The following is a 57196-nucleotide window of genomic DNA, read 5'->3' as shown; positions in this document are numbered from 1 at the left end:
AGGCTGTCCTTCTTCGCGTGGCCCGCGGACAGCTCACCCGTGTCGGGAGAGGCCGCGGCCACGAGGGCCAGCGGAGAGGTCAACGCCACCGCGGCGAGCGCGGCGGTGACGAGGCGGATCGACTTCATGGCGGTCTTCGCTTTCTCGGACGACTACGACGGCGGCGTTCGAAAGTTTCGTCATTGATCCGGCAATTTTCGAGATGCCGGACCTTAAGACGGCCGCCGGGCGATCGTCAAGACTTCGTCAAGTAGTCACCGCCGCCCGTCGGTGCTGGTCGGAGAGTTTTGTCGGGGTCGAGCGCTACGGTGGTCGCCGAACGGACAAGTGAGTGACCGGGGGGCACGAGGATGAGGAAACTTGCGGTGGCGCTGGTCGCCGTGCTGGGACTGGCACTGGTCCCGGGCGGGGCGGCGGGTTCGGTCGGTGCGCCGGGCGTCGGGTGGAACGCGACGTGGGCCGCCTCGCCGCACGCGCCGACCGACGTGTTCGGGCCGAGTTGGGGAACGGTCGGGTTCGACGACCACACCGTCCGCCAGGTGGTGCGGACCAGCGACGGCGGCGCGGCGGTGCGGATCAGGCTCTCCAACGCCTACGGCACGTCCCCGCTGGTCGTGACCGGCGCGACGATCGCCCGGACGGCGCAGGGCGCGGCGGTGCGGCCGAACACGGTGCGGCACCTGACGTTCGACGGTCGGCGCTCGGTGACGGTGCCGGTCGGCGGTGAGGCGGTCGGCGACCTCGCGCCGCTGGCCGTGCCGCCGCTGAGCCAGGTCACCGTGACGCTGTACCTGGCGGGGAGGACGGGGCCCGCCACCGGGCACGCGTTCGCGAGCGCGACGAGCTGGCGGGCGTCCGGCGACCACCGGGCCGACGCGGCGGCGGACGCCTTCACCGAGACGTCGTCGTCGTGGTTCTACCTCAACGCCGTCGAGGTCGTCGACCTCACGCCGCGGCGCGAGGTCGTGGTGGCGTTCGGCGACTCCATCACGGACGGCACGGCGTCCACTGTGGACGGCGACAACCGCTACCCGGACGAGCTGGCGGAGCGGCTGGGCGGGCGGCGCGGCGTGGTGAACGCGGGCATCGGCGGCAACCGCGTGCTCAACGACTCGTCGTGCTTCGGCGAGAAGGCGACGGCGCGGTTCGAGCGCGACGCGCTGGCGCAGCCGGACGTGCGCACGGTGATCCTGCTGGAGGGCATCAACGACATCGGGTTCAGCCAGTTGGCGATCGACTGCACCACGCCGAACCCGGTGGTCACGGCGGCCGAGCTGATCGAGGGCTACCGGGAGCTGATCGGCAAGGCGCACGCGAGGGGTGTGCGGGTCGTCGGCGGCACGCTCCTGCCGTTCAAGGGCGCCGCGTACCACACCGAGGCGGGCGAGGCGGTGCGGGACGAGGTGAACGCCTGGATCCGCACCTCCGGCGAGTTCGACGCGGTGGTCGACTTCGACCGCGCGATGGCCGACCCGGCGGACCCGGACGCGTTGCGGCCCGCCTACGACAGCGGCGACCGGCTGCACCCGAACGACGCGGGCTACCGGGCGATGGCCGAAGCCGTCGACCTGTCCGTGCTGTAGCGCCGGCCGGCTCGCCCGAAACGCCCTCCCGACAGCCGTCGGGAGGGCGTTTCGTCGAATTGCGGTCGAATGCGCGTCGAATGCGAACGCCTTGTCCGCCACCACTTCCCATTTCTGCGCACGCTTGGTTACAGTGCGATTTGGGAGCGCTCCCAGCCCACCCATGGTCACTACCAACATGGTTGTCCTCAACGAGGAGGAGAGAGTGGCGCTCATATCCGTCCCTGCGAACAAGAGTTTGCTCGTCAAGGCCTTCGCGACGGTCGCGGTCGTCGCCGGGCTCATGGCGAGCATGATGACCGGCGTCGCCCAGGCGCACGGGTCGACCGTCGACCCGCCGTCGCGCAACTACGGCTGCTGGCAGCGGTGGGGCAGCGATTTCCAGAACCCGACGATGGCCCAGCAGGACCCGATGTGCTGGCAGGCGTGGCAGGCCGACACCACCGCCATGTGGAATTGGAACGGCCTGTACCGCGAAGGTGTCGCGGGCAACCACCAGGGCGCCATCCCCAACGGCCAGCTGTGCAGCGGCGGCCGGACCGGTGGCATGCGCTACGCGGCGCTGGACAACCCGGGTCAGTGGAAGGCCGTGACCAAGCCGCGGCAGTTCACGCTCGACATCTGGGACCAGGCCCGGCACGGCGCGGACTACCTGCGGGTGTACGTGTCGCGGCAGGGTTACGACGCGACCACCACGCCGTTGGGCTGGAACCACCTGGAACTGGTCGCCACCACGGGCCGCTACGCGCCGTCGGACCACTACCGGGTCGCGGTGAACGCGGGCAGCCGCACCGGCCGCCACGTGGTCTACGCGATCTGGCAGGCCAGCCACTCGGATCAGTCGTACTACTTCTGCAGCGACGTCATCTTCCAGTAACCGGATGACCGTTCCGCGCCCATCCGGGCAGGGGTGGGCGCGGAACACCTTCCACCGCTCCGCGTGACGTGTCGGGTCAGACCTTGCCGGTGCCGGCGCCCTGGGTGACGAGCGCCTTCACGTCGGCGGGCGGGTCGAGGGTGTACTGGTAGTAGGTGCGCGGGTCGGTGACGGTGCCGTCGACGACCGGCTTGCCGCTGTTCACGTAGACGTTGTTCCGCTCGACGATGTTGCCCTTGGGCCCGGAGTAGCTGTTGGTCATGGGCTCTTCGACGTCGTCGAAGTAGTTGCCCTCGATCCAGCAGCCGGACTGGGCCTGGCACGCGGGACCGGTGTCGCTGTTGTCGAGGAAGTAGTTGTTGAAGATGTGCACGGGGTTGCCGAACCGGGTGCGCGGGTTGCGCTGCGAGGTCTTGTCGAAGAAGTTGTGGTGGTAGGAGACCTTCAGGTGACCGGTGTCCTGCGCGCCGCTGCTGTCGGAGTGCCCGAGCAGCATGTTCTTGGCGTGGTCGTGCACGTGGTTCCACGACACCGTGACGTAGCTGGACCCGCGCTTGATGTCGATGAGCCCGTCGTAGCCGCGGGAGAGGTCGTTGTGGTCGATCCAGACGTGGTGGCTGAACATCTGGACGTTGATCGAGTCGTCAGTGGCGTTGCGGAACACCAGGTTGCGGATGATCACGTTGTGCACGGCGCCCGCCGGGGGCGTGGTCGTCTCGCTCACCGGCAGGCCGATGTTGAATCCGCCGCCGGTGACGCCCGACGCCGCGCCGACGCCCACGATGGTCTTGTCCGAGGTAACGTCGTGCATGCCGGCCGGCAGCGTGATCATGCCCTGCACCCGCACCACGCGTGGCCCGGTCGCCTTGATCGCGGCGATGAGGTCGGCGGCGGTGGACACGGTGACCTCGGGGCCGCCCGCGCCGCCGGTGGTGCCGTTCTGGCCGAGGGCGTTGACGGCGGCGAACCCGATCGGCGCGGTGTCCGCGGTGACCGCCGGAGCGGCGGTCACCGGTGTGGCGACGGCCAGGCTGCCCATCACCGTCGCGGCGAGCGCGACCGCGGTGCTCCTCTTCACCGCGCCACCCCCTGCACGCGACCGACACCGGCGCCCGCCGTGACGATGCGCGGCACGGACGCGGGGTCGTCCACCGTGTAGCTGTAGTAGGTGCGCGGCTCCACGACGGAGCCGAGCGTCTCCGGCGCGCCCGAGCCCGCGTAGATGTTGTTGCGCTCCACCACGCGTCCCGGCCCGCTCTTGTCGTAGCCGGACAGGACCGGGTAGGCGACGTTCTCGAAGTAGTTGCCCTCGACCACGACGCCGGCGTCCATGGTGGACGCGACGCCGTAGAGCGAGTTGCCCCGGTAGTAGTTGTTGTAGACGTGCACGGGCTCGCCGAAGCGCACGCGCGGGTGGCGCTGGTCCGTGCCGTCGAAGAAGTTGTGGTGGTAGGTGACGCGCAGCTTGCCCTTGTCGCTGGTGTAGGTGTCGGAGTGGCCGAGCAGGGCGGCCTTGCTGTGGTGGTGGAAGTGGTTCCACGACACGGTGACGTAGTCGGAGTTGCGCTTGATGTCCAGCAGGCCGTCGTAGCCGTCGGACAGGTCGCAGTGGTCGATCCACACGTGGTGCGCGGAGTTGGTGACGCTGATCGAGTCGTCCGAGGCGTCGGTGAACCGCAGGTTGCGGATGATCACGTTGTTGCCCGGGCGGGTGGTGGAGCCGAGTTGCAGCCCGCCGCCGGTGATCTCGGCGGTGGAGCCGACGCCGACGATGGTCTTGTTCGCGACGACGGTCAGCATCTCGTCGCCGGTCTGGATCCGGCCGGACACCGAGATGACGTACGGCTCCTTGCGGCCGACGTAGTCGGCGAGGGCGGCGGCCGTGGTCACGGTGACCGCCTGGCCGCCCGCGCCGCCGGTGGTGCCGTTCTGGCCCAGTGCGTCGACCCCGGCGAACCCGTTGGCGGCGTCCAGCGGGCCGACTCCGGCCCAGGCGGCGCGTGGCACGGCGGCGGCCACGGCGGCGAGTGCCGTCCCGGCGAGCAGCCGACGACGGTTGATGGCGCTCATGGTCCTGGTCCTCCTGGGGTCAGATCCGGCCGACGCCGACACCGGCGGGGACGGTGGTGGGCAGGGTCGACGGGTTGTCAGGGGTGTAGGCGTAGTAGGTGCGCGGTTCGACCACCGTGCCGAGGGTCTGCGGCGTGCCGGAGTTGACGAAGACGTTGTTGCGCTGCACCACGCGTCCCGGTCCGCTCTCGTCGTAGCCGGAGTAGATCGGGTGCGGCACGTTCTCGAAGTAGTTGGCCTCCACCAGCACGCCGGCGTTCTCCGTGGACGCGACCCCGTACAGGCGGTTGTCGCGGAAGTAGTTGTTGTAGACGTGGATCGGCTCGCCGAAGCGGACGCGCGGGTGCCGCTGCTCGGTGGCGTTGAAGTAGTTGTGGTGGAACGTGACGCGCAGCTTGCCCGTGTCCTGGCCCGCGTTGGAGTCGGAGTGGCCGAGCAGCGCGGTCTTGCTGTGGTCGTGGAAGTCGTTCCACGACACGGTGATGAAGTCGGCGCCCCGGACGATGTCGATCAGGCCGTCCGCGCCGCCGCTGAAGTCGCAGTGGTCGATCCAGATGTGGTGGGAGGACTGCTGGATGCTGATCGCGTCGTCGTCCGCGCCGGTGAACTTGAGGTTGCGGATGATGACGTTCTGCCGGCGGTACATGTCGAGGCCGCCACCTCGGATCTCCGCGCCGGGCAGGCCGATGACGGTCTTGTTGGACCGCAGGCCCTGCTTGCTGCTGAACGTCATGATCCCGTCGACCTGGATCACGTAGGCTTCGTTGCGGTCGCAGTAGTCCAGGAATGTCTCGGTGTCCCGCACGGTGACCACGGGTCCGCCGACGCCGCCGGTGGTGCCGTTCTGGCCGAGGGTGTTCGTGCCGGCGAACCCGTCGGCGGTCTGGAACGGCGCCGCCCACACCGGGCTCGTGGTGACCGGGCTGGTGCGGACGGGTTCGGCGGTCGCGGCACGCGCGGTGACGGCGGTGATGGCCGTCGCGGCGGCGCCGGTGAGGAGGCTGCGCCTGCTGATGTCGCTCATGGTCGGTGCTCCTGTCAGCTGCGACCGGTGCCCGCACCGGCGGGCACGATCGTGGGGACTTCGGCGGCGCGGTGGAGGGTGTAGCCGTAGTACGTGCGCGGCTCGACCACGGAGCCGCGGAGCTCGATCTCGTGGTTGCACTCGACGAGGATGTTGTCGCGGGCGACGATCCGGCCCAGGTCGCCGCTGAAGTCGACCCGGCCGGGGTTGTTGACGCTGAAGAAGTAGTTGCCCTCCAGCACCACGCCCGCGTTCATCGCCGAGGCCACGCCGTAGCTGTTGTCGCGGTAGTAGTTGTTGTAGACGTGCACGGACTCGCCGAACCGGACGCGCGGGTTGCGCTGGTCGGAGCCGTCGAAGTAGTTGTGGTGGTAGGTGACCCGCAGGCGACCGATGTCCTGCGCGCCGTTGTCGTCGTCGTGCCCGAGCAGCAGCGTCTTGTCGTGGTCGTGGAACCTGTTCCAGGAGACGGTGACGAAATCGCTGCCCCGTTTGATGTCGACCGCGCCGTCGTCGCCGTCGGAGAAGTCGTTGTGGTCGATCCAGATGTGGTGGCTGAACATCTGCACGTTGATCAGGTCGTCCGTGGCGCCGGAGAGGGCGAGGTTGCGGATGATGATGTTGTGCACGGCGTTGGCCGGGGGCGTGGTGACGTCGTCGTCCACCGGCAGGCCGATGGTGAGCCCGCCGCCGACGAGCCGCGCGTCGGAGCCCAGACCGGTGATCGTCTTGTCGGAGGCGACGGGGTGCATGCCGTCGCTGGTGCCGGTCGGCAGCGTGATCGTGCCCTTGACCTGCACGACCAGTGGTTCCGGCCGGGAGATGTAGTCCAGGAACTGCGCCGTGGTGGTGGCCGTGACGACGGCGCCGCCCGCGCCGCCGGTGGTGCCGTTCTGTCCCAGTGCGTTCACCGAGGCGAACCCGTCCGCGGTGGTCGCGGCCAACGCCGGCGCGGCGCCGGGCGCGGTGGCCGCGGTCGTGGCCAGCGCGGCGGCCACGACGACCTTCAGCAGGGCGCGCCGGTTCCCGGAAGATGTGGGCATGGCTATTTCCTCTCCCGTATGAGGGGTGAGTGCAGGGGTTATCGGGAAAGCGCTCTCTGATCGCACCGTAGCGCATGTTTCCGGCGTGTCAACGGCCCGTGGCGGCCCCGGTTCGAGGTTCACATATGTGGCCGCCCTATTCGACGAACGGGTTCACATATGTGTCACCGAAGGCCCATTCCGGGTAACCGGGAATGCTCTGCGCGGCTATTCTCGCCCGCCGCGCGCGAAGGCGGTGCTGGTCTGGAACCGCCGACCGCGCCCCGCCGGGCTCGTCCCGGCGAGACGCGGTGGCACTGGGTTCCAGCGGCGCCCCCACCAGGAGTCGAACCTGGGACCTCGCCGTTCGTAGCGGCGCGCTCTGTCCTGCTGAGCTATGGGGGCCTGGTCGTGCGGCACTTCTCCGCGGTCGCCGACAATGGCGTCCCCGGTCTTCCGATTCCCTTTTTCGCGGTGCGCGAAAAGAGAAAGCCGCCCTGGTCGGTTCCCCGACGGGCGGCTCCCTGGACCGGACCTTTCAACAGGTCACGGCGGGGAGCACGGGCTGCCCGGACGGCGTCGACGCGTGTTCGTCATGTCCGCTCCTCGGCTCGGTGTGGACCCATCGTGCCGATCGGCCCGGGCTGCCGTCAAACTATTTCCGGGTCATTCTCCGAATCCGGTGGCGGACCGTCCGCCCGTTGACCAGAATCCGGCCGTGACCACCGCGCGACGCTTGCTCAAGGCCCTCGACCCGCTGCCGTACGGCGCGCGTCAACGCCTCCTCGCCCGCACCGCCCGCGAGGCGGCCGGCTCGACCGGGTTGGCCGCGCTGGTGAGCGAGCTGGCGGAACGGGGCGAGTTCGAACGGCGGACGGCGTTGCACCTGGCCTACGTGGCGGGTCACCGCGAGCACGTCGAGCAGTGCCTCTCGGCCGAGCAGACCTCGGTGGTCCGCCACGCGATCGGCGCGGCGATCCGGCTGGACGTGCCCGCCGAGGTGTTCCTGGCCCGGCTGCCGCACCTGCCGACCGCGCTGCGACAGGTCCTCTACACCGCCGTGCGCCGCCAGGGGCGCCACGCGTTGGCCGAGCGGCTGCTGCCGGTGGTGCGCGCGGCGTTCGGCGACCACGAGGCCGTCGGCCTGCTCCCGGTCTGCTCGTCGGACGTGGTCGCGGAGGCGTTGCCCGACCTGGAGCACGCGGTGACCAACTGGACCTCGCTCGGCCGCCGGCACCCGGCCGTGCTGCTGGACTTCGTCACCGCCGAGCTGGACGCCACCGCGCCGGTGGAGTGGCCGACGGTGTGGCACCGCTTCGGCGCGGCCGTGGCCGGGGCCGCGCCCGCCGAGCCCGACCGCGTGCTCGACCTGCTGGCCCGGGTGCTGCCGCACGCGCCGCTGTCGTGGCAGTTCGACGGCGTGATCGGCGGTCTCGCCCGGCACGCGCCCGCGCGCGTGGCCCGCCTGCTGGCCGACCCCCGCCGCACCGGGCACCTGCCCGATCGGCGGTCCCTGTGGCGCGCGCTGGCCGTGACCGGCGACGAGGAGCTGACCGCCGTCGCCCGACTGCTCCACGGCCCGCACCTGACCCGGTTCCTCCGCGCGATCGCGCCGTCCCGGCGGGCGGCGGTGTTCGCCGGCGCGTTCGGCGACCGCCCGGACGTCCCGCTGACCGCGGTGGACGAACTGCCCTCCGCCGCACGGCACGCCGTCGCCCGGCGGCTGCTGACCCTGCGCCGGGTCGCCGACGACCCCGGCTCCCGACTCGCCGTCACCGCCCGCCTGTCCTGGTCGGACGCCCGCGACACGTTGCTCGCCGCGACCCGCCGGGCCACCGCCGACGAACGCGCCGAGGCGTACCCGCTGTACCTGGCCGCGGCCGCCGCCACCCGCGACCCGGAGGTGTTCGGCGGTGTCGTCACCGGCCTGACCAGGCTCGCCAACGAGCAGGACCCGGTGCGGTCGGCCGCGATCACCGCGCTCGCCGCCGTGCCGGCGTGGCTGTTCCGCCCGGCCGAGGCCGACGCGTTCACCAAGGTGATGGTCGACGCGACCCAAGCCCGGGACTGCTCCTGGCAGACCCGGTCCGGGGTGCGCGACCTGGCGGAGGCGCTGATCCGCCAGGGCGCGGTGTCCCGCCGTCCCGAACTCGTCGACGCGGGCTTGGCCGGGATGGCCCACCTGGGCGCCCACCTGCCGTGGGTCGACCTGCACGGGCTGGACCGGTCGCTGCCGCGCGGCGCCGAGCACCCGGTGTTCGAGGCGCTGCGACCGAGGCTGGTCGCCGACGCCCGGCGCGGCCGGTTCGAGGTCGTGCTCGGGCTCGCCATGGGTCTCGGCCGGCGCGCCTGGCACGTGCCGGGCCTGCAGGACCTGCTGGACCAGGCGCGGTCGGCCGAGGACGACGGCGTGGTGCGGCGCGCGGTCGACCTGTGGCTGGCGCCGCGCGACCAGCGCGACGCACGGGTGGAGCGCGTGCTCGCGGACGACCCGTCCACCATCACGTTGCCCTCGGTGCAGGCCGCGGTCTCGTTGCGCCGCACCGACCTGCTGGACCGGGTGATCGGCCGGTCCCCGCACGGCCGGTTCCTGCGCCGGGGCGTGCGGTACGTGCCGCCGTTCCGGCAGTGCTTCGACCGGTGGCTGCCGCGCCAGGTCACCGCGTTCGCCGCCGAGCTGGCCGCGCTCGGGACGTCCCGGCACGCCAACCCGTACGAACGCGCCGGCGCCGTGCGGGCGCTCGGCCGGCTGCCGGGCACGGCCGACCTGGTGCGCGGGTTCCTCGCCGACGGCGAGGTGCAGGTGGTGGAGGCGGCGCTGGCCGCGCTGGCGTGGACCGACGAGCCCGCCGACGTGCTGCCGGACCTGCTCGCGCACGTCGACACCGACCGCGCGCGGGTCGCCGTGTACGCGATGACCCGCTGCGCCCCGTTCACCTCGCCCGACCGGCTCGGCGCGCTGCTCGCACCCGTGCTCGAAGGGCCGAAGGTGACCGCGCGCAAGGAAGCCGTGCGGCTGATCGCGCAACACCGCACGCCGGGCGCGGTGGCGGCGTTGGCCGGGGCTTGGGAGAACGGCCATCGCGACGTGCGGCGCGCGTTGGTGTCCGCGACGCGGTGGTTCCTCGACGACGAGGCCGCCTGGGAGCTGCTGGCCCGGGCCGTCGCCGACGAGCACGCCGTGGCGGGCGCGGTGGTCCAGTGGCCCGACGCGGTGCCGCGCCGTCACCGCGCCCGGTACGCGGACCTGGTGCGGGTGCTCGCGGACTCGCCCGACCCGGACACCGCCCGGCTCGGGCTGGGCGCGGCGCCGTGCTGGGCGCGCTGGTCGGAGGGCGGCGCGGAGCTGCTGGTCGGCCGCGTGACCGACCTCGCCGACACGGCGACCTGGTGGTACGCGCTGGTCGCTCTCGTGCGGCAGTCCACGACGGCCGACGTGACGCCACTGAGGGCCGTGGTCGCGGCGCTGCTCGCGCAGCTCGGCCGGTTCGACGCGGAGGAGGACCGCGACCTGCCCGCGCGGCAGCGGATCGCGGCGCTCGTGGGTCAGCTGGCCGAGAGGCGTGACTCGGACGGATCGCGTGCGGCCGCACGTGCCCTGGTCCCGGACCTCGTCGCGGCCGGGTGCCTGCCGTGGGCGGTCAAGCTCGCGGTGGTCGCCGTCCCGTGGGAGGAATCCGGCCCGGAACTGGACGCGTTGCGCGAGGTGGCACGGCTGGCCGTGCGGCCGACCATCGCGTGGCAGGCCGCCAGGGAACTGGCGGACGTGCTCCCGCACGTGCTGCGGCGGGTGTCCCGGCCGCGGCTGCTGGACGTGGCCGGGACCCTGGTCGCCGAGGGCGCGCCCGCGATGGCCCTGTCGGTCACGACCGCCGCCGGTCGTGACGCCGGGTGGCCCGCGCAGTGGCGCGACCTGCTGCGCGGACTGCGCCGGCACGACGACCCGGACGTGCGCGAGGCCGCGTCGGAGGTGTTCACCAGCGCGGAGTGAACGCGGACGGCGTCAGCGGCCGGTGCCGGAGGTCAGCGGCGGGTCGCTGAGAGCGGAGGCGTGGAGCACGTAGTGGCGTGGTGTCAGGGCCGCGGGGTAGCGGGGGAGTGCGGCCATGCAGCGGAGGTGGGCTTCCTCCGGCGTGTGGACCTCGGGGGTGGCGGTCAGGTGGGCCACCAGCGGGATCCCGTTCTCGGCGGGCAGGATTCGGCTGGTGGACGGCGTGAGGGCGTCGTCCAGCAGTGCCTGCACCTCGGTCAGGTCCACCCAGCAGTTGTCCACGAAGTGCCAGTTGTCGGGGCGGACGATGGGCGGTAGCGCTATCGCCTCCCGCTGCGCCGCGGGGGTCAGGTTCGCGCGCGCCGCGGCGAGGAGCAGGCGCTCCACCGCCGAGAGCAGGGACTCGACCTCCTCGTGCGGGACCAGGCCGGTGTCGGCGGTCCAGACGTCCAGGACCAGGTGGGGCTCGACGCTGGTCAGGCCGAAGCGCAGCGGGGTGCCGTTGCGGGGGGTGGGGCGCCAGCGGATCGTCGTCTCGTCGAGGGTGGGAGGCGCGGGGGCTTGGCCGGTGAAGGGGGTGTTGGGGCCGAACCACGACTCCGGCACCGTGCTGTTGAACAGCGGGTCGTAGTTGAACACCAGGCCGCGGTCGTGCGCGGTCCGGTCGTCGGACGCCGACCGGGCCGCGGCGTCGTACCGGCCGTGCCTGCTGGACTCCAGGACGGCGGTCCAGGTGTGCCTGACCAGGGCGTCGAAGTCGTGGTCCGCCACGTCCACGGCGGCCAGGCAGCCCTGGGCCAGGGTCCCCACGTACCCGGTCAGGGCGCGGTCGAAGCGGTTGCCCGACAGCAGGGGCAGGATCAGCTCCCGGTAGCCGGTGCGGTGGGACAGGACGGCGCTGATCGCCGCCAGGACGATGCTGGAGCGGCTCGTCCTGGTCCGGGCGGCGATCCGGCGCAGCGCCCGCCCCGCCGCCGGGGACGACATCTCCACCGCCATCGAGTCGCCGGTGGCGCGGGCGCCGGGGAGCAGGTAGAGCGCGCGCGGGGTCCGGCGGGACATCGAGTCCATGTGGTCGAGCGCCGCCCGTGCCCGGCGCCGTTCCAGCGGGGTGGCCTCGATCTCCACCTGGTCCAGCGGTTGGCGACGCGGTGGGCCGACCTCGCGGAGTGACGGGGTGGCGGTCAGTTCCCGGAACTCGTGCTTGAGCACCTCGATCGCCGCCCGGTCCACGGCCATGTGGGAGAACTCGGCGGCGCAGGCCACCACCAGGTCGTCCTGCTCCGGCGCCGCCGCCACCACCAGGCGCACCGCGGGCCGCGTGCCGTCCGGCGCGTCCTGGAGCCGGCGCAGGAGCGCCGACGCCGCCGCGGGCTGGTCGGATTCGCCCCACGTGCCGTCGCCCAGCGAGCAGACGACCACCGGGACCACCCCGGACGCCGCCACGGTCTGCCGGGGATCCTCACGGCCCGAGTACGAGGTGCGCAGGCCTTCGTGGCGGGCCACCAGGACCGCCACGGCCGCGGTCACGTCCGCCACGTGGACGTCCCGGGGCACCGGCAGGTCCACGGCCAGGGTGGCGTGGAAGTGGTCCGGGGTCCGCATCAGCCAGCGCTGGATGTTGAGCTGCCCGAGCGTCAGCGGTCCTTCGCGGTGGCTCAGACCGGCGAACTCGACGGCCTCCGAGCGCACGGCGGTCAGGCGCACCCGTCGTTTCCGCGGCCGGGTGGGCGCGTTCATCGCAGTGCCGTCCGCAGCGCCGTCGTCAGGTCGCCGGCCTGGTGCCGGCGGACGGTGGCGTCGTCGGGCCAGGGGTTCGCCGTCTCGCCGAAGACGTCGACCGGAGCGGCCGACGGCGACGGCCGCCAAGCGGCGACGGCCCGGCCCAACGCCTCGCGCACCCGCGTCACCCGTGCCACGAACGCCGTTGTCGTGTCGGGCGGGACCAGGTCGCGTGCTTTCCAGTCCGCCAGCGCCTGCTCCGGGTCTGCGAGGTCGGAGGGCTCGGCCTCGACCAGGCGGGGGTCGAGGTCGGCGATCAGGCGCACGTCCGGGAGCAGGGCGGCGACTTCGAAGGCGATCACCGCGCCCGCGCCCGCACCGCCCAGGACGTAGGGGCCGGACGGGTGAGCGGCCCGGATCGCGTCGGCGTAGGCACGGGCCAGGGCCGGCACCGAGTCGATCGACGCCGAGTCGATCGACGCCGAGTCGTCGTACAGGCCGGGTGCCTGGAGGCCGTGCACCGCCTGGTCCTCGCCGAGGTCCTGCGCGAGCCGGGCGTAGCGGGCCACCTGGCCGTCGTCGGGGTGGATCAGGAACAGCGGGCTGCCGTTGCCGTCCTGGATGGGCACCAGAGGGCCCGCCAGGCGGCCGTTGTGCTCGCGCAGGGTCGCGGCGAGTGATTCGACCGTGGGGTGTTCCGCCATGACGTTCAGCGGTAGCCGGACGTCCAGTCCGGTGAGCACCGCGTTGATCACGCGGGCCGCGTCCAGGGAGTTGCCGCCCACGCCGAAGAAGTTCTCCCTGATGCCCACGCCGAAGCCGAGGACGTCCTGCCAGACGCGGGACAGCCAGAGCTCGACCGGGTCGCGGGGGCGGTGGTAGTCGGTGTCGACGGGTGTGTTCATCGGGGTGGTGCACCGCCCTCGGAGTCGGGAGACAGGCGCCAGCGCTGGAGCTTTCCGGCCGCCGTGCGCGGGAGTCGGTCGACGAACGTGAAGTGCTTGGGGATCTTGTAGCCCGCCAGCAGGCGTCCGCAGTGCGCGGCCAGCTCGGCGCGGCGGGCCGTCTTGTCCGGCCGCAGGACCACGTGCACGCCCACCACCGATCCCAGGGTGTCGTGGGGGACGGCCAGCGCCACCGCGTCGAGCACCGCGTGGTGGTGGCGCAGTGCCGCCTCGACCTCCTCGGGGTCCACCTTCTCGCCGCCCACGTTGATCGTGTCGTGCGCGCGTGGTTCCAGGTAGAGGTAGCCGTCCTCGTCGAGCCTGCCGCGGTCGCCCACGGTGGCGAACCCGTCCGGCGTGGTGCGCACGGTCCGGTGGTCCAGGTAGTCGGCGCGGGTGATCGCGTCCGGGGTGCGCAGGTAGACGGTGCCGGGGGTGCCCGGCGGGGTCGGGCGCCCGGCGTCGTCCTGGATGCGGATCCGGGTGAGGACCCCGCGGCCCACCGTGCCCGGACGGGCCAGCCACTCGTCGCCGCGGGCCAGGGTCACGCCGATGCCCTCGGTCGTGCCGTACAGCTCGAAGACCCGCTCCGGGCCCAGCAGGTCGAGCCAGCCGCGCTTGGTGTCGTCGTCGCACTTGGCGGCGGTGTGCAGGACCGCGCGCAGGCTGTCGAAGTGGGCCGGGTCCGGGGTGGTCGCCAGGATCTCGCGCATGTGCGCGGGGGTCAGCTGCGCCCACTCGACGCCGTGCTCGCGGATCAGGTCGACGGTCCACCGCGGCGCGAAGAAGCGTTGCAGCACCACGGTGTTGGCGTCGAGGACCGCGTCCACGAACGACGTGAACGGCGCGGCGTGGTAGAGCGGGCCGACGATGAGGTGCCGCTGGCCGGTGCGCCACCCCGTCTGCCGGATGGCCAACGACGGTGTCCGGCGCGGGTCGTGGCGCAGCGGGCCCGGGCGGGCGGCGATCTTCGGGATGCCCGTGCTCGCGCCGGTCGCCAGGAGGTAGGCGACGCCGTGGTCCTCCTGGACGAACCGGGACTCCAGCTGTGACAGCAGGACGTCCCGTTCGGCGGGTGGCGTCGCCGGGTTGAGCGGGAACACCGGCACCTCGGCCGCCAGGGCCGCGGCGATGGCGACGGCCGCGTCCACGGTGTTGGCGGCCTCCACGACGGCGTACGGGCCGGTCGTCCGGCTCGCGGTCGCCGTGGCGCGGTCGGCGAACTCCCGCCACGACAGCGCCACCTCCGCCAGGTCGGCGTCGAAGCCGATCAGGGCGGGGCGCTCGGGCGCGTCGCGGGCGATGTCGGCGATCCGTCGGAGCACGGGGAGGTTCATGGTTGGCGGAGGACTTCCGCCAGGCGGCGCACGCTGGACGCGGTCATGAACTCGTAGACGTCGACGGGGCGGTCGAACTCGGCCTCGACGGCGGAGATGATGCCCAGGGCGGACAGCGAATCGCCGCCCAGCTCCAGGAAGTCGTCGGTGGCCCCCACCGCGCGCACGTCGAGCTGCTCCGCCCAGATGGCGGCGACGCGGCGCTCGACGTCGTCGCGCGGGTCCTCGAACAGGGTGCAGCGGCCGTCGGCCAGGGCGGCGGCGAGGTCGTCGGGGGTCACCGGCAGGGAGTCCACGACCAGCACGCCGACCGGGCCGTCCAGCTGCTGCCGGACGTGGTTGCGCAGCACCGTGCCGCTCAGGTACTCGGTGGGCTCCACCGCGGCCACGACGACGTCGCGCCCGTCGTGGCGCACGACCGCCACCTCCACCCGGCCGACGCCGGGGTGCGACTGCAGCAGCTCGGTAACCCGGGACGGGGTCATGCCGGCACTCCTCTCAGGTGGGCGGTCACGTGGGCGCGGACCTCGTCGTCGCGCAGCAGCTCCTCGTGCTCCACGTCGAACACGGTCAGGTGGACGTCGTCGTCCACCGGCAGCGGGTAGTCCCGGGAGTGCACGAACAAGGGCTCGCCCGCCTTCAGCTCGAAGCGGCCCCCGGAGGCCAGGAGCAGGTAGTCCATGTAGGTGCGGAAGCCCTTGACCAGTTCGCCGCGGAAGTAGTTGTCGAGCGACAGGCGGCCGGCGACCGACCGCATCAAGTCGTCGTAACGCGCGGCCAGGGCGTCGGCCACGCGGGGCAGGTCGTCGGGGTGCTCCTCGACCAGGGTGTCGGCGAGGGTCTGGGCGTCCTCCAGCTCCTGCTCGGTCAGGTGCTCGGCGGAGGCGTGGACGATGCCGCTGAACTCGCCCGCCAGGGAGCCCGCGCCGGTCCGCGCGGCGTCGAACAGCAGGACCCGCGGAGCGGGTTGCCGCTCGGCCACCGCGTCGGCCACGCAGGTGGCCAGCGACGCGCCGGCGCAGTAGCCCAGGACGGCGCGAACGGCGCCGCCGCCCGCCAGGGCCTCGTCCGCCCACCGGGCGACCGCCTCGTCCAGCGGGCCCGCGCCGATCCGTCCCACGTGGAGGAAGGAGGCGTCGACGGTCGACGAGGCCGCCAGGTCGGGGAAGCCCGCGGACGCCCTCCCGCCGGGGAAGTCGAGGCACAGCACCAGGTCAGGTCCCCGGTCGGACAGTCGACGCCAACTGCTCAGCTCCACCGCCGGACCTCCCGATGACTTCGGCCAGTGCCGGGTAGTCGACCTTCCCGCCGGGCGTGCGCGGTAATCGGTCGACCTGCCGGAGGACAACGTGCCGGCTCGGCACGCCGAGCGAATCGGCCAAGTGCCGTCGCTGCCGCTCGTGAACGGCGGAGTCGCCCGCGCCGACGAGGTAGACCACGTCGTCGTCGGCGAGCACCGCGGTGGGGTGCTCCGGCCGTTCCACCAGGCGCTCCAGGTCGTCCAGGCTCGTGCGGACGCCGAGCACCTTGGCGATGCGCTTGGTGCGGCCGGTCAGGTACAGGTAGCCGGCATGCAGGTAGCCCAGGTCGCCGGTGTCCAGCACGTCCACTTCGGCGCCCCGGGCCAGGTCCTCCCGGCACGACGCGTAGCCCAGCATCACGCCCAGCCCCCGGTAGCGCACCGCGCCCTCGCCGGGGACGGCCCGGGCGTGCGGTGGGCCGGGGGCGATGGTGAAGACGCCGCCCGGCACGGCCCGTCCGACCGAACCGAGGCGCTCGGGCAGGTCGGCCGGGTCGAGCACGGCCATCCGGGACGTCGCCTCGGTCTGCCCGTACATCGTGAAGAACCGGCCGCCGCGCCGCCGCATCATCCCCGCCAACCGGGTGGTCAGCTCGTCGGGCAGCCGTGCGCCCGCCTGGGTCATCGTGCGGATCGCCGTGCGCTCCAGGAGGTTCACGTGCGCCGGCCCGAACGCCGCGTAGGTGGTCGGCACGGCCGCCAACGACGTCACGCCCGTGCGGGCCAGCCGGTCCCACGTCGCGAGCGCCAGCGGCGGGCTGTCGGACAGCACCACGCTCGCCCCGGCGATCAGGTGGCTGTTGAGCACGGAAAGCCCGTAGGCGTGGGTGATCGGCAACGTGGTGGCGGCGCGCTCGGCCGCGGTGATGCCCAGGGCGTCCACGATCGCACGGGAGTTGTCGGCGATCGCCGAGTACGACAGCCGAACCGCCTTCGGGCTTCCCGTAGTCCCCGAAGTCGTGAGCAGGAGGGCCGTCTCGTCGGAGATCGGGGTGAGCGGACCGCCGGAGGTGCGGCGGAAGACCGTTGCGCCGACCGGGGATTCGCCGGTCGGCCGGTAGCCGGCGGCCGTCAGGTCGTCGTGCGCGCCGGGCGCCGGGACGACGAAATCGGGCCGGTAGGCGGACAAGACCTCGGCGGTCGCGGGAAGGAATGCGACCGTGTGGCCCAACCGCAGTGCGGCGAGATAGGTCAGCACGGTGGGCAGGTCGCGGTCGCCCGCGCACAGCACGAGGGCCTTCTCGTTGTGCCGCAACGCGGTTCCGACCTGCTCCACCAGGTCGGACAGCTCGCCGTAGGTCAGCGCGCCACCGCCGGGCGGCACGACGGCGGCCGAGGGCGGCGGCGCGCCGACGCCGGTCACCAGGTCCAGCGCGGTCGTCGCCATGCCGCACATTCTGCGGTCCCGAAGCGAGCGCGGTCCATAGCGTCGGTTCGGTGCTAACTTGCCGCTGCTCCGCAGACGGCGGCGAGGTCGCCTGGAAGTCGACCGCTCGCGCCCTGATCTCCGACGATCGAAAAGCGTGATCGCCGGAGATGAGGACGCGAACGATCGACGCGACCTCGCGCGAACGGTTGCTTGACGGCCGGGACCTGATGGCAAAAACTCTCCCTTCACCGGCCGGGAAAGGGCGCGTGGACGATGACCGCTGAGATCCGCGACTTCCTGCTGGAGTCGCTCACCGAGATGAAGTACAGCACCGACGGGATCGACGAGGACACCGTGCTCGGCCCCGCGGGCGCCGACCTGGAGTCGCTGGCCCTGGCCGAACTCGCCCTGCGGGTGGAGGACCGGTACGGGGTGCGCTTCGAGGTCGAGGAGGCCGAGTCCTTCGCCGGCCTGACCGTCGGCGAGTTCTGCGCCGTTGTCGCCCAGCGGATCAGCACCTCGGCCGCGACGTGACCGCGCGGCCGCCGTCACCGGCATCGGGCTCGTCACGCCGGTCGGCACGGCGGTGGACGAGGTGTTCGACGCCGTCTGCGCGGGCCGCTCCGGGCTGTCCGCTCCACCGGAGGACCACGTGCTGAGCGGCGTCGTGGACGTCGCCGCGTTCGCCCCGCCGATCGCCGCGGACAGCGTGATCCCGGCCAAGGAAGCGCGGCTCGTGGACCGGTCGATCGTGATGGCGCTGCGGGCGGCCGAGGACGCGTTGGCGGACGCGGGCCTCGAAGTGGGCCGTGACGTGGACCCCTACCGGGTCGCCGTTGTGGTGTCGGGCGTCGGCGGGCTGGACACGCTGGCCGACCAGGCGGTGCAGCGGTCGCGGCGGGGACGGCTGGGCGTCAGCCCGTTCATGCTGCCCGGCGTGCTGCCCAACATGGCCGCCGCGCGCACCGCGATCAAGTTCGGGATCCGCGGCTACACCTCGTCGGTCGGCACGGCCTGCGCGGCCGGCGGCCAGTCCATCGGGGAGGCGCTGCGCATCCTGCGCGCCGGCGAGGCGGACGTGGTGGTGTGCGGCTGTTCGGAGGCTCCGCTGTTCCCGACCTTCGCCGACGCCTTCGGCAACGCCCTGGCCCTGGCCAAGGGCTGGCCCGACCCGGCGACCGCGAGCCGGCCGTTCGACCGCCGCCGCAACGGCCTGGTGCTCGGCGAGGCCGCGGGCGTGCTGGTGCTGGAGCGGCCGGGGTTCGCGCGGGCGCGCGGCGCGTCCGCGCACGCCGACGTGCTGGGCTGGGGCGCGACGAACGACGCCTACCACCCCACCACACCGCGCCCGGACGGCTCCAGCGCCGCGGCCAGCATGGAGATCGCCCTGCGCGACGCGGGCCTGACCACCGCGGACGTCGACTACCTCAACGCACACGGCACCGCCACCAAAGCCGGTGACGCCGCGGAGGCCAAGGCCATCACGAGCGTGTTCGGCGGCGCCATGCCGCCGGCGAGCTCGACCAAGGGCGTCACCGGGCACATGCTCGGCGCGTCCGGCGTGGTGGAGGCGGCCATCGGCATCGCCGCGCTGCGGCACGGGCTGCTGCCCCCGACGCACAACCTGGACGAGCCGGACCCGTCGATGGACCTGAACCACGTCCGGGACAAGGCCCTCGCCGCGCCCGCGCGCACCGTCATGTCCAACTCGTTCGGCTTCGGCGGCCACAACGTCAGCGTGATCCTCGGGCGCGCCGATGCGTGAGCGCCGAGTCACCGTCCCGTTCTCCGGACCCGGCGCGGGCACCGCGCCCCTGACGTGGGGCCAGAAGGCGATCATGCGCGACATGCGCGCGACCGGCTGGCCGCACAACAACAGCGGCGCGCACCCGTTGCCCGAGGGCGTGACCGTCGCGGACCTGGCGGCCCGGCTGGGCGCGATGATGTGCCGCCACCCCGCGCTGCGGATGAGGCTCGGCGTCGGCGACGACGGCGAGCCGTGCCAGGTGGTCGTGGAATCCGGCGAGATCGACGTCGAGGTGACCGCCTTCGACGACGACGTGGACCCCGCCGAGGTTTTGGGGCACAGCCACAAGATCTGGTTCGAGTGGATGATGACCCCGTTCGACGGCCACACCCCGTGGCTGGTCCGGCTGGCGGTGCTGGAGCACCGCGGCCAGGCGGCGCACCTGGTGTTCGCGGTCAACCACCTCGTCGCCGACGGCACGGGCACGCTGCTGCTGATGACCGGCCTGGGCGTCGGCGAGCTGGCCGACCGCCGGCCGGCCCCCGACGCCGTCACCGCGCTGGACCTCGCGCGCCGCGAGCAGACGCCCGAGGCGCGGCGCACCAGCGACGGCGCGATGCGCTACTGGGAGCGCCAACTCCGGGACCTGCCGCGCGCGACGTTCGGGGAGCCGAAGTACCCGGAAGGGCGGCTCGGGCACCGCTACTGGCACGGCCGGTTCAGGTCCTCTGCGGCCCACCTGGCCGTGCTGGCCATCGCCCGCCGCACGCGCACCGACACCGCGCGGGTGCTGCTGGCCGTGCTGGCCATCGCGATCGGCCGTGCCACGGGCGTGGACCCGCTCACCACCAACGTCATCGTCAGCAACCGGTTCCGGCCGGGCTTCGCCGACGTGATCGGCACGCTGAGCCAGAACTCGGTGGTGACGCTGGACTTGCGCGGCACGGTGGACGAGGTGGTGGCGCGGACCCGGCACGCGGCGACGGCGGCGTGGATGCGCGCCTACTACGACCCCGACCAGCTCGACCGCCTGGTCGACCGCCTCGACGCCGAACGCGGCCACCCGGCCGCGGTCACCTGCCGCATCAGCGACCTGAGGTTCAGCACCCGCCCGGACGCCGAGGAGCTGACCGACGGCGAGCCCGTGACCGAGGAGCGGGTGCGGGCCGAGCTGCCCCGGACGTTCCTGTCCTGGGACGGCCACCTCGACGCGATGCCCGACCAGCTGTTCATCAGCGTCGAGGACCGGCCCGGCACGATCCACCTCCAGATGGTGTTCGACATGGCCGTGCTCACCACCGACCAGGTGGAGACGATGCTCCACGCGGTCGAGGAGGTGGCGCTGGCGGCCGCGTTCGACCCGACCGCGCCCGCTATCGGCCCCACGTCACCGGCAGCTCCCGGAAGCTCCTGACCACCAGGCCGGGCTTGAGGCGCAGCTCCGACTCCGGCACGGCCAGGCGGAGGCTGGGCAGCCGGCGCAGCAGTCCGCCCAGCGCCTCCTGGAGCTCCATGCGGGCCAGCGAAGCGCCGATGCAGTGGTGCGGGCCGGCGCCGTAGGCGATGTGCGGGTTGGGGGAGCGGGTGAGGTCGAGCCGGTCGGCGTCCGGGAACACCGACTCGTCGCGGTTGGCCGACACCACGGCGGGCAGCACGACCGAGCCCGCCGGCACCGGGACCCCGCCCAGGTCGACGTCCTCGAGGGTGACCCGGGGCATCAGGATGCCGCTCTCGCCGAGCTGGATGTAGCGGGTCAGCTCCTCCACGGCCACCGCGACGGCGTGCGGGTCGTCGCCGCGCAGGGCGGCGAGCTGGTCGGGGTGGCTCGACAGGACGGTGACGAACAGGTTGATCTGGTTGGTGGTCGACTCGTGGCCGCCGGCGAGCAGCCCGGCGGTGACGGAGACGAGTTCCCGCTCGGACAGCGAGTCCTCCCGGTCCCACGCGGCGACCAAGGCGCTCATCAGGTCGTCGCCGGGGTTCGCGCGCCGCTTCCCGATCAGCTCCCCGAACGCGGCCAGCGCCGCGCGCGGCGGGCCCGGGTCGGCCCGCCAATCGCCGACCAGCGCGTCCGACCACTCCTTGACCCGGTCCTGCTCCTCGTCGGCCACGCCGAACAGCCCGCTGATCACGGCGATGGGCAGCGGCGCGGACACGTGCGCGCTCAGGTCCGCTCCGGGGCCGGCCTGTTCGAGGCGGTCGATCATGCCGTCCACGAGCCCGGCCACCGTCGCGCGCAGGTCCTCGACGCGGCGTGCGGTGAAGGCGCTGCCGACCACGCGGCGGACCTTGGTGTGCAGGGGCGGGTCCATGCCCAGCAGCGAGTCGTCGGCCAGCGATCCCAGTTCCCACTCCGGACCCTTCGGCCCGGTGGCCGCGGCACGGCTGAACCTGGGGTCGCTGAAGACTTTCCGGACGTCCGCGTGCCGGGTCGCGAGGTAGGCGAGGGTGCCGTCGGGCAGTTCCACCCGCGGCACCGGGTCCTCGGCGCGCAGGCGCGCGTACTCCGGCGACGGGTGGTGCAGCGACGGCGCGGGCGGGAGCGGGAAGCGGATCACGGGTGGCGTCCTTCGGCGTAGGCAACGAGCTGGTCGACCACCTGGGCGGGGGTGGGCATGGCGTGGATGCGGTCGCGCAGCAGTTCGGCGGCCTCCCGCCACGGCCCACCGTCCATCAGCGCGGCGACGCTGTCGCGCACCGACGCGACGTCGGGCTCCTCCAGCACCAGGCCCGCGCCGGACACCAGCAGGCGTTCGCCGTTGAAGTGCTCGTCGCCGACTTGCGGCAGGATCAGTTGCGGCACACCGTGGACGAGGGCGGTCATCATCGTGCCCGCACCGCCGTGCTGGACGAACGCCGCGCTGCCGGGCAGCGCCAGGCGCAGCGCGAGGGGCGCGTCGGCCACCCGCACCGTGTCGGGCAACGGGGGCAGCGCGTCGCGGTGCGCCTTGGCCACGGCGACGACCACGTCCGCGCCCAGGTCGGCCACGGCGCGGATGACGTCCGCGAGATCGGCCCGCTCGGACAGCCCCGGCCCGGCGACCGTGCCGCCGGTGACGCACACGCGCGGGCGGCTCGGCGGTTCGTGCAGCCACGGCGGGAGGACGTGGGTGCCGTTGTAGGGCAGGTAGCGCATCGGCAGGCTCGGCACGGGCAGCGGAACCTGGAGCGGCGCGGGCACGGGGTCGATCATCAGGCCGCCCGCCACGCGCACGTCCGACGACGTGATCCCGAAGCGGCGTGCCAGCGGGCCGAAGACGCCCTCGTGGTCCCACGCCAGCGTGGAGCCGTGGTCCGGTCCCCACAGGACCTGCGCGCCGGGCACGTCCAGCACGGCCGCCGCCACGGCCGCGGCGAGGTTGAACGGCTCCCACAGGAGGAGGTCCGGCCGGAAGGACCGTCCGAACGCGACCAGGTCGTCCACCCAGGCGTCGGCCATCTGAACCACACCGCCGTCCGGGGTGATCGCCGGACCGTCCGGATCGGGCGCGCCGGTGCCGCCACCGACCTTGCCGATCCGGTCGGTGAACACGGCCTCGAAGTCCAGGTGCGGTCCCAGCGGCACGGCGACCAGGCCGGCCTCGTCCACGACCGGCGCGAGCCCGGGTTGGGTGGCCACCAGCACCTCGTGCCCGGCGGCCTGCAGCGCCCACGCCAACGGCACCAGGCAGTAGAAGTGCGAGCGCCAGCCCCAGGTCGAGATCAGAATGCGCACCCGGCATGCTAACCCGCGCACGGGGCGTGCGGAATCCGTTGACGCAGCGGGGGTTCGGGCGCAGTCTTATCCGCCGTGGCCGCCTTACCCGAATTGCGCCGGTACCCCTTCGAGCCGTTCACCGGCGAGCTGTCGCCGGAACTCCTCGGCATGATCGAGACCGACCCGGTGAGCCGGGTGCTGCTGCCGGACGGGGAGCCCGCCTGGCTCGTGCTGGACTACGCCGGGTGCGTCAAGGTGCTGGCCGACCCGCGGTTCAGCCGGGTGCTGCACCGGCCGCCGCCGGACCAGCCGCCGCTGCGCGACCTCAACCAGGACGGCCCGGCGCACGCGGCGGTGCGCCGGGTGGGCAGCCGCGCGTTCGGCGGTCGCCGCATGGCGCACTACCGCCCGCGCGTGCAGGCCCTGGTGGACGAGCTGGTGGACGCGATGATCGCCGGGCCGCGGCCCGCCGACCTGGTCAGCGGTCTCGTCGCGCCCTTGCCGCTGCTGGTGATCTGCGAGGTGATCGGTGTCCCGGCCGCCGACCGCGAGCGGTTCTACGGCTGGCTCGCGGGCCTGAACTCGGTGGTGGACTACAACTCCGCGGAGGCCGCGAAGTCGCTGTGGGTCTACCTGGCGGGGCAGCTGGCCGCCAAGCGGGTCGAGCCAGGCGACGACCTGCTGTCGGTGTGGCTGGAGGGCGGCGACGACCACGGCCTGTCCGACGACGAGATCATCGTGCTGGCCATGGGGTTGCTGCGCGGCGGCCTGGAGGTCGGCTCGACGGCCGCGGGCGTGCGGGTGCTGTTCCAGCACCCGGAGCAGCTGGCGGAGCTGGTGCGGTCACCGGAGAAGATCCCCGCCGCGGTGGAGGAGATCCTGCGGTACACCGCAGTCAGCAGCATGTTCCGGGTGCAGGTCGTCACCGGGGACGTGACCGTCGGCGACGTCGCGATGAGCGCCGGGGACCGCGTCATGGCCGTCCCGTGGGTGGCCAACCGCGATCCCCGGGTCTTCAAGGACCCCAACGTGTTCGACATCGACCGGGTGGCCCGGACGGCGCACCTGGCCTTCGGCTACGGGCCGCACTTCTGCCTGGGCACGGCCCTGGCCCGGATGGAGGTCGAGCTGTCCATCGCGACGCTGCTGCGCCGCCTGCCGGGGCTCGCGCCCGCGATCGGGGTCGAGGAGCTGCCGTGGCGCCACGACCGGATCAACGGGGGCATCGAGAGGTTCCCGGTGGTGTGGCGGGAGGATCAGTAGCTCTCCACCGCGTTGACCCGGTCGGGCCAGTACCGCTCGCCCGGCGCGGGCTGGTAGTGCTCCCAGCGCGGCGGGTTGCCCGTCGGCACGTCGCCCAGCACCGTGATGCGCTGGCCGCGGCGGCGTTCGCGGTAGTCGTTGACGGCGTAGTGCTGGGTGACCCGGTTGTCCCACATGGCCACGTCGCCGGGCTGCCAGCGGAAGCGGCAGGTGAACTGCGGTCCCTCGGAGAACCGGAACAGGTACTCCAGCAGGGCGTCGCTCTCGTTGCGCGACAACTGGGGGATGTGCGAGGTGAACAGGCGGTTGAGGTAGAGCGAGCGACGGCCGGTCTCCGGGTGCACGCGCACCACCGGGTGCTCGGCGCGGCTGGAGAACTCGTCGCCCACGCGGATGGTGTGGATCGCGGTCAGGCCGTCCACCAGGTCGCGCAGCGGGGCCGACAGCGACTCGTAGACCAGGCACTGGTTGGTCCACATGGTGTCGCCGCCGTGGGGCGGCAGTTCGATCAGGTGCAGCACCGACGCGATCGGCGGGCTCTCGTGGAAGGTCATGTCCGTGTGCCACACGTCGACCTTCGCCCCGTCCTCCGAGTCGATGACGACGATCTCCGGGTGGCTCTCCAGCCGCGGCAGGTAGGGGTGCAGCTCCACCTCGCCGAAGCGCCGCCCGAAGTCGATGTGCGCCTGCGGCGTCAGGTTCCCCTGACCGCGCAGGAACACCACCTGGTGACGCAGCAGCCGATCGCGGATCAGGTCGAACTGCTCGTCGGTCAACGTGTTCAGGTCGATGCCGCTGATCTCCGCGCCGAGGGCGCCGGACACCAGCCGGATTTCCGGGGCGGTCACACTCGTCATCGGGCCATTCTGTGCCACGAAGGGGGTTTGGTCCACGGGTTGACTGCGGTGGTGCGGTTCGGGACGCTGCGCCGATGCCGCCCGAGAACGCAGGGGAGCGCTTGGACGCGCTCACCGACCTGGTCACCCCGATGGCCGTGCGCACGGCGGTCACGCTCCGCGTGCCCGACCTGATCGCCGACGGCGCCACCGACCTGACCGAGCTGGCGCGGCGCTGCGGCGCCGACCGCGACGCGTTGGGCAGGTTGTTGCGCCACCTGGTCCACCGCGAGGTGTTCGCGGAGGTCTCACCGGACGTGTTCGCGTTGACCGGACTGGGCGAACTGCTGCGCGACCGCGGCGACACCGGCTACGGCACGAGGTTCGACCTGGACGGCTTCCCGGCGCGGATGGACCTGGCCGCGCTCGGCCTGCCGCACGCGGTCCGCACGGGCGAACCGGGCTACGCGTCGGTGCACGGCCGCGACTTCTGGTCCGACCTGGACGCGACCCCGGAGTACCGCGCGCACTTCGACCGGCTGATGGCCGGGCTCCAGGCGATGACCGCGCCGCAGGTGGCGAAGCTCTACCCGTGGCCGGAGGCGGGGCTGGTGGCCGACGTCGGCGGCGGCTCGGGCGCGCTGCTGGCCGAGCTGCTGGCGGCGCACGGGCACCTGCGCGGGATGCTGGTCGACCGGGCCGAGCCGGTGGCCACGGCGGCGGCGCGGTTCGCCGAGAACGGCTTGGGCGACCGGGTCGAGGTGGTCGAGGGCGACTTCTTCCAGCCGCTGCCCGCAGGCGCGGACGTCTACGTCGTCTCGCGCGTGCTGACCGACTGGAACGACGCGTCCGCCGCGACGATCCTGCGCCGTTGCGCCGAAGCGGCCGGTCCGGACGGACGAGTGCTCGTGGTCGAGGTGCTGCCCACCGAGCCGCACGTGCCGCACCTGTCGCCGTTCGACCTCCGCATGTTGGTGGAGGTGGGCGGTCGGGAGCGCGACCGCGCGGCGCACGACGCGCTCGCCGCGTCGGTCGGACTGGCGCCGGCGCGGACGTTCGCGGGCTCGGATGGCTTGGCGCTCATGGAGTTCCGGTCGGCGTTGCGCTGATCGGCTTCTTGCCGCGGGATTCCCCGCGCCTTACCGTCACGCTGAGCGTCAAACCTGTCGCCTGTCGAAGGGCGGACGCGCATGACCGTTTCCGACTCACCGCAGTATCGGACTTTCCTCGACGGTCTGGCCCGCAGCGAGTCGGGACGGCTCCTCCAGGAGGAGTTGCGCCGCCGTTGGCCGGAGACGACCGACGAGCTGGCTTCCATGGCGCGGTTCGCCCTGGTGCCGGCGGGGAAGCTGCTGCGCCCGCTGATGGCGCTGCACACCGCGCAGGCCGTCGGCGGCGACCCGCTCCGCGTCACCGCGGCCGTGCTCGCGCTGGAGTACGTCCACACCGCGACCCTCGTGCACGACGACATCATCGACGGCGACGACGTGCGCCGCGGTCGGCCGTCGGTGCACGCCGCCTACGGAGTCCCGAACGCGATCGTCACGGGCGACGGCCTGATCTTCAGCGCCTTCGAGTCCCTTGTGGACGAACCGTGGTCGGCCTCGCCCGCGCGCGTCGTGGCGGCGGTCGGCGAGCTGGCCGAGGTCGGCCGCGACCTGTGCCGCGGCCAGGTGCTGGAGTCGCGCCTCGTCGGCGACCTGGAGGAGGGCGCGCGCTGGTACGAGGAGATGGTGCGCCTCAAGACCGGCGCGCTGTTCCGGGCCGCCTGCTACATCGGGGCGACGCTGGGCGGCGCCGGCGCGGACACCGGCACGATGCTGGCCTCCTACGGCGAGCACGTCGGCATCGCCTTCCAGATCCGCGACGACCTGCTGACCTTCGTCGCCACGCCCGAGGAGACCGGCAAGCCCGGCGACAGCGACCTGCTCAACGGACGGCCGACGCTGCCGGTGCTGCTGGCCTACGAGGCGGCCGACGAGGCCGATCGGCGCGAGCTGCGGGACGTCCTGGGCCGCCGCGCCGCCCGGGAGGGCGACGTGCGGTGGGTCCGGGACCTGGTGACGGCCTCCGGCGCGGTGCAGAGCGCGCGCCGGCGGATGGTGTCGCACGTGGAGTTGGCGCTGGCCGGGCTGGCGGGGTTGTCACCGTCGCCGCACGCGACCGCGCTGGCCGACATCGCGCGCTGGACCACGAGCGGGGCGTGGTGAGCGCACCGCCGTTCGGCCGGGGGTGAGGACGTGGGCTTCGGCGCGGCGGTCCGGGCGCACGTGGAGACGTGGCGCCCTTACACGCTCTGGTACGTCGGGCTGGTCGGGCTCGGTGGCGCGGTGCTGGCCGGCGCGGCCGGGCACCCGTGGCGGCTGCTCGCGGCGTGGGCCGCGCCCACCGCGGGCTGGCTGGGCGGGCACTACCTGGGCGACTACTTCGACCGGCACCTGGACGCCATCGGCAAACCGCACCGACCGATCCCGTCGGGACGGTTGAGTCCGCGCGTCGCCCGGGCGTGCGGTGTGCTGTGCATGCTGGTGGTGGCGGCGATCGCCGTGCTGGGCGGGTGGCCGACGCTGCTGGCCGCCGTGCTCGGCGTGTTCGGGATCGTCGCCTACAGCCGCTGGGCCAAGGCGCGCGGCATCGCGGGCAACCTGGTGCGCGGCGCGCTCGGCGCGATCGCCCTGGTGTACGGGGTGTGCGTGGCCGGGACGTGGCCGTCGTCGGGGATCGCCGCGGTGGTGGCGCTGGCGGCGGTGTTCTGGCTGCACGACACGGCGTCCAACCTGGTCGGCGCACTGCGCGATGTGGACGGCGACCGCGCGGGCGGCTACGGCACGCTGCCGGTGCGCCGCGGCACGCCCTACGCGGTGTGGACGGTCCTCGCGCTGTACCTGGCGGTGATCGGCGCGGCAGTGGCGGGCGGGCTGCTGTCCGCGGTCGGCGACCGCACGGCGTACCTGGTGACGCTGGCCGTCGTGGCGGCGCTGGGCGTGCTCGCGCTGGCACCCCTGGTCCGGCGGCGCGCGGACGTGCCGGTGGTCGTCGCGCTGCGGAGCCACGAAGTGCTGGTGGTCGAACGGCTCGTGCTCGCCTCGGCGACCGTCGGCCTCGGCCTGGGCGTCGGCTGGCAACTGGGGCTGGCCCTGCCGCTGGCCGCGCTGACATGGTGGACGCAGTCGGCGATGCGGAGCAGGCACGAGCTGGGCACGTCCCGGCCGCCCGGGGCCCGCTCGCGCCGCCTGATCCCGTTGGAGGACAAGACATGACAGCCGTGTCGCTGGTCGACGTCGCGAAGGCCGTGGAGCGCGGCGCGGAGGCGCTGCTGGCCCGGCAGCGCCCGGACGGCGCGTTCACCGACGACCCGCCCGCCTCCGTGCTGGGCACCGCGGGCACGATCACGGCGCTGCACGCCGCCGACCCGGTCGCCCACGCCGACCTCGTCGCGGGCGGCGCGGCGTGGCTGCGCGACCGGCAGCGCGACGACGGCGGCTGGGGCGGGGTGGACGGCGCGCCCAGCGAGGCCGTGCCCACCGCCATCGCCACCGCCGCCCTGCGCGTCGTCTCCCCGGAGGTCAGCGCGACGGCCGTGACTGCCGGGCGTGCCGCGTTGGCCGCGCTGGGCGGGGTGGACGCGGTGACCGACCGCGCGGTGGCGCTGATGTGCCGGCAGTTCCTGACCCTGGCCGGGCTGACCGCCGAGGCGGGTGCGCTGCGGCGGCTGCCGCTGGAGATCGTGCTGGCCGACAAGCTGCGGCGGCGGCTGATCTCGTTCCGCACGACGCCGTTCGTCGGCCTGGCGCTGGCCCAGGACGGCCTGCTGCCCACGGGGCCGGTCCGCCGGTTCACCCTGCGCCTGGCCCGTCCGGCGGCTCTGCGACTGGTCCGCGCGGTGTACGAGCACGAGGGGCGCACCGGGGCTCTCAGCGAGGACCCGTGGCCGGCCGCCCTGGTGCTGCTCGGCCTGGCGCGCTCCGGCGAGGCGCCCGACATCGCCGACGCCATCGCGGGCTGGCTGCGCGCCGCGGTCCGGCCCGAGGGCGCGTGGGACGCGGTGGCCAACCTCGACCTGACCCGCACCGGCTACGCCACCACCGGCCTGGTCGCCGCCGGGTACGCCGCGGACCCCCGACTGCGCGCGGCCCGCGACTTCCTGCACGCCGCCCGCACCACCGAGCCGTTCACGATCCTGGACGTCCCGGCGGGCGGCTGGAGCTTCTCCACCCGGCGCGGCTGGCCGGTGACGCTGGAGTCGGCCGAGATCCTCAGCGCGCTGGCCGGGCTGCCCGGCGCCGCCGAGGACGCCCACCTGCGCGGTGGGCTGGAGTGGCTGACCGGGCGGCAGGACACGCGCGGCTCGTGGAGCCTGTGGGTGCGCGACACCAAGCTCGCCAACGACGGGCCGTGCCCCGCGATCACCAGCCAGGCGATCCAGGCCCTGCTGGACGCGGGCCGCCCCGCCGACGACCCGGCCGTGGCCTCCGCCGTCGCGTGGCTGCTCACCGCGCAGAACCCGGACGGCACGTTCGAGAACCTGTGGTACCGCGACCACACGTCCGGGACCGCCGTCGTGGTCGCCGCGCTGGCGCGGGCCGGGCACGACGGGCACGAGGTCGTGCGCAAGGCGGTGGACTGGTTGTTACGCACCCAGCTGCCGGACGGCTCGTGGGGCCCGGGCGACGGGACCGAGGGCTCGGTCGAAGAGACGTCCTGGGCGGTCCAGGCGCTGCTGGCGGCGGGAGCCGGCGCGGACGCGGTGGACCGGGGCGCGGCCTGGCTGGTGGCCGCCGCCGGACCGGACGGCGGGTGGGAGCCCACGCGGGTGTGCAACTACATCCGCCACCACGTGCGCTACGCCAACGGCGTGGTCACGCAGGCCGTGGCGCTCAAGGCGCTGGGCGAGTACCGGGCCGCCGTCCGATGACGCTCCCGGGGACCGTCGACGTGGTGGTGTCCGGCGCGGGCGCGGCCGGGCTGGCCGCCGCGCGGGCGCTGGGCGGGACCGGCCTGCGGGTGCTGGTGCTGGACCGCAGGCAGACCCCCGCGCCGACCGCCAAGGGCGAGATCCTCCAGCCCGGCGCGGTGCGCGTGCTCGACGACTGGGGCGCGCTGGACGACCTCAGGGCCGCCGACGCGCGCCCGGTGGACCGGCTGGCCATCCGCGACGGCGACGGCACCGCGCTGCTCGCCGTCGAGTACGGCACCCTGCCCGGTCCGCACCGGCAGGTGCTGTGCGCGGCTTACGAGGACCTGTGCGCGGCGATCACCCGCTCGTTGCCCGAGACCGTGGAGATCGTCCGCGGCGTGCGCGTGGACGGGGTGCTGCGCGAGGGCGGACGGGTCGCGGGCGTGGCGGTCGACGGCGGCGAGGTCCGCGCGCGGTTGGTCGTGGCGGCGGACGGCATGTCCTCGGCGCTGCGCAAGGACGCCGGGATCAGCGTCGACCGGGACGAGTACCCGCACCGGCTGCTGGCCTTCGACGTGGCCGACGCGGACGTGCCCGGCGAGGTGACGGCCTACCGCACCGCCCGCGGCCTGCGGCTGGTCTACCCGTTGCCCGGTCGCCGCTGCCGGCTCTACGTCCAGGTCGCGCCCGACGAGTTCCGCGCCACCGGGTTGGCCGAGCTGGGCCGCTGGGTCGGCGGCGTGCTCGCCGAGGTGCCCGCGCTCGCGCCGCTCGCGCCCGCGCTGGAGGCGAGCCTGCACCGCCGGCAGCTGTTCGGGGTGTCCCGGCTGCGGGCGGGCCGGCTGGCCGTGCCCGGCCTGGCGCTGGTCGGCGAGGCCGCGCACGCCGTGCACCCGATGGCGGCGCAGGGCGTGAACAGCTCGCTGGCCGATGCCGAAGGGCTGGCCGAGGCGTTGGGAGAGGTGCTGGCCGCGCGGTCGGTGATGGGCGAGGAGCCGGCGGTGGACGAGGCACTGGCGGCGTACGAGGCGGCCCGGCGGCCGAGCCTGGACCACATTGCGACGGTCAGCCACAACGCCGCCCGCATGATCACCGCCCTGTCCGGCGCACCCCGGCTGCTGGGCGCGCGGATGATGCGCCGCACCGCGGCCAACCCCCGGCTGCTGCGGCGCACCGCGGGCAACATGTCCGGCACGGACGTCCGGCCGCTGACGTTCGTCGACCGGCTCTACCAGCTGGGCGTGCTCGCCGACCGGCGTGCCCACGACCTGCCCGCGCCCGACCCGAGGGGAAGCGAGGTCCGATGACCGCCGTCGACACCGACCGGCTGCACGACCTGTCCATGAACGAGACGCCCCACCCGCCGCTGCCCGCGCTGCGGCAGGTGGTCGCCGAGGGCGCGGCGCTGCTCAACCGCTACCCCGACCGGTTGGCCGGGGCGCTCACCGCCGGGCTGGCCCGGCACCTGGGCGTCGCCCCGGAGGCGGTGCTCGTCGGACCTGGCTCGGCGGGGCTGTTGCAGCACCTGGTGCAGTCGTTCGGGCCGAGGCCGGAGGTCGTGCACGCGGCGCTGTCGTTCGAGGGCTACCCCCTGATCGTCGCCAACGCGGGCGCCGAGGGCGTGCCCGTGCCGATGGACGGCTACCGGCACGACCTGCGCGCGATGGCCGACGCCGTCACCGGCGCCACCCGGTGCGTGCTGATCTGCAACCCCAACAACCCCACCGGTTCCGCGCTGGGCCGCGCCGAGCTGGAGGAGTTCCTCGGCCGCGTGCCCGCCGACGTGCCGGTCGTGATCGACGAGGCCTACCGGCACTTCGTCACCGACCCGGACGTCCCCGACGCGCTGGACCTGTACCGCGACCACCCGAACGTGTGCGTGGTGCGCACGTTCTCCAAGGCCTACGGCCTGGCCGCGCTGCGCGTCGGCTACGCGGTGCTGCCCGCGGACCGGGTGATGGCCGCGCGGATGACCGGCATGGTGTTCTTCGCCAACTCCCTGGGCCAGGCCGCCGCGCTGCGCGCGCTCGACCCGGACGTCACCGAGGAGCTGTCGCGGCGGTGCGCCGACGTGGCCGCGCAGCGCGCCCGGCTGGTCGCCGGGCTGCGCGACGCCGGGTACACCGCGCCCGACAGCGAGGCCAACTTCGTGTGGCTGCCGCTGGGGGAGGACAGCGCCGCGTTCACCGCCGACGCCCGGGCCGCGGGCATCCTGGTGGCGTGCCTGGACGGTCGGGGTGTGCGGGTCACGGTCGGCACGGCCGAGGCCAACGACCGGTTCCTGGCCTTCGCCCGCTCCCGGAGGTGAGCGCCGCGCCGGGCCCCGGCGCGGCGCGCGTCCCTACCAGCCCGCCTTGATGGTGGACGCGATGTGCCCGCGCTCGTCCTCGGTCAGCCACCAGCCGACCGGGATGGACACCATCCGCGCGCCCACGCTGTCCAGGCCGGGCAGCAGCGCGGCGTACTCGCGCACCGTCGTGTAGACGTCGTTGCGCTCGTGCACCTGGCTGGCCATGATGCCCGCCTCCTCCATGCGGCGCATGAACCCGTCGCGGTCGTCGACCTTGATCGTGTAGATCCAGAACGACGACTCGCGGTCGGGCGCGCGTTCGGTCAGCTCCAGGCCCGGCACGTCGGCGAGCTCCGCGTCGAAGTACGCGGCGTTGCGCCGGTGCTTGGCCACGATCTCGTCCACGTGGTCGAGGTTGGCCAGGCCGATGCTGGCGTTGATGTCGTTCATGTGGAACTTGAAGCCGAACTCGGGGATGTCGTTGAGGAACGAGAACCGGGCGTTGGTCTCGCGGTCGATGCCGTACCACCGCAGCAGCCGCGCCCGGCGGGCCAGTTCCTTGTCCGGCAGCACGACCAGGCCGCCGTCGCCGGCGGTCAGGTGCTTGATGGCCTGGAAGCTGAACACCGAGATGTTGCCGTGGTTGCCCAGGTGCTTGCCGTCGAACGTGGCGCCCCAGGCGTGCGCGCAGTCCTCGATCACCATGGGGCGCACGCCGTGCACCTTCTCCGCCTGGTCCAGCACCTCGGCCAACCGCCGCAGGTCCACCGGGTAGCCGGCCCAGTGCACCACGATGATCGCCTTGGTCCGCGGGGTGATCTTGCGGGCCAGGTCGTCCAGGTCCATGTTGAGGTTGGCGGGGTCGACGTCCACCCAGCGCGGGCGCAGGCCGTTGGCCAGCACCGGCCAGTTGGTGGCGCTGCACGTCATCGGCGTGGTCAGCACTTCGCCACCGTCGCCTCTCACGCCGCCGGTGACCAGGTGCAGGGCTAAGTGCAGGCCCGAGGTGGCGCTGTTGACGGTGGCGAGCTTCGGGTTGCCGATCCGGGTGGCCAGGGCGGCCTCGAACTCGTCCACCTTGGCGCCCTGCCCGATGAAGCCGCTGGTCAGGACCTTCTCGACGAGGGCCGGCGCGGTGCCGGACATCGCGACCTTGAACAGGGGGATCATGCGTGCTCCTTCGTCGTGCGGCCGGTTTCCGCCTCAGCGCACCTCGATCCCGACCAGGCAGAGGTAGCGCAGTTCGCGGTCGTACTCGCCGACCACCACCAACCCGCCCGGCTCGGCGAGCGCGTCGGCCAGCCGCCACCACACCCCGGTGAGCGGCTGACCGGCGGGCGCGCGGTCGGGACCTTCGGGCCACACCGCGGACAACGCCTCGCCCAGCACGAGGCGCACCCGGTCGTGACCGGCGGACAGGTCGGCGATCGTCCGGGCCGCCAGGTCCGGCACGGCCTCCGGGGCCACGTCCGGGAACTGGTGGAGGTCCGTGACGCGGTGGCCCGCGTCGTCACCGCAGAGCAGGGCGACGCCGCGGTGCTCGCGCGGCGGCGTCGCCGTGGAGTCGTAGGGCAGCCCGCCCTGCTCGACGGCCACCACCAGCGCCCGCCGCGGCGCGCGGTCGCGGACCAGGCGCAGCGCGGTGAACGGCGCGGCGCTGCCCTGGTCGCAGACCGCGAAGGACAGCGGCGTGCCGGGGCAGACGTGGCTGAGGTAGGTGGCCGTGGCGCGGCCCGGCCACAGGTCGTGGATGGAGAACGCCAGCACCGGCAGGTCCACCGGCCCGTCCGCGACGGCGGCCACCAGCGCGGCGGCCATCTCGCCGTAGGACTGGCCGGACAGCTCCGGCGCCCGCACCGATCCCGACAACTCCGGTGTCCGCGCGGATCCGGTCAGCCCCGGCGCTTGCGCCGATCCGGCCAGGTCCGCGAAGTACTCCGCCACGACGGCCCGGTGCGCGTCGTCGGCCAGGAAGACCGCCGGGCCGGGGAAGACCCGGCGCTCGGCGCGCAGCACGCGCACTACCAGGGCCTGCAGTGCGAGGCGATGAACGTGGCCGGCTGGCCCACCGTCCGCAGCTCGTCGGTGCGCATCTTCTCCCCGTCGATCTGCACGCCGAGCCGCTCCTCGACCTCCAGCAGCAGCTCCAGGCCCAGCGACGAGCTCAGGCCGAGCTCGTCGGCCATGTCCATGTCCTCGGTGACCGGCCCGTCCCGTTCGGACAGCCGCGCGATCACCTCGGTCATCGCCTCGACCACGCGGGGCCGCAACTCGGTGTCGACCTGGGCGTCGGGTGCGGTCATGGCGGCCTCCTGGGTGGAACGGACTCAGTGCTGGAACACCGTCGCGGTGAACGTCGCCCCGGCGCCCGCGCCGACCGCGGCCACCAGGTAGCGGTCGCCCTCGCGAAGCAGCCCGCGTTCGCGCGCCGTGCTGTAGTTGGCGAACGCGTCGGAGCAGAACAGGTGGCCGTTGACCGGCACGTTGGACAGCAGCACGCGCTCCACCGGGAAGTCCATCAGCAGGCAGAGCCGTTGCCAGGTCACGACGTTGTCGTTGTGGGGCAGCACCAGGGCGATGTCGTCCAGCTCCAGTCCGGCCCCTGCCACCGCCTCGCGGATCACCTCGGCCGGCAACGGCCGGTACTCGCGCTGGAAGCGCTCGGCGCTCTCGCCGAACTCGGTGTCGAACTCGCCGCGCTGGGCGCAGGCGAACGACAGCACCCGGTCGCGCGGGCCGTGCGCGCTGACCAGGCTGGCCGACGCGCCCTCGCCGAAGATCGACGTGCCGGGCAGCAGGCGCGCGTCGCGGGTGAACGCCTTCTCGCCGGTGAGGACGAGCGCGAGCGCGTCGGGGTCCGGGTCGGCCGCCAGCAGCCGCCCCGCCGACTCGAGGGCGAGCAGCCCGCTGGCGCAGCTCTGGTGGGTGACGGTGAACGCCGGCGCGTGGCCCAGCCCGGCCTCCCGGCACACCTCGTGCAGCGGGTTGCACGGGTACGGGACCACGACGGGCATGGCCCGCCCGTAGACCACGTACCGCACCAGGTGCTCGCGCCCGCGCAGCGAGCCGATGCCGTCGATCGCCGCGCGCAGCAGGTCGGCCAGCGACCGCTCCGGGTCGAGGCTGATCTCGCCCAGCCCGTGGAACCGCCGGAAGAGCCGGACCTGGATGTCGGTCAACCCCAGCGGTTCGGCGAGGTTCTCGATGGGAACGCGGAGAGTCGGCGTGTACACCGACACCGCGTCGAGCGCGGTCACAGTCGCAGATCACACCACGCGCCCTGTCGGACGTCAATGTGTGCCATCATCGTCCGGTGTCGCGGTTCCTGCTCGTAGTGCTGCCGCTGCAAGGCCACCTGTTCCCGATGCTCGCCATCGGCCAGGAACTCCTCCACAGTGGACACGAGGTGGTGTGGTGCGGTCCGGAGGACACGCTGCGCCCACTGGTCGGTCCGGACGCGACGGTGCACCCCACCGGGGTACGCGCCTACCGCCGTTACGCCGAGACCGGCATGGCCGGCGTCCGGGCGCTGTGGGACGGCTACCTGCTGCCGTTCACCCGGTTCGTCCTCGACGCGGTGGACGACGCGGTGGTCCGCCACCGGCCCGACGTCGTGGTCGCCGAGCAGTACGCGCTGGCCGGGGGCCTGGTGGCGCACCGGCGGGGCGTGCGGTGGGCCAGCCTGTGCACCGGCCTGCTGGAACTCGCGCCGCCGCCCGAGCTGGCCGGGTTCGACGACTTCGTGGCCGACCGGGTCGCGCGGGCCCTGGAGCTGGCCGGACTGCCCGCCGACGAGCCGCTGGACCCGAGGTTCTCGCCGGACCTGGTGATCGCCCTGTCCAGTCCCGGCCTCACCCCGCCCGACGCGCTGCCGCCCCGGACGGTGCTGGTCGGCGCGGCGCTGGGACCGCGGCCCAACGCCCCCGGGTTCCCTGGCACGACTGGGACGACGACCGCCGGCACGTGCTGGTCACGGTCGGCACCATCGTCGGCCACATGATCGGCGACTTCTACGAGCGCGCCGGCGCGGTGCTCGCGCCGCTGGCCGACGACGTGCAGGCGGTGTTCGTCACCTCCGGGGTGGACGCGAAGTCGTTCCCCGACAACGCCATCGCCGTCGAACTGGTGCCGATGCTGGACCTGATGCCCCGTTTGGACGCGGTGGTCTGCCACGCGGGAGGTGCGGTCAACGAGGCGTTGAGCTACGGGGTCCCGATGGTCCTCGCCCCGGTCCGGGCCGAGCAGGTGGCGCTGTCGCACCGGGTCGCGGCGGCGGGCGCGGGCATCGAGGTGCCGATCCTGGACGTGACGGTGCCCGAGCTGGACGCGGCCGTGCGCGCCGTCCTGGACGATCCGGCCTATCGGGACGGCGCCCGCCGGATCGGCGACGAGTTCGCCGCCGCGGGGGGCGCGCCCGCCGCCGCGCACCTCGTCGCGCTGGCGTCTGGCGGCTGACCGCCTCCAGCCGCGAGGATGGGCCCGTGGACGGGCTGAGAGCGAACGCGTTGCCCACCACCGACGAGTTCGCGTGGGCTCGGCAGCGGCGGGCCGACATCAGGGCCGCGGGCGGCATCCTGGACCTGGTGCTGCCGCTGCGCGACGGCGGTGACGGCGCGCCGCTGTTCTGCCTGCCGCCGCTGGTCGGCGCGAGCTGGTGCTACCTGGCCCTGCTGCCGCACCTGGACGCGGCCCACCCGGTGTACGGGCTCCAGTCGCGCGGCTTGCGGAGACCCGAACCGCTGCCGGTGGACCTGGCCGAGGTCGCCCGCGACTGGGCGGACCTGATCCGCGCCACCAGCCCCGGCCCTCACCACCTGTTCGGCTGGTCCCTGGGCGCGAACACCGCGCACGCCGTGGCCGAGGAGTTGCAGCGGCGGGGCGACGAGGTGGCGCTGCTGGTCGTCGGCGACGCCACGCCCGACCTGCCGCACGGCCTGGGCGTCGGTGACGACAACCTGTGGTTGCTCTGCGACTTCGTGCTGCGCGAGTTCGGCTACCAGCCGGTGGTCGAGCCGGACGACCCCGACCCGGTGGGCCGGCAGGTCGAGGCGGTGCGCGGACGCCCGGGGCTGGGCCTGTCGGAGTGGCCCGACCGGCGGTTGCGGGCGCTGCCCCGCGTCATCCGCCACTCCATCGCGGTGGCGCAGCGGCACGAGGCCGGCCTGGTGCGCTGCCCGGTGCTGTTCCTGTCGGCCACCCGGTCGCGGCGCAGCACCGAAGCGAAGGTCGCGGCGTGGGACGGCCACCTGGACGGTCCGGTGGAGGTGGTCGAAGTGGACTGCGAGCACGAGCACATGCTGCTGCCGCGCCCGGTGGCGGCGATCGGCGCGGCCGTCGGCGCGCGGATGACTCCCCGCAGCGGTGCGCCGACGCGTCCGAAAGCGTGATTGTCGTTGCACCGCAACTAACCTAGCCTCAGCGGATGACCTCCCGCCCAACGCTGTCGGCGCGCGACCCCGTCGCGCCGGACCGAGCCGACGCCGGCGAGCGGCGGGACCTGGTCATCGAGGCGAGCGGGTTGCGCAAGACCTATCGCAAGCGCGGGCGCAAGGCCAAGGCCGTGGAAGCGGTGCGGGACGTGCACTTCGCGGTGCGCGAGGGCGAGATCTTCGGGTTCCTCGGGCCCAACGGCGCGGGCAAGTCGACCACGCTGCGGATGCTGGCCACCCTGGTCCGCCCGGACGGCGGCAGCGCCCGCATCGGCGGCGTGGACCTGCTGCGCTCGCCCGCGCGCGTCCGCGACGTGATCGGGTTCGTGGCCCAGTCCAGCGGCACCTACGACGACGCCTCGGCGCGGCAGGAGCTCGTCGCCCAGGCCCGGATGCACGGCCGGGGCAGGGCCGAGGCCGAGCAGCTGGCCGCCGCCGCGATCACGACGTTCGACCTGGAGGAGTTCGCCGACCGCCGCGTCCGCACCTACTCCGGCGGGCAGCGCCGGCGGCTGGACTTCGCGCTGGGGGTGATCCACCGGCCGTCGGTGATGTTCCTGGACGAGCCCACCGCGGGCCTGGACCCGCCCAGCCGGGCGCGCATGTGGCGCGAGGTGCGGCGGTTGCGCGACAACGGCATGACGGTCTTCCTCACCACGCACTACCTGGACGAGGCGGACTCGTTGTGCGACCGCATCTCCATCATCGACCGCGGCCTGATCGTCGCCGAGGGCACGCCCTCGGACCTCAAGCGGGAGATCTCCGGTGACGTCGTCACGGTCGACCTGGCGGCGCCCGACGAGGCGGGCCAGCCCGACGCCGGGAAGCTGCGCCGCGCCGCCGACGTGCTGACCCCGCAGGACTACGTGCGCGGCGTGGAGGCGGTCGACACGACCCTGCGCCTGTACGTGGACGGCGCGGCCACCGCGATCCCGCTGATCATGGCCGCGCTGCTGCGCGCCGGGGTCGAACCGGGCGCCATCGAGTCCCGCAGGCCCAGCCTGGACGACGTGTTCCTGGCCAAGACCGGCCGCACCCTGGACGACTGAAGGGCGGCCGGCGTGAAAGTGCTCCGCGACACCTGGCTGATCTTCACCTTCGAGACCAGGATCATGGCGCGCAACCCCACCGTGGTCGCGCTGACCCTGGCCCAGCCGATCACGTTCCTGGTGCTGTTCGCGCCCTTCCTCAAGGTCGCGATGGCGGGCCGGGGCGTGGAGAGCTACGGCGACGCCTACGCCGTCTACGTGCCCGGCCTGTTCGTCGCGATGGGCCTGCTCGGCGGCCTGTACGCGGGCTACGGCCTGCTCAGCGCGTTGCGCGCGGGCATCATCGACCGCTGCCGGGTCACCCCGGTCAGCCGCACCGGCCTGCTGCTGGGCCGGGCGCTGATGCACGTGGCGCTGCTGGAGTTCCAGGCGACGGTGATCACCGTCGCGGCGCTGCCGTTCGGGCTGCGGGTGAACCTGCTGGACCTCGTGGTGTCCTACGCCCTGCTGTCGCTGGTGATCCTGCTCAGCATCTCCATCTCCTACGCCATCGCCCTGCTGGTGCGCAACGAGAACAGCCTGGGCGTGCTGATCAACACCGTCGGCCAGCCCGTGTCGCTGCTCGCCGGCGTGCTCATCCCGCTGACCCTGGCGCCGCTGTGGGTGCAGAACGTGGCGCTGTGGAACCCGTTCGCGTGGGCCACCGACGCCCTGCGCGCCCTGTTCACCGGCCACTTCACCGCGCCCGCGGTCTGGCAGGGCGGCGTCGTCATGCTCGCCGCCTGCGGCCTGGCCGTCGGCTGGTCCATCCGCCTGTTCAACCGGGAGGTCTCGTGAGCACTGCCCAGCTGCGGACGGCTCTCGCACGGGACCTGCGCGTGGGCGCGGGCAACGTGCCGCTGATGCTCGTCGAGCGCGGCGCGGACCTCGACGCGCCGCGCGTGAGCTTCGACGTGGACGTGGACGGCATCCCGGCGTGGACGCCGCTGTCGCTGCGCCAGTTGACCGAACGGGTCGCCGCGCGCGCCGAGTGGTTCGCCCGCAGGGGGATCGGGCGGCGCGACCCGGTGGCGCTGTTCGTCACCGCGGCGTCGGACGTGTTCCTCAACTTCTTCGCCCTCAACCGGCTGGGCGCGATCCCGGCGCTGATGAACCCGAACATGCCGATCGACGTGGCGGCGGAGTTCATCCGCAAGCTGCGCGGCGTCGGCGTCGTCGTGGACGACGACCACGCCCGGTTGCGCGAGCACGACCTGGGCGTGCCGATCCTCGGCGACGCGGCGGAGATCGGCACGGGCGACCCGACGCGTGCGCCCGAGCACTACCGCCACCACGGCGACGACCCGGTGGCCATCACGCACTCCTCGGGCACCACCCGCATGCCCACGGCGGTCGTCCACTCGCACCACGGCCTGTTCGCCGCCGTGCGCGCGGTGCGGCTCACCGAAGCCCGGCCGCACGGGCGGGTGCGCGAGCTGACCGCGCTGCCCGCCGCCCACTCCGCCGGGATCATCGTGCTCAACCAGGCGCTGTGCAACGGCTACGAGATCCTGTGCCTGTCCAACCAGGGCGGCCCGTTCGAGCGCAGCGGCGAGGTGGTCCTCGACGCCATCGAGCGCTGGAGGCCCACAGGCGTGCACGGCTTCGCCGTGACGTGGTCGGAACTGGCCCGCTTCGACCTGTCCACCCGCGACCTGTCCTCGGTGCGCAACTGGTCGAGCACCGGCGACTGCGCGCACGAGGCGCACGTGCGGCGGCTGGTCGCGGTGGGCAGCCACCCGACGTGGACGCGCGAGGGCGTCGTCGACGTGCCCGGCTCGAAGTTCATCGACACGCTGGGCTCCACCGAGATGGGGCACAGCGCGTTCGCCATCGCCCACCGCCTCGGCAGCGACCGCTACGACCGCTGCGTGGGAAAGCCGTACCCGTTCGCCGAAGTGGCGCTGCTGGACGTGACGACGGGGGAGGAGGTGCCGGTCGGGCAGGTCGGTCAGTGCGGCCTCAAGTCGCCCACCCTGGCGCTGGGCTACTGGAACGACTCCGCGGCCACCTACCGGACCCGCCTCAACGGCTACTACCTCACCGGTGACCTCATGTACCGCGACGAGGACGGCTACTACTACCACGTCGACCGGGTGAACGACGCGGTCGACCTGGGCGACGGGAACTGGATCTACACGGCGCTCACGGAGGAGCGCATCCTGGCCCGCAGCCCCGACGTCCGCGACTGCACGGTGCTGGCGGCCCGGCAGCCGGACGGCACGGTGGTGACCGACGTGCTGCTGATCCTGCGCGACGACGTCGACCCGGACGCCGACCACGAGGACGTCGTGCGCGGCGCGCTGGGTGAGGCGGCGGCCCGCACGCTGCGGCGCGTCGAGACCGTCCCCGACGACGGCGTCACCTTCGGCCCGACCGGCAAGGTGCGCAAGTTCCTGATGCGGCAGCGACTCCTGGCGGACGCGACCGGCGGGAGGTGACGCTTGCGGTACCCGCTCTCGTTCGCGCAGCTCCGTGCTCGGTCGCTCGACGGCCCCGCGGCGGTGGTGCGGCGCGCCTGCCGGCTCGACGCCCCGGTGGACCCCGATGCCCTGCGCCGGGCCGTGGACGCCGCGGTCGTCCGGCACGCCGCGCTGCGCACCTCGGTCGTCACGGTCGACGGCGAGCCGGAGCAGGTCGTGGCGGACACCGCCGAACTGCCCGTCGCGCACGAGGAGTCGGCCGAGCCGTTCGACCTCGCCACGCCGCCGCTGGTGCGCGTCGCGCTGGTCGGGACGCCGGAACGGCCGTCGCTCGTCGTGTCCGCGCACCGGGTCGTCGCCGACGGTCCGGCCCTGGACCTCCTGCTGGACGAGTTGACCACCGCGGGCGGGGTGCCGCCCGAACTCTGGATGGACTACGGCGACTACGCCGTGTGGCAGCGCGAACGCCTGGCGGGGGAGGAGTTGGAGCGGCAACTGGCGCCGTGGCGCGAACCGCTGCGCGACGCACCCGCCGGTCTGTCCCTGCCCGCCGATCCGCCGTCCACTCCGTCCTGGGGTGAAGTCACGGCCGAGGCCCCCGGCGACCCGTCCGCCGCGCTCGCCGCGTACGCGGTCGTGCTGTCCCGCTACGCCAGGCAGCGCGACCTGGTGATCGCCCTGCCCGTCAGCGGGCGCGTCCGGGCGGAGCTGGAGCCGATCGTGGGGCCGTTCGCCGACATCGTGCCGCTGCGCGTGTCCGTCACCGGCGCGTTCGCCGAACTGCGCGCGCGGGTGCGTGACTCCACCGCGGTCGCGCTTTCGCACGATGAGCTGCCGTTCGACAAGCTCGCCGCCGAACTCGGTGTGGCCCGTCCCGTGGTCGGCTTCTCCACGACAGGCCAGGAGTGCGCCGACTTCCAGGTGAACGCGGGGGAGGACGGCGTCCTCGGGCTGACCTACCGCGCGGACGTGTACGGATCGCCGTTCGCCCAACGGTTCCTGCGCTCGGTCGTGGCGGTGCTGGAACACGCCGAACAGCACCCGCGCACGCCGGTCGTGGACCTTCCGTTGCCGCCAGGACCGGAGGCCGTCGCCCCGACGGTGCCGGACCTCGACGTGGTGCGCGCCCTGCGTGAGTCGGAAGCCTCGGTGACCGACAGCTCCGGCACCGTGCCCATGTCCGAGTTGTGTCGGCGCGCCGCCGTCCTGGCCCGGGTGATCGCCGAGCGGGGCGCGGACCGGCGCGTCGGTGTGTGCGTCCGGCGCGGTGCGGGACTGCTCGTGGCCGTGCTGGGCACGTGGTGGGCAGGCCGGACGGCCGTGCTGCTGGATCCGGACTTCCCGTTGCCCGGTCTGGAGAAGCGCGTCCGGGACGCCGGGTTGGAACTGGTCGTGGGCGACGAGGAGCACGTCTCGATCGGCGGCGCGACCGTGATCACGTCGGCGGAGGGCGAACCGATCGACCCCGCGGCGCCGGATCCGGCCGCCTACGTCGTCGATGGTCGTGACGTCACGCATCGGGCGGTCGCCGACGTGCTCGCGGTGCTCCGCCGTGATCTCCCGTTGGGCGCGGGAGATCGGTTCGCCGCGATCGGCACGGCGCTCGACGTCGCCCTGATGGAACTGCTGCTGCCCCTGGTGTGCGGCGCGGACGTGGTGGTCACCGATGGCAAGGACCTCGACGGGATCACCGCCATGCACGTGTCCGCGCACACCTGGCGGCAGCTGCCGACCGTGCCGGAGAGCGTGCGACTGCGGCTGTGCACCGGCCTCACACCGGATCTCGCCGAAGCGCTCGACACCCCGGGGGCGAGCTGTGGCACGTCCACGGCGACGCGGGGTCGGCGCTCTGGCCGGTGGCGGGGCGCTGGCCCGCGACGAACCGCTCCCGTGCCGTGATCCTGGACGAGCGCGGCGCGCCCGTGCCGATCGGCGCCATCGGCGAGGTGCACGTCGGCGATCACGCGACCGGCGACCTGGCGCGGTGGCGGGAGGACGGGCGCCTCGACCTCGTCGGGCGCACCGACGACAGGGTGGAGGTCCGCGGCAGGTGGGTGGACCGCGGTGAGGTCGCCGCGGAACTGCGAACCCACCCGGCCGTGCGGGACGCCGTCGTGACCGGTGCGCCGAAGGACGGCGAGACGGCGTTGGTCGCGTACGTGGTGTCCGACGAGAGCGGCGAAGCCCTGCGGCGGCACCTGCGCGCCACGCTGCCGGCGTGGATGGTCCCCGAGCTGTTCGTGGCGCTGGACGAGCTGTCCGACAGCCTGCCCGAGCCCGACTGGGGACAGCCCCGGGACGACGTCGAGCGGACGATGGCGCGGATCTGGGCCGACCTGCTGCGCACCACCGACCGGATCGCCGTGCACGACAACCTGTTCGGGCGCGGCGCGGGGTCGTTGACGGTCATGCGGTTCGCCGCGAAGGTCGCCGAGGCCTACGGCGTGAACCTGCCGTTGCACCGGATCTTCGCCACGCCGACCATCGCCGCGCTCGCGGCCATCGTCACCGCGGAGCGGCAACCCGAACCCGACGACGGGCTGGCCGGGCTGTCCGACACCGAGCTGGACGACCTGCTGCGGTCGGTGCTCGCCGCGCGCGACCGCCGCCGCGCCGCGCGCGGGGAGGCGACGTGAGCACAGCGGAGACCGCCGACCTGGCCACCGCGGCGCTGTTCGGCGGTCTGGAGGACCCGGCGGCGAACTCGATGAATTTCCTCAACGAGATCGCCGGGCGATATCCCGAAGCCATTTCCCTGGCCGCGGGGCGGCCCACCGAGGAGTTCTTCGACCTGGCGGACGTGCCGCGATATCTGCGATTGTTCGGCGACCACCTGGAACGCGAACGGGGGCTGACACCGGCCCAGGTGCGGCGCACCGTATTGCAGTACGGGCGTACCAAAGGGATCATCCACGAACTGGTCGCCGAGAACCTCCGGCGTGACGAGGGAACCGTTGTCGACCCCGAGTCGGTCGTCGTCACGGCGGGGTGCCAGGAGGCGATGTTCCTCGTCGCCCGCGCATTCCGCGCCGACGCCCGGGACGTGCTGCTCGCGGTGTCGCCGACCTACGTCGGGCTGACCGGCGCGGCGCGGCTGGCCGACCTGCCGGTGCGGCCCGTGGCGACCTCGGCGCGCGGGGTCGACCTCGACGACCTGGTGGCCGTGATCCGCCGGGAACGCGCCGCCGGACGCCGTCCGCGCGCCTGCTACGTGATGCCGGACTTCGCCAACCCGTCCGGCCTGAGCATGGACCTGGAGACGCGGCGGGCGCTGCTGGAGGTGGCGCGCGAGGAGGACGTCCTGCTGGTCGAGGACAACCCGTACGGGCTGTTCCACGGCGGTGCGCGGGTGCCCACGCTCAAGGCGCTGGACGAGCACCGCAGGGTGATCTACCTGGGGTCGTTCGCCAAGACGGTGCTGCCCGGGGCGCGCGTCGGGTACGTGGTGGCCGACCAGCGGGTGGCCTCGGCGGCCGGCGGGGTGGGGCTGCTCGCCGACGAGCTGTCGAAGATCAAGAGCATGGTCACGGTGAACACCTCGCCCATCGCGCAGGCCGTGATCGGGGGCGCGCTGGTCGAGCACGGCGGGAGCCTGGCCGACGCCACCGCCCGTCAGCGCGAGTGGTACGCGGGCAACCTGCGCCGCGTCCTGGACGGTCTCGCGGCGCGGTTCCCCGAAGGCGGCGACGTCACCTGGACCGCGCCCGCGGGAGGATTCTTCGTGGTCGTGGACGTTCCCTTTCCGGTTGACGACGCGCTGCTGGAACGGTCCGCCCCCGACTACGGGGTGTTATGGACGCCTATGGGTCATTTCTACGACGGGGCACCGCCCGTACCCGCGCTGCGGCTTTCGATCAGCGCGGTTTCCGCGGGGTTGATCGACACCGGGCTGGACCGGCTGGCGGCATTGATCGACGACCGCCGCGACCGATTGGCCGATGGTGCCTCGGGTGAGCGGTGACGTAGGCTTCACCACGTTCATTTCCCTGCCTCGTACCAGTTCGGCATTCGTTCACCGCAGGCGCGCGATCGGGCGGGGGTGTTCGTGACACGTCATCTCGCGGAGGCCGGTTCCGCTCCGGTGGTGGGCCCCGAGTGGGTGGACGAGGTCCTGCTGCGCGGCCCGGACGCCCAGGTGTGCCTGCAGGTCGACGGCCCGGTGGACCGCGCCGCGCTGCGCCGCGTGGTCGCCGAGCGCCGCGCCCGGCTCGAAGCGGCGGGGCTGCGCGCGGGCGGTTCGCTCGTGCTGCGCCTGCCGCCGTCCCTGGCGTACGTGGCGAACCTGTTGGCGGGCTGGCGGATCGGCGCGCAGGTCGCGCTGCTGGACCACCGGCTCACCCCGTTCGAGGTCGACACCGCGCTGCGACGGCTGGCGCCGCAGGTCGTGGTCGCGCCCGGCGCGGTGCGCAGCAAGCCGTTGCGCGCCTTCGCCGACGTCGAGGAGACCGTCACCCCGCACCCCGGCCGCCCCGCCGCGACACCGCACGCGGTGATCCAGCTCAGCTCCGGCTCGACCGGACCGTCCAAGGTGATCGGACGCACGGCGGCGGACCTGATCGCCGAGGTCGAGCGCTACACGCGCATCGACGGTGTGCCCCTGCCCGGCGAGCGGATCGTCGTGCTGGCCTCGGTGGTGCACGTGCTGGGCCTGGTCGGCGCGCTGCTCTACGGGCTGCACGCGGGCGTCCAGATCAGGCCGCCGGAACGGCTCACCGGGGACAGCGTCCTGGACGCCGTGGCGGCCGAGAGCAGTCCGGCGACGGTGCTCGGCGTCCCGTTCCACATCGGACTGCTCGCCTCGGTCGCCGAACCGCCGCGCCTGCCCCAGCTCAAGCGGATGACCACCGGCGGCGAACTCGTGCCCGCCGCGACGGCCACCGCGTTCCTGGACAAGTACGGCGTGCCGCTGGGCAACATGTGGGGCATGACCGAGGTCGGCGTCATCGCCACCGACCTGTTCGGCGCGCACCGCCCCGCGCTGACCCCGGCCCCCGGCCTCGCCGTCGTCGAGCGCGCGGGCGAACTGCTGGTGAGCAGGCCGCAATCGCCCTACGTCGGCCTGTCCGACCCGACCCGCTGGTCCGACGGGTGGCTGCACACCCGGGACGCGGGCGTCGTCGACCCGGGCACCGGCCTGGTCACGATCAAGGGGCGGCTGGACTCGCAGGTCTCGGTGGGCGGGCTCAAGGTCGACCTGACGGAGGTCGAGGAGGCGCTGACCGCGCTGCCGGGCGTCGAGGCCGCCGTCGTGCTGCACGACGACGTGATCACCGGCTACCTGCAGCTCGCGCCGGGCGCGTCGGTCGACGCCGTCCGCGCCGGTCTCGCCGAGCGGCTGGCCGCCTACAAGCGACCGCGGCAGCTGCACGTGCTGACGGCGATGCCGCGCACCACCACGGGAAAGCTCGTGCGCGACCGGTGGGTGCTCCGCCAGGCCCCGCGAGAAGGAAGGTGATCCGATGAGGACGGAGACCACCTCGCCGCGGCTCGGGGAGCCCGCGTGAGCGGGCCGGCGCCGGGCCGGGACGAGGTCGTGGCGATGCTCGCCAGCCTCGACGGCAGGTCGGTGCGGGACGTCCCCGAGGGCATCGAGTCGATGGAGCTGGCCTGGCTGCTGCACCAGGTCGAGCAGCGCTACGGGGCGCGCGTGGAGCTGGACGAGGACCAGTACGGCCGGATGACCACCATCGACGGCGCGGTCGACGTGCTGCGGGAAGCGATCGGGCCGTCTTGATGCGGATCTCCGGCATCGACCACATCGAACTGTACGTAGGCGACGCCAAGCAGTCGGCGTTCTACCTGTGCACGGCGTTCGGGTTCCAGGTGCGCGGCCAGGGCGGGCCCGAGACGGGCCTGGACGGGCAGCGCTCGCTGCTGCTGCGCCAAGGCGACATCCAGGTGGTGCTGACCTCCGGGCTGGACGCCGAGCACCCGGTCACCGAGTACGTGCGCCGCCACGGCGACGGGGTGGCCGTCGTCGGCATCGGCGTGGACGACGCGGCGGCGGCGTACCGGCTGCTGGTCGAGCGCGGCGGCGGCGTACCGGCTGCTGGTCGAGCGCGGCGCGCAACCCCTGTCACCGCCGAAGGCCTACGGCGAGGGCGAGCAGCGGGTCGTCGTCGCGGAGGTCTCCGGCTTCTCCGACGTCACGCACCGGCTGGTGGAACGGCACGGCGCGCGGCGCGAGTTCCTGCCCGGCGCGCTGGTCGTCGACGAGCCCGACCCGTACAGCGACAGCAAGCTGCTGCGCGCCATCGACCACCTCGCGATCTGCGTGCCCGCCGGGCGGCTGGACCTGACCGCGCGCTACTACGTCGACGTGTTCGGCTTCGAGCAGATCTTCGAGGAGCACGTGGAGGTCGGCGGGCAGGGCATGGACTCCAAGGTGGTGCAGAGCCCGTCCGGGCAGGTGACGTTCACGCTGATCGAACCCGACCCGGACCGCACCCCCGGCCAGATCGACGACTTCCTGACCTGGCACGCGGGCGCGGGCGTCCAGCACGTCGCGTTCAGCACCGACGACATCGTGCGCGCGGTCGGCACGTTGTCCGAGCACGGCGTCCGCTTCCTGGGCACGCCCGGCGCCTACTACGACTCGCTGGAGGACCGCGTCGGCCACCTGGACGCGCCGCTGGACGAGCTGCGCCGCCTGGGCGTGCTGGTCGACCGCGACCACTGGGGCCAGCTGCTGCAGATCTTCACCGAGTCCGTGCACGTCCGGCGCACGCTGTTCCTGGAGATCATCGAACGCCGCGGCGCGCTGACCTTCGGCAGCGGCAACATCCGCGCCCTGTACGAGGCCAAGCGCGGGGAACTGTCCGGCACCACCGCTGGGGAGGACGAGTGACCGAGGTGAAGGCGTTCGCGCTGACCGACCGGGAACGGGAGCTGCTCCCGACCGACGACGAGGTCCGCTTCTTCGCCGAGCACGGCTGGTACCTGTCCAGGAAGTTGCTGTCCGACGACGAGGTGGACGAGCTGACCGCCGCCGTGGACCGCTACTACGAGGGCGAGCGCAGCCGCCACCTGCCCACCCGCCCGCCGCGCCTGGCCTACTGGGAGCCCGCGCACGGCGACGTGCAGCGGCACAACGACTACGTGCACTACGAGAGCGACGGCATCACCAAGGCGCTGCTCAAGCCGATCATCGGCGCGGTGACCGCGAGGCCGGCCGAGGCGTCGGAGATCCGGGTGTTCCAGTCGACCCTGATCTACAAGCCGCCGATCGCCGACGAGCCGTCCAACGTCGTGCCGTGGCACTTCGACAAGCACTACTGGTCGTCGTCGTCCTCCGACCGGATGCTGACCGCGTTCATCCCGTTCCACGACTGCGACGAGGAGCTGGGCACCATCACGATGGTGGACGGCAGCCACCGCTGGGAGGAGGTCGGGTTCGACGACAGCACCACGCGCCACTTCGCCGACCGCGACCACGACCACCTGGAGGACCTGCTCTCCGCCAACGCCGCCCACAACGGCGCCCGGGTGTCCAAGATCCCGATGATCATCCCCAAGGGGCACATGAGCTTCCACCACTGCCGCACCTACCACGGCAGCGCCGCCAACCGGTCGACCCGGCCGCGCCAGGCGATCTCGCTGCACCTGCAGGACGGCGACAACGCCTTCCGCGACTTCCGGCTCTCCGACGGCACCTCGGCGTTCTACAACCACGACTCGCTGGTGCGCCGCACGCCCGACGGCAGGCCGGACTACGCGGACCCGGAGTTCTGCCCGCCGCTGTGGCGCTCCTGAGCACGGCGGCGCACGCCGACCTGTACCGCGTGGTCCGGTTGATCCGCCGGTTCGAGGAACGGGCGGTCGAGCTGGTCCGAACGGGCGACGTCGTCGGCGGCATCCACCCCTACACCGGGCAGGAGGCCGTGGCCGCCGGGGTGTGCGCGGCGCTGCGGCCCGACGACCTGATCACCAGCACGCACCGCGGGCACGGGCACGTGCTGGCCAAGGGCGCCGACCCGAAGCGGCTGCTGGCCGAGCTGGCGGGCCGCGCCACCGGGCTCAACCGCGGCCGCGGGGGGTCCATGCACGCCGCGGACTTCCGGCTGGGCATCCTCGGCGCGAACGCCATCGTCGGCGCGAACGCCCCGATCACGGCGGGCGCGGCGTGGGCCGCCAAGCGGGCGGGCGACGGCCGCGTCGCGGTGAGCTTCTTCGGCGACGGCGCGGTCAACCAGGGCGTGCTGCTGGAGTCGCTCAACCTGGCCGCGCTGTGGCGGCTGCCGGTGCTGTTCGTCTGCGAGAACAACGGCTACGCCACGACGTTGACGGTGGCGGACGCGGTCGCGGGCACGATCACCGGGCGGGGCGAGGCGTTCGGCATCCCGTCGGAGACCGTCGACGGCATGGACCCCGTGGCCGTGCTGGACGCCGCGCGCACCGCCGTGGACCGCGCCCGCGCGGGCGGCGGACCGTCGTTGATCGAGTGCGTGACCTACCGGTTCGACGCCCATCACACGTGGGAACACCGTGCGCGGGTCCGGTATCGTTCTGAAGACGAGATCCTCAAAGGACGATCGCGAGACCCGTTGGAGATTCAGGGTTCCCGGTTGTCCGATGCGGACCGCGAACGGGTCGACGCCGAGGTCGAGTCTCTTGTGGACGATGCGGTGGAGTTCGCGTTGAGCAGCCCGCACCCCGACCCGGAGGGCGCCTTGGAGGACCTGTACGCCACCGGGTTGCGCGGTCGACCGGGGGACGGCCGCTGATGCCGTGGCTGTCCTACCGCAAGGCCCTCAACCGGGCGCTGGGCGACGAGCTGGCCCGCGACCCGGCGGTGTTCGTGCTGGGCGAGGACGTCCGGGTCGCGGTGTCCAACGTGACCGCCGGGCTGCTCGGCCGCTTCGGGCCCGAGCGCGTGGTCGACACGCCCCTGTCCGAGCAGGCGTTCACCGGGTTCGCCACCGGGGCCGCGCTGGCCGGGATGCGACCGGTCGTCGAGTTCCAGATCCCGGCGCTGCTGTTCCTGGCGTTCGAGCAGATCGTCAACCAGGCGCACAAGTTCTCGCTGATGACCGGCGGCCAGACCGCCGTGCCGGTGACCTACCTGGTGCCCGGGGTCGCGCGTCGGTTGGGCCGGGCAGCACTCCGACCACCCCTACGGCCTGTTCGCGCACGCGGGCGTGAAGACCGTCGTGCCCGCGAGGCCCGAGGACGCCTACGGGCTGGTGGTGTCCGCGATCCGCGACGACGACCCGGTGGTGGTGTTCGCCCCGGCCGGGGCGTTGGACGTGCGGGTGGACGTCGACTTCTCCACGCCGGCCCCGGTGCCCCTCGGTGCGGGGCGCGTGCACCGAGAGGGCTTGGACGTCACGGTCGTGGCCATCGGCCACCTCGTGCACGACGCGCTGGCCGTGGCGGATGAACTGGCGGGGGAGGCGTCCGTGGAGGTGTTCGACCCGCGCACCGTCTACCCGTTCGACTGGGACGGGCTGGCCGACTCCGTGCGGCGCACCGGGCGGCTGGTCGTGGTGGACGACGCCAACCGGATGTGCGGCGTCGCCGCCGAGGTGCTGGCCACCGCCGCCGAGCGGTTCGACCTGACCGCCCCGCCCGTGCGGGTGACCCGGCCGGACGGCGCGGTGGTGCCGTTCGCGCCCGCGCTCGACCGGGCCGTGCAGCCCGACCGCGACCAGCTCGCGACCGCGATCCGCAAGGTGCTCAAGGACTGACCGTGGGAGGCCCGCCGTGCCGCTCGACCCCCAGATGGCGCAGCTGCGCGCCCGCCGCGTCGCCGACGGCGTGCCGCCGCTCTACACGCTGACCGTCGAGCAGGCCCGTGCCGCCGACCTGGCCGCCGTCCGGACGGGCGTAGCCGAGCCGGTGCGGCACGTGGTGGACCGCCACGTGCCCGGACCGGGCGGCGACCTGCCGGTGCGCGTCTACCGGCCGACCGACGACACCGGTCCGCTGCCGACGCTGGTGTACCTGTTCGGCGGCGGGTGGGCGCTGGGCACCGTCGAGACGTCCGACGGGATCTGCCGGTCGCCGGCCAACGCCGTGCCGTGCCAGGTGATCACCGTGGGCTACCGGCTCGCGCCCGAGCACCGGTTCCCGGCGGCCGTGCACGACAGCTACGCGGCCGTGGCGTGGATCGCCGAGCACGCCGACGAGTTCGGGGTCGACGCCGGGCGGTTGGCCCTGGCCGGTGACAGCGCGGGCGGCAACCTCACGGCGGCCGTGACGCTGCTGGCCCGTGAGCGGGGCGGCCCGTCGCTCGCCGCGCAGGTGCTCGTGTACCCCAACACCGACTACCGCGCGGACACGCCCTCGTTGCGCGACAGCGACGACCCGGCGCTGTTCAACCGGCACTCGGTGGCGTGGTACTGGTCGCACTACCTGGCCGACCCGGCGGACGGGCTCGACCCGCTGGCGTCGCCGTTGCGCGCCGACGACCTGTCGGGGCTGCCACCGGCGCTGGTCGTGACCGCCGAGCACGACCCGTTGCGCGACGAGGGGGAGGAGTACGCGCGGAGGCTGGCGTCGTCGGGCGTGGACGTCGTCTCGACGCGCTACCCCGGCATGGCGCACGGGTTCTTCGCGATGACCGACGTCCTCGACGCGGCCCGCGAGGCGCATACCGAGGTCGCCGCCTACCTGCGGGCGCGGTTCACGCCCTGACCGTGCGCAGCCGGCGCGCGTCCTCGACGTCCCGGCAGCCCGCCAGGCGCAGCGCGGTCTCGAACTCCTGCCGGATGACGTCGAGCACCGCGGTGACGCCGTGCCGCCCGGCCACCGCGAGGCCCCACAGCACGGGGCGGCCGAGCAGGACCGCGTCCGCACCCAGCGCGAGCGCCCGCAGGACGTCGACCCCGGTGCGCACCCCGCTGTCCAGCAGCACCCGGCACCGGCCGCGCACGGCGTCCACCACGTCGGGCAGGGCGTCGAGAGAGGGCACTGCGCCGTCGAGCTGTCGCCCGCCGTGGTTGGAGACCACCAGACCGTCCACACCGGACTCCACGGCCCGTTGGGCGTCCTCGGGGTCGAGGATTCCCTTCAGCACCAGCGGCAATCGCGTGCGCTCCCTGATCCAGTCGAGGTCGTGCCACGTCAGGGAGGGGTCGAAGACGGCGTCGGTGTGCCGGGCCACCGCCGAGTCGCCGGCTCGCCGTTCACCGACGTCACCGCCGATGTTGACCGGCCGCACGCCGGGCGGCAGCGCGAACCCGTTGCGCAGGTCCCGGACACGTCGCCCCATCACCGGCACGTCGACGGTGAGGACGACCGCGCGACAGCCGACACCCTCGGCCCGCCGGAGCAGGTCCGCCATGACCTGGCGGTCCCTGAGCCAGTACAACTGGAGCCAGTGCGCGCCACCGGCCGCCGCCACGTCCTCGATCGACTCGGCGCCGATCGTGCACAACACGTTCGGCACACCTGCCTCCGCCGCCGCCCGCGCGACCCCGCTCTCCCCGTCCGGGTGAAGCAGGCGCTGGTACGCCATCGGCGCGATCGCCAACGGCAGCGACGACCAGGCGCCGAACAGATCGCGTCCGGTGTCGTACTGGGACACGTCGACCAGCGACCTGGGCACCAAGGACACCCGTTCGAACGCCGCGCGGTTGGCGGCGAGCGTGACCTCGTCGCCCGCTCCACCGGAGACGAAGTCCCGGACGTCGGGGGCCAGCCGTTCGGCTGCCAGGCGCTCGGCGTCGGCGACCGAGTGGATCACGGGTGCGTTCACGAGGTCGCGCGGCGGTCGACGTCCGCGTCGCCAAGGTGGCGTGCCGGGACGGGAGCGGGCAGTCCGCTGTCGCTGTTCATGGGCCCTCACGCGGGTCGGGGTGTGCTGCGGGCGGGCGGCGTGATGGCGTGGGCGGCAGCCGACACCGCTCAGGCCATCACGTCCGCGTCACCGAGGATGACGGAATACACCCCGTCGGACGCCCACCTCGCTCACGCACTGGACAGATTCGGTCGGGATGCCGAACCGAACCCGTCGACGCCGACCACCGGCCGCCGCGGACCACCGGCCGCCGCGCCGACAATATCGCCGACGTGTACCTGATCCTCACGTTGTCGGAGGATGATCGGTTCGTGCGATCAGGCGACGACGAGGCCGCGGGTGAGCCCGAGGTGCCCGCGGTCCAGTCCGCCGAGGCATCCGCAGGGAGCTCGGTGGTGCAGGCCGGCCGCGATGCCGTCGTCACCGTTGGGCACATTGGTGACGTGCACGTGCGCCGCGGGGCGCAGGTCGGCACCTTCTACCGGTTCCAGGTCGAGCGCATCGCCCCGACGGAACTGGTGGGGCGGGACGGGGAGTTGGCCGAGCTGGCCGAGTTCTGCACCGATCCGCGGACCGCGGGCCGGTACCGCTGGTGGCGAGCCGGCGCCTGGGCGGGCAAGTCGGCGTTCCTGTCCTGGTTCGTGCTGCACCCGCCGCCGGGCGTGCGGGTGGTGTCCCACTTCGTCACCGCCCGGCTGGCCGGGCAGGCCGACCGGACCTCGTTCGTCGACAACGTTCTGGAGCAGCTGCTCGCGATCCTGGACGAGCAGGCGCCGCCGCTGCTGACCGCGTCCACCCGCGAAGCGCACCTGCTCGGCGCGCTGGACGAGGCTGCCCGGCGGTGCGCCGACCGGGCCGAGAACCTGGTGCTGGTCGTGGACGGCCTGGACGAGGACCGCGGCGTGACGACCACCCCGAACGCGCACAGCATCGCCGCCCTGCTCCCGCTCACACCGTCGCACGGCCTGCGCGTGGTGGTGGCCGGTCGCCCCGATCCGCCGGTGCCCGCCGACGTGCCACCGCACCACCCGCTGCACGACGAAGGCATCGTGCGCCTGCTCACCGCCTCGCCACAAGCACAGGCGCTACGCGTGGAGATGGAACGTGACCTCAAAGGTGTGCTCGACGGCACCGAACTCGAACGCGACCTCCTCGGCCTGCTCACCGCGACCGGCGGCGGCCTCACCACGGCCGACCTCGCCGAACTGGCCGACGCGACGGAGTGGGAGGTCACCGACCACCTGCGCGCGGTGACCGGGCGCAGCTTCACCCGCCGCAACAGCAGCCTCCGACCCGGGGCCGGCCTCCCGGTCCACCTGCTGGCGCACGAGGACCTGCACGCCACCGCAGTGCAGATGCTCGGGCCGCGGAAGCTCGCGGGCTACCGAGATCGCGTCCGCGACTGGGCGGACGCCTACCGGGACGACGGATGGCCGGCCACCACCCCCGACTACCTGCTCAGCGGCTACCACCGCATGCTCGACGACATCGGCGACCTCCCGGGGATGGTCGCCTGCGCCACCGACCCGGACCGGCACGACCGCATGCTGGACCGCACCGGCAGTGACCACGCCGCGTTCACCGAGATCGTCACCACCCAGGACCTCCTCCTCGCGCAGGACGATCCGGACCTGGTCGCGATGGCCCAACTCGCGATTCGCCGGGACGACCTCGCCAACCGCAACGCCAAGCTGCCCACCGCCGTCCCGGCGGTCTGGGTGCTGCTCGGTGAGCCCGCCCGCGCCCTGGCACTGGCCGGCATGATCACCCACCCGCGCCGGCGGGCGAACGCCTTGGCCGACGTGGCCGTGGCACTGGCCTTGGCCGGCGACACCGTCCGCGCCGCAACCGTTGCCCGCACGATCGTCGACCCGGGCAGCACCTGGCCACACGTCCTGGTGCGCGCAGCGGGCGCGGTGGCCGCGGCCGGTGCCCTCGACGAAGCCGAAGAGTTGGCCCACGCGGTGGCCCGATCCGGTGATCGGCAGTACGCGCTGGCCGCCGTGGCCGTGGCCGCGGCGCGACGGGGAGACGTCGATCGGGCCGAGGCCATCGCCCGGACGACGACCTTCGTGGACACGCGCGGGCAGATCAGGCTCGCTCAGGTCACCGCGCTGGCCAGGTCGGACGAGACCACGCGGGCGGAACACCTGGCCCGCGCCGACACCGATCCGTTCTGGCACGCCCGTTGCCTGGCCGTGGTGGCGGCGACGGCGGCTCGCGACGGGGACACCGACCGCGCGGGAGCACTGTCGAACGAGATCGGCGCCATCGCCGAGGCGATCACCGCACCGGATCGGCAGGCGGAAGCCTGGGCCGCCCGGGCCGCGACCCTGGCGCTCATCGGTGACCGGCGGCGGGCCGATGCGCTGGTCGACCGGGCGTTGACCTTGGTGTGGTCGTTGCCCGACCGCGACCACGTCGAGTACACGTTGATCACGTTGGCCACGACGACGGCCGACCTGGGGGCGATCGAACTGAGCGAGTCGGTGGTCCGCCGGCTCGCCGTCAGCCTCGACGGACGGGCGGAGGTGCTCACGGCCGTCTACGTGGCGGCCGTCGCGACAGGCGACGTCGACCGCGCCGAGGCCGTGGCGGAACAAGCCGAGAGCGCCGTGCTCCACCTCCGCGGACGGCGGTCGGGACCAGCCGCCCTGGCAGAACTCGCCCGCGCGGTTGCCGCGACCGGCGACGTCGGTCGTGCCCGCCGCCTCACCCGGCACATCGAGGAACTGGCTACGACCGGCGACGCCTGGACCCTCGCCACCGCGGCCCGAACCGCGGTCGCCGCGGGCGAACCCGATCGTGCCAGGGTGCTCGCCGAGAAAGCACTGGCCGCATCTCGCGCTATCACCGACCCGCGCGGGGAGGTGCAGGACCTTCGCTCGCTCGCCAAGGCGACAGCCGCCGCAGGAGCGACCGACAAGGCCGCGGTCCTGTCCGAACTGGCGGAGTCCGTCGCCCGCACGATCTCGAACCCCTACCAACGGCGGAAAGCGATGGAACGGTCCACCGCACCGAGAGCGGACAGCGGCAACACCGCAGATCTCCTGGCACGGGCGCTGGCCACCGATATCGCCGCGGACCCGACCCACGCCCGCGTCCTGGTCGCCCGAGCGTTCTCCAGCGGGCACTGGACCACCCCACTGGCTGCCCTCGCCACGATCGAGCCGTCGGCGCTCACCCAGATCGCGGCCTCTGTCATCGCCTCTCACCGCTAGGCGTGACCGTGCACCGCCACTGCGCGGAGCGTTCGTGACCCGCCCTAGCCACCTATGACCGGCCAAGCGAAACCAGCAGCCGACGAGCCGGACAAAGATCAGGCACAGCAGTCGTACCGCCATGCCTCGCGGTGTGCCAACGGATCTCGGCGATCTTGACCACGTACTTCGCCCGCGGCGCCGTCGACGGCTGCACGGGCGAAGTACCCGGGATTCATCCCCGCCCTTGCATGCAGTCGACCCAGGACGCGGTGGTGACGATGATGTCGGCAGCGTGGGTCTCGGTGACCGTCCCGTCCGACACCCATATCTGCGCGTGGTACGTGGCCAACGGCACCGTGGCGGACCCCTGGACGAGGGTGAACCCGTTGATCGTGACCGAGCCGTCGTCGGGGTCGCGGTAGTTGGACCCCGGAGGGAGGTGGCTCTCCGTGGCGGTCCAGCCGGGAGGCAGGTCGCGCATCCCGAAGTCGAGGTCGGTGGACCACTTCCCGGTCACCGCGAAGATGAAGTAGGACTGGTGGATCCTCCCCTCGGGGCCGTGCTGGACGCACATCCGGTGTGGGGTGCCGAAGTCCTCCAAGTGCCACGTGTGGTCCTGCGAGTCCGACTGTGCCGACGCGCCGACCGGCGAGCCGAGCAGGGACAGCAGGAGCACCGAGACCAAGGCGAGCATCGACCTGGCGATCCGCAACATCACTCTCACCGAATCCCTCCTGAACTGGAGTGGCGGCGCTTCGGTCGAAGCTAGCGACCCGATCTCAGAATCCACTGAGACCCTCAGCCCCGGCCCCGCTCCTGCTCAGTGGCGAGCCGGTCGAGCTGACGATGCCCGCCGGCAGCAGGAGCCCGCCGAACGGCCGCCGAGGATACCGATCTGACCGACAATCGCGGTGTGGACGGGCCGGTTCCGCGACCCGGCCGGTTCGACCCGGTGTACCTTTTCCTCCGTGGGACTGGTCGAGTCGTTGCGCGCGTTGTACGCACGACGGCTTCGCCGTCAGGTGGCGAGCGGTCCGCTGCCCCGCCACGTCGCGCTCATCATGGACGGGAATCGCCGCTGGGCCCGCGAGCAGGGCTACGCGAACCCCAGCATCGGCCACCTGCACGGCGGTGAGCACCTGGAGACCGTGCTGGGGTGGTGCGCCGACTTCGGCATCCGGCACGTGACCGTGTTCCTGGCGTCGAGCGACAACCTGCGCAAGCGCGGTTGGGAGGAGACGGCCTTCCTGATGGAGGTCGTCGAACGGGTCGTGGTCGACCGAGTGGTGGCGCGGTCGGAGAGGTGGCGCCTAGGGCGTGTCCGCCGGAATGTTGATCGTAGGGTTTGATCAAATTGCGTTGTGGCGCGTGGTGATCTGACGGATGCGGAGTGGGCGATCCTGG

General features: G+C 73.3%; 51 protein-coding genes, 1 tRNA gene and 2 pseudogenes (1 of these 54 cut by a window edge). 33 read left to right on the top strand and 21 right to left on the bottom strand.

All coding sequences use genetic code 11. The features are described from left to right. On the bottom strand, positions 1-128 hold the 5' portion of the coding sequence (locus ACZ7GX_RS26220; protein WP_498780339.1) for an endo-1,4-beta-xylanase. The gene continues 1039 nt to the left of window position 1, outside the view; 128 of the gene's 1167 nt are visible here — the first part of the coding sequence; its start codon is at positions 126-128; its stop codon lies beyond the left edge, outside the window. 222 nt (positions 129-350) lie between these two features. On the opposite strand from ACZ7GX_RS26220, the gene ACZ7GX_RS26215 reads away from it, so the two are divergent. Both ACZ7GX_RS26215 and ACZ7GX_RS26210 read left to right on the top strand, forming a co-directional pair. Next, on the top strand, positions 351-1583 hold the full coding sequence (locus ACZ7GX_RS26215; RefSeq protein ID WP_498780337.1) for an SGNH/GDSL hydrolase family protein: 1233 nt from the start codon (positions 351-353) through the stop codon (positions 1581-1583). A gap of 205 nt (positions 1584-1788) precedes the next feature. After that, a complete protein-coding gene (locus ACZ7GX_RS26210) occupies positions 1789-2460 on the top strand; it encodes a lytic polysaccharide monooxygenase auxiliary activity family 9 protein (protein ID WP_498780335.1) in 672 nt (223 codons plus the stop codon). A 76-nt stretch (positions 2461-2536) separates the two neighbouring features. Here ACZ7GX_RS26210 and ACZ7GX_RS26205 read toward each other — a convergent pair whose 3' ends face one another. From ACZ7GX_RS26205 to ACZ7GX_RS26185, 5 genes are all read right to left on the bottom strand, one after another. After that, the gene (locus tag ACZ7GX_RS26205; protein ID WP_498780333.1) at positions 2537-3538 is read right to left on the bottom strand and encodes a pectate lyase family protein; all 1002 of its coding nucleotides are present in this window, start codon (positions 3536-3538) and stop codon (positions 2537-2539) included. Further along, a complete protein-coding gene (locus ACZ7GX_RS26200) occupies positions 3535-4530 on the bottom strand; it encodes a pectate lyase family protein (RefSeq protein WP_498780331.1) in 996 nt (331 codons plus the stop codon). Before ACZ7GX_RS26200 ends, ACZ7GX_RS26205 begins: the two co-directional genes overlap by 4 nt. A gap of 19 nt (positions 4531-4549) precedes the next feature. Beyond that, on the bottom strand, positions 4550-5554 hold the full coding sequence (locus ACZ7GX_RS26195) for a pectate lyase family protein (protein WP_498780329.1): 1005 nt from the start codon (positions 5552-5554) through the stop codon (positions 4550-4552). Positions 5555-5568: 14 nt separating this feature from the next. Then, on the bottom strand, positions 5569-6597 hold the full coding sequence (locus tag ACZ7GX_RS26190; RefSeq protein WP_498780328.1) for a pectate lyase family protein: 1029 nt from the start codon (positions 6595-6597) through the stop codon (positions 5569-5571). Between the two features lie 310 nt (positions 6598-6907). After that, positions 6908-6981: transfer RNA gene (locus ACZ7GX_RS26185), tRNA-Arg, on the bottom strand. Positions 6982-7294: 313 nt separating this feature from the next. Between ACZ7GX_RS26185 and ACZ7GX_RS26180 the strand changes: the two genes are divergently transcribed. Continuing rightward, the gene (locus tag ACZ7GX_RS26180) at positions 7295-10567 is read left to right on the top strand and encodes a hypothetical protein (protein ID WP_498780327.1); all 3273 of its coding nucleotides are present in this window, start codon (positions 7295-7297) and stop codon (positions 10565-10567) included. A 12-nt stretch (positions 10568-10579) separates the two neighbouring features. Here the strand turns inward: ACZ7GX_RS26180 and ACZ7GX_RS26175 are convergent, their stop codons facing one another. Genes ACZ7GX_RS26175 through ACZ7GX_RS26150 form a run of 6 tightly spaced genes read right to left on the bottom strand, consistent with a single transcriptional unit; the run spans position 10580 to position 17257 of the window. Continuing rightward, positions 10580-12307, bottom strand: coding sequence for a condensation domain-containing protein (locus tag ACZ7GX_RS26175; RefSeq protein ID WP_498780326.1), 1728 nt, complete (start codon positions 12305-12307; stop codon positions 10580-10582). Beyond that, complete coding sequence (locus ACZ7GX_RS26170) at positions 12304-13194, bottom strand: thioesterase domain-containing protein (protein WP_498780324.1); 891 nt, start codon at positions 13192-13194, stop codon at positions 12304-12306. The genes ACZ7GX_RS26175 and ACZ7GX_RS26170 overlap by 4 nt, the downstream gene beginning before the upstream one ends. Continuing rightward, the gene (locus tag ACZ7GX_RS26165; RefSeq protein WP_498780323.1) at positions 13191-14558 is read right to left on the bottom strand and encodes an AMP-binding protein; all 1368 of its coding nucleotides are present in this window, start codon (positions 14556-14558) and stop codon (positions 13191-13193) included. The genes ACZ7GX_RS26170 and ACZ7GX_RS26165 overlap by 4 nt, the downstream gene beginning before the upstream one ends. 8 nt (positions 14559-14566) lie before the next feature. Next, the gene (locus ACZ7GX_RS26160) at positions 14567-15055 is read right to left on the bottom strand and encodes a phosphopantetheine-binding protein (protein ID WP_498780322.1); all 489 of its coding nucleotides are present in this window, start codon (positions 15053-15055) and stop codon (positions 14567-14569) included. Continuing rightward, complete coding sequence (locus ACZ7GX_RS26155; protein WP_498780321.1) at positions 15052-15828, bottom strand: hypothetical protein; 777 nt, start codon at positions 15826-15828, stop codon at positions 15052-15054. The genes ACZ7GX_RS26160 and ACZ7GX_RS26155 overlap by 4 nt, the downstream gene beginning before the upstream one ends. Beyond that, positions 15785-17257, bottom strand: coding sequence for an AMP-binding protein (locus ACZ7GX_RS26150; protein ID WP_498780320.1), 1473 nt, complete (start codon positions 17255-17257; stop codon positions 15785-15787). The genes ACZ7GX_RS26155 and ACZ7GX_RS26150 overlap by 44 nt, the downstream gene beginning before the upstream one ends. Positions 17258-17512: 255 nt before the next feature. On the opposite strand from ACZ7GX_RS26150, the gene ACZ7GX_RS26145 reads away from it, so the two are divergent. From ACZ7GX_RS26145 to ACZ7GX_RS26135, 3 genes are read left to right on the top strand one after another with little or no spacing between them, the layout of a single operon-like run. Beyond that, positions 17513-17773, top strand: coding sequence for an acyl carrier protein (locus tag ACZ7GX_RS26145; RefSeq protein ID WP_498780319.1), 261 nt, complete (start codon positions 17513-17515; stop codon positions 17771-17773). Continuing rightward, complete coding sequence (locus tag ACZ7GX_RS26140; RefSeq protein ID WP_498780318.1) at positions 17736-19004, top strand: beta-ketoacyl-[acyl-carrier-protein] synthase family protein; 1269 nt, start codon at positions 17736-17738, stop codon at positions 19002-19004. Before ACZ7GX_RS26145 ends, ACZ7GX_RS26140 begins: the two co-directional genes overlap by 38 nt. After that, a complete protein-coding gene (locus ACZ7GX_RS26135; RefSeq protein ID WP_498780316.1) occupies positions 18997-20400 on the top strand; it encodes a condensation domain-containing protein in 1404 nt (467 codons plus the stop codon). Before ACZ7GX_RS26140 ends, ACZ7GX_RS26135 begins: the two co-directional genes overlap by 8 nt. On the opposite strand, the gene ACZ7GX_RS26130 is transcribed toward ACZ7GX_RS26135, so the two are convergent. Then, positions 20360-21544, bottom strand: a complete 1185-nt coding sequence (locus ACZ7GX_RS26130) for a cytochrome P450 (protein ID WP_498780314.1) — start codon at positions 21542-21544, stop codon at positions 20360-20362. The genes ACZ7GX_RS26135 and ACZ7GX_RS26130 overlap by 41 nt on opposite strands. Beyond that, positions 21541-22701 carry a nucleotide disphospho-sugar-binding domain-containing protein gene (locus tag ACZ7GX_RS26125; RefSeq protein WP_498780312.1) on the bottom strand — a complete coding sequence of 387 codons (1161 nt, stop codon included), beginning with the start codon at positions 22699-22701 and terminating at the stop codon, positions 21541-21543. Before ACZ7GX_RS26125 ends, ACZ7GX_RS26130 begins: the two co-directional genes overlap by 4 nt. 75 nt (positions 22702-22776) lie before the next feature. On the opposite strand from ACZ7GX_RS26125, the gene ACZ7GX_RS26120 reads away from it, so the two are divergent. Next, entirely contained in the window at positions 22777-23946 is a 1170-nt protein-coding gene (locus ACZ7GX_RS26120) for a cytochrome P450 (RefSeq protein ID WP_498780310.1), read from the top strand. On the opposite strand, the gene ACZ7GX_RS26115 is transcribed toward ACZ7GX_RS26120, so the two are convergent. Continuing rightward, positions 23940-24803 carry a TauD/TfdA dioxygenase family protein gene (locus tag ACZ7GX_RS26115; protein ID WP_498780309.1) on the bottom strand — a complete coding sequence of 288 codons (864 nt, stop codon included), beginning with the start codon at positions 24801-24803 and terminating at the stop codon, positions 23940-23942. The two genes, ACZ7GX_RS26120 and ACZ7GX_RS26115, sit on opposite strands and share 7 nt — an antisense overlap. Before the next feature lie 74 nt (positions 24804-24877). Between ACZ7GX_RS26115 and ACZ7GX_RS26110 the strand changes: the two genes are divergently transcribed. The 6 genes from ACZ7GX_RS26110 (at position 24878) to ACZ7GX_RS26085 (ending at position 31987) form a co-directional block, all read left to right on the top strand. After that, positions 24878-25891 carry a methyltransferase gene (locus ACZ7GX_RS26110; protein ID WP_498780307.1) on the top strand — a complete coding sequence of 338 codons (1014 nt, stop codon included), beginning with the start codon at positions 24878-24880 and terminating at the stop codon, positions 25889-25891. A gap of 81 nt (positions 25892-25972) precedes the next feature. After that, positions 25973-26992, top strand: a complete 1020-nt coding sequence (locus ACZ7GX_RS26105; RefSeq protein ID WP_498780305.1) for a polyprenyl synthetase family protein — start codon at positions 25973-25975, stop codon at positions 26990-26992. Positions 26993-27022: 30 nt separating this feature from the next. Continuing rightward, positions 27023-28042: a UbiA family prenyltransferase gene (locus ACZ7GX_RS26100; protein WP_498780303.1), complete on the top strand. Its 1020-nt coding sequence runs from the start codon at positions 27023-27025 to the stop codon at positions 28040-28042. Further along, entirely contained in the window at positions 28039-29697 is a 1659-nt protein-coding gene (locus tag ACZ7GX_RS26095) for a prenyltransferase/squalene oxidase repeat-containing protein (protein ID WP_498780302.1), read from the top strand. The genes ACZ7GX_RS26100 and ACZ7GX_RS26095 overlap by 4 nt, the downstream gene beginning before the upstream one ends. Continuing rightward, positions 29694-30986, top strand: a complete 1293-nt coding sequence (locus tag ACZ7GX_RS26090; RefSeq protein ID WP_498780300.1) for an FAD-dependent oxidoreductase — start codon at positions 29694-29696, stop codon at positions 30984-30986. The genes ACZ7GX_RS26095 and ACZ7GX_RS26090 overlap by 4 nt, the downstream gene beginning before the upstream one ends. Further along, positions 30983-31987, top strand: coding sequence for a histidinol-phosphate transaminase (locus ACZ7GX_RS26085; RefSeq protein WP_498780299.1), 1005 nt, complete (start codon positions 30983-30985; stop codon positions 31985-31987). Before ACZ7GX_RS26090 ends, ACZ7GX_RS26085 begins: the two co-directional genes overlap by 4 nt. Positions 31988-32020: 33 nt before the next feature. On the opposite strand, the gene ACZ7GX_RS26080 is transcribed toward ACZ7GX_RS26085, so the two are convergent. The 4 genes from ACZ7GX_RS26080 to ACZ7GX_RS26065 are packed head-to-tail and all read right to left on the bottom strand — an operon-like array spanning position 32021 to position 35226. Then, positions 32021-33139: a DegT/DnrJ/EryC1/StrS family aminotransferase gene (locus tag ACZ7GX_RS26080; protein ID WP_498780298.1), complete on the bottom strand. Its 1119-nt coding sequence runs from the start codon at positions 33137-33139 to the stop codon at positions 32021-32023. Positions 33140-33172: 33 nt separating this feature from the next. After that, positions 33173-33991 carry a hypothetical protein gene (locus tag ACZ7GX_RS26075; RefSeq protein ID WP_498780297.1) on the bottom strand — a complete coding sequence of 273 codons (819 nt, stop codon included), beginning with the start codon at positions 33989-33991 and terminating at the stop codon, positions 33173-33175. After that, the gene (locus ACZ7GX_RS26070; protein WP_498780295.1) at positions 33991-34272 is read right to left on the bottom strand and encodes a phosphopantetheine-binding protein; all 282 of its coding nucleotides are present in this window, start codon (positions 34270-34272) and stop codon (positions 33991-33993) included. The genes ACZ7GX_RS26075 and ACZ7GX_RS26070 overlap by 1 nt, the downstream gene beginning before the upstream one ends. A 24-nt stretch (positions 34273-34296) precedes the next feature. Then, a complete protein-coding gene (locus ACZ7GX_RS26065; protein WP_498780294.1) occupies positions 34297-35226 on the bottom strand; it encodes a 3-oxoacyl-[acyl-carrier-protein] synthase III C-terminal domain-containing protein in 930 nt (309 codons plus the stop codon). Between the two features lie 56 nt (positions 35227-35282). On the opposite strand from ACZ7GX_RS26065, the gene ACZ7GX_RS26060 reads away from it, so the two are divergent. From ACZ7GX_RS26060 to lipP1, 18 genes and pseudogenes are all read left to right on the top strand, one after another. After that, complete coding sequence (locus ACZ7GX_RS26060) at positions 35283-35969, top strand: glycosyltransferase family protein (RefSeq protein ID WP_498780292.1); 687 nt, start codon at positions 35283-35285, stop codon at positions 35967-35969. Next, positions 35933-36424: a glycosyltransferase gene (locus ACZ7GX_RS26055; protein ID WP_498780290.1), complete on the top strand. Its 492-nt coding sequence runs from the start codon at positions 35933-35935 to the stop codon at positions 36422-36424. Before ACZ7GX_RS26060 ends, ACZ7GX_RS26055 begins: the two co-directional genes overlap by 37 nt. A 26-nt stretch (positions 36425-36450) precedes the next feature. Continuing rightward, a complete protein-coding gene (locus tag ACZ7GX_RS26050; RefSeq protein ID WP_498780288.1) occupies positions 36451-37356 on the top strand; it encodes a thioesterase domain-containing protein in 906 nt (301 codons plus the stop codon). A gap of 35 nt (positions 37357-37391) precedes the next feature. Beyond that, a complete protein-coding gene (locus ACZ7GX_RS26045) occupies positions 37392-38447 on the top strand; it encodes an ATP-binding cassette domain-containing protein (protein WP_498780287.1) in 1056 nt (351 codons plus the stop codon). 12 nt (positions 38448-38459) lie between these two features. Next, positions 38460-39224 carry an ABC transporter permease gene (locus ACZ7GX_RS26040; protein WP_498780286.1) on the top strand — a complete coding sequence of 255 codons (765 nt, stop codon included), beginning with the start codon at positions 38460-38462 and terminating at the stop codon, positions 39222-39224. Further along, positions 39221-40867 (top strand): class I adenylate-forming enzyme family protein, encoded by a 1647-nt coding sequence (locus ACZ7GX_RS26035; RefSeq protein ID WP_498780285.1) that lies wholly within the window; start codon positions 39221-39223, stop codon positions 40865-40867. Before ACZ7GX_RS26040 ends, ACZ7GX_RS26035 begins: the two co-directional genes overlap by 4 nt. Before the next feature lie 3 nt (positions 40868-40870). Beyond that, the gene (locus ACZ7GX_RS26030) at positions 40871-42748 is read left to right on the top strand and encodes a condensation domain-containing protein (protein WP_498780283.1); all 1878 of its coding nucleotides are present in this window, start codon (positions 40871-40873) and stop codon (positions 42746-42748) included. Continuing rightward, positions 42745-43485: a phosphopantetheine-binding protein gene (locus tag ACZ7GX_RS26025; protein WP_498780282.1), complete on the top strand. Its 741-nt coding sequence runs from the start codon at positions 42745-42747 to the stop codon at positions 43483-43485. Before ACZ7GX_RS26030 ends, ACZ7GX_RS26025 begins: the two co-directional genes overlap by 4 nt. Further along, the gene (locus ACZ7GX_RS26020; protein ID WP_498780281.1) at positions 43482-44810 is read left to right on the top strand and encodes an aminotransferase-like domain-containing protein; all 1329 of its coding nucleotides are present in this window, start codon (positions 43482-43484) and stop codon (positions 44808-44810) included. Before ACZ7GX_RS26025 ends, ACZ7GX_RS26020 begins: the two co-directional genes overlap by 4 nt. An 84-nt stretch (positions 44811-44894) precedes the next feature. Continuing rightward, complete coding sequence (locus ACZ7GX_RS26015; protein WP_498780280.1) at positions 44895-46304, top strand: class I adenylate-forming enzyme family protein; 1410 nt, start codon at positions 44895-44897, stop codon at positions 46302-46304. Positions 46305-46349: 45 nt separating this feature from the next. Then, positions 46350-46583: a hypothetical protein gene (locus tag ACZ7GX_RS26010; protein ID WP_498780278.1), complete on the top strand. Its 234-nt coding sequence runs from the start codon at positions 46350-46352 to the stop codon at positions 46581-46583. Beyond that, a pseudogene (locus ACZ7GX_RS26005) lies at positions 46583-46843 on the top strand (VOC family protein); the annotation flags it as partial. The gene ACZ7GX_RS26010 and the pseudogene ACZ7GX_RS26005, both read left to right, overlap by 1 nt. 52 nt (positions 46844-46895) lie before the next feature. Beyond that, complete coding sequence (locus ACZ7GX_RS26000) at positions 46896-47696, top strand: VOC family protein (RefSeq protein WP_498780416.1); 801 nt, start codon at positions 46896-46898, stop codon at positions 47694-47696. Then, the gene (locus ACZ7GX_RS25995; RefSeq protein WP_498780414.1) at positions 47693-48601 is read left to right on the top strand and encodes a phytanoyl-CoA dioxygenase family protein; all 909 of its coding nucleotides are present in this window, start codon (positions 47693-47695) and stop codon (positions 48599-48601) included. Before ACZ7GX_RS26000 ends, ACZ7GX_RS25995 begins: the two co-directional genes overlap by 4 nt. Then, positions 48589-49572 (top strand): thiamine pyrophosphate-dependent dehydrogenase E1 component subunit alpha, encoded by a 984-nt coding sequence (locus ACZ7GX_RS25990; protein ID WP_498780277.1) that lies wholly within the window; start codon positions 48589-48591, stop codon positions 49570-49572. The genes ACZ7GX_RS25995 and ACZ7GX_RS25990 overlap by 13 nt, the downstream gene beginning before the upstream one ends. Next, positions 49572-49859: pseudogene (locus tag ACZ7GX_RS25985) on the top strand (alpha-ketoacid dehydrogenase subunit beta); the annotation flags it as partial. The gene ACZ7GX_RS25990 and the pseudogene ACZ7GX_RS25985, both read left to right, overlap by 1 nt. Positions 49860-49986: 127 nt before the next feature. Then, entirely contained in the window at positions 49987-50535 is a 549-nt protein-coding gene (locus ACZ7GX_RS25980) for a transketolase C-terminal domain-containing protein (protein WP_498780276.1), read from the top strand. 16 nt (positions 50536-50551) lie between these two features. Next, positions 50552-51484: a LipP1 family hormone-sensitive lipase gene (gene lipP1, locus ACZ7GX_RS25975; protein ID WP_498780275.1), complete on the top strand. Its 933-nt coding sequence runs from the start codon at positions 50552-50554 to the stop codon at positions 51482-51484. Here the strand turns inward: lipP1 and ACZ7GX_RS25970 are convergent. Further along, positions 51474-52535 (bottom strand): alpha-hydroxy acid oxidase, encoded by a 1062-nt coding sequence (locus tag ACZ7GX_RS25970; protein ID WP_498780273.1) that lies wholly within the window; start codon positions 52533-52535, stop codon positions 51474-51476. The genes lipP1 and ACZ7GX_RS25970 overlap by 11 nt on opposite strands. A gap of 326 nt (positions 52536-52861) precedes the next feature. Between ACZ7GX_RS25970 and ACZ7GX_RS25965 the strand changes: the two genes are divergently transcribed. Beyond that, positions 52862-55810 carry a hypothetical protein gene (locus ACZ7GX_RS25965; protein ID WP_498780272.1) on the top strand — a complete coding sequence of 983 codons (2949 nt, stop codon included), beginning with the start codon at positions 52862-52864 and terminating at the stop codon, positions 55808-55810. A 214-nt stretch (positions 55811-56024) separates the two neighbouring features. On the opposite strand, the gene ACZ7GX_RS25960 is transcribed toward ACZ7GX_RS25965, so the two are convergent. Continuing rightward, complete coding sequence (locus ACZ7GX_RS25960) at positions 56025-56507, bottom strand: DUF5980 family protein (RefSeq protein ID WP_498780412.1); 483 nt, start codon at positions 56505-56507, stop codon at positions 56025-56027. A 253-nt stretch (positions 56508-56760) separates the two neighbouring features. On the opposite strand from ACZ7GX_RS25960, the gene ACZ7GX_RS25955 reads away from it, so the two are divergent. Further along, positions 56761-57141 carry an undecaprenyl diphosphate synthase family protein gene (locus tag ACZ7GX_RS25955; protein WP_498780271.1) on the top strand — a complete coding sequence of 127 codons (381 nt, stop codon included), beginning with the start codon at positions 56761-56763 and terminating at the stop codon, positions 57139-57141. The last annotated feature ends 55 nt before the right edge of the window (positions 57142-57196 follow it).

This window comes from Actinosynnema sp. NPDC037264 (genome assembly GCF_055603705.1).
This window is presented reverse-complemented; position numbering and strand designations above follow the sequence as displayed.

Bases quoted from the DNA above. Each gene is read 5' to 3' on its own strand.
- ACZ7GX_RS26215 (WP_498780337.1), top strand. From the start codon at position 351: ATGAGGAAACTTGCGGTGGCGCTGGTCGCCGTGCTGGGACTGGCACTG.
- ACZ7GX_RS26200 (WP_498780331.1), bottom strand. From the start codon at position 4,530: ATGAGCGCCATCAACCGTCGTCGGCTGCTCGCCGGGACGGCACTCGCC.
- ACZ7GX_RS26195 (WP_498780329.1), bottom strand. From the start codon at position 5,554: ATGAGCGACATCAGCAGGCGCAGCCTCCTCACCGGCGCCGCCGCGACG.
- ACZ7GX_RS26190 (WP_498780328.1), bottom strand. From the start codon at position 6,597: ATGCCCACATCTTCCGGGAACCGGCGCGCCCTGCTGAAGGTCGTCGTG.
- ACZ7GX_RS26175 (WP_498780326.1), bottom strand. From the start codon at position 12,307: ATGAACGCGCCCACCCGGCCGCGGAAACGACGGGTGCGCCTGACCGCC.
- ACZ7GX_RS26170 (WP_498780324.1), bottom strand. From the start codon at position 13,194: ATGAACACACCCGTCGACACCGACTACCACCGCCCCCGCGACCCGGTC.
- ACZ7GX_RS26160 (WP_498780322.1), bottom strand. From the start codon at position 15,055: ATGACCCCGTCCCGGGTTACCGAGCTGCTGCAGTCGCACCCCGGCGTC.
- ACZ7GX_RS26150 (WP_498780320.1), bottom strand. From the start codon at position 17,257: ATGGCGACGACCGCGCTGGACCTGGTGACCGGCGTCGGCGCGCCGCCG.
- ACZ7GX_RS26145 (WP_498780319.1), top strand. From the start codon at position 17,513: ATGACCGCTGAGATCCGCGACTTCCTGCTGGAGTCGCTCACCGAGATG.
- ACZ7GX_RS26135 (WP_498780316.1), top strand. From the start codon at position 18,997: ATGCGTGAGCGCCGAGTCACCGTCCCGTTCTCCGGACCCGGCGCGGGC.
- ACZ7GX_RS26115 (WP_498780309.1), bottom strand. From the start codon at position 24,803: ATGACGAGTGTGACCGCCCCGGAAATCCGGCTGGTGTCCGGCGCCCTC.
- ACZ7GX_RS26110 (WP_498780307.1), top strand. From the start codon at position 24,878: ATGCCGCCCGAGAACGCAGGGGAGCGCTTGGACGCGCTCACCGACCTG.
- ACZ7GX_RS26105 (WP_498780305.1), top strand. From the start codon at position 25,973: ATGACCGTTTCCGACTCACCGCAGTATCGGACTTTCCTCGACGGTCTG.
- ACZ7GX_RS26095 (WP_498780302.1), top strand. From the start codon at position 28,039: ATGACAGCCGTGTCGCTGGTCGACGTCGCGAAGGCCGTGGAGCGCGGC.
- ACZ7GX_RS26090 (WP_498780300.1), top strand. From the start codon at position 29,694: ATGACGCTCCCGGGGACCGTCGACGTGGTGGTGTCCGGCGCGGGCGCG.
- ACZ7GX_RS26085 (WP_498780299.1), top strand. From the start codon at position 30,983: ATGACCGCCGTCGACACCGACCGGCTGCACGACCTGTCCATGAACGAG.
- ACZ7GX_RS26080 (WP_498780298.1), bottom strand. From the start codon at position 33,139: ATGATCCCCCTGTTCAAGGTCGCGATGTCCGGCACCGCGCCGGCCCTC.
- ACZ7GX_RS26070 (WP_498780295.1), bottom strand. From the start codon at position 34,272: ATGACCGCACCCGACGCCCAGGTCGACACCGAGTTGCGGCCCCGCGTG.
- ACZ7GX_RS26045 (WP_498780287.1), top strand. From the start codon at position 37,392: ATGACCTCCCGCCCAACGCTGTCGGCGCGCGACCCCGTCGCGCCGGAC.
- ACZ7GX_RS25960 (WP_498780412.1), bottom strand. From the start codon at position 56,507: ATGTTGCGGATCGCCAGGTCGATGCTCGCCTTGGTCTCGGTGCTCCTG.